Genomic DNA, 57,671 nt, shown 5'->3' with positions numbered 1-57,671 from the left:
TTTATTTGAAAAAAAAATTACTTTTTAATGATACCTTTTGTATTTACCGCATTGTTTTCATCTTCAATTCTTACCATGTAAATTCCTGCTGATAAATTTGACAAGTTGATTTGAGATTGATTTGACACTAATACTTTTTGCCCTTGTAAGTTATACACTTCTACAGATTTAATTGCATTTACTGTATTAATACTCAATATATCTTGAACCGGATTTGGATACAAAGCAACTTCTAAATTGTTTTGATTGAAATCTGAAGTTGATAAAGTGTTGTTATTGTATAAGTTGGTGATTTCTGTTTGTGTTAATGGATAATTATATATTTTTAAATCATCTACAGAACCATTAAAAGAATTCATATCTCCAAAACTACTTCCTAAATAGAAATAATCTGCATCATAAGCTGTGAATAAATTAAATGGTGAGGTACCCACTAAAACTCCATTTTTATACATTCTTACATTTACTCCATCATAAGTATATGCTAAATGCATCCATGTTGCTAAAGGATTCGTTACTGTAGCTTGAAAACCATTGCTAAAACAATAAAAATCTAAAGAATTGTTTTGAACCACTCCAATAAATGCTAAATCGGTCAAGATCCCACCATAACTGAATGCATAATTCCAAGTTGCATTAGCATTGTTTACCCACAATGAAACTGTTCTCGTTGAACCATCAATTGGCAAACCAGGAATAGCTGTTGCAGTTCCATTATTATTTAAATTTAAAGCACTTGTTGGATTACCATTTCTATCTGCTACAAATGAACTTGAAACATTTGAAGGAAAAGCATTATTCCCGGAAAAATCAGTATATACATTATCAAAACTATATTCGGCAATAGTTTGTTTTGAACCTGTCGTAAAACTGTCTACTGCACTTGATGTGGTACCATCAGCGTTTGTCACTTCCACTTTATAGTAATATGTAGTGTTTTCTGCTAATCCATTGATGATAGCTCCATAATTAGCACCTGGAGATATGGCTATGGTATTTACTTGATTGTTTAAATTTCCAGAAGTGAGACCGTATTTTACTACTACATTTGAAATAGCAGAACCATTTCCATTTACATAGGCGTATAGCGTAGCATTAATAGCTGCAGGCTTTTCAGAGATTGTATTAATTATTGGCAAATTAGGAACACCCAATGAATTATAGTTATATAAATTCGAAACTTCTGTTGAAGATAAGGCATAATTACAAATTTTCAAATCATCAACTGAACCATTGAATGTAAATGAATAACCTATTAAACCTCCCAAATAAAAATTAGTTTGATTTACTGTGTTCCAATCGGTTTTGACTGCACTAGTTATCAAAACTCCATCTAGATAAATGGACGCTAAGTCTGTTATTGAATCAAACGTAACAACTAAATGTTTCCAAGTATTTAATGGAATACTTGTAGCGCTCGTTAAATCATTTGCCCATGCAAAATTGTTAATTATAGAAGGAGTTAATGCAATACCATAAGCTTGATTATCATTTGGTGAACCATAACTAAACAAAAAGTTATTGGTGACATATCCATTCATTTTAACCCAAATAGATACTGAACGAGAAGCATTACCAATTGGTAAGTTAGCTATCGATGCCACTGAAACTGCACTATTTAATTGTAAAGCACTATTTGGATTACCGTTTCTATCTGTTGTAAAAGATGTACCTGCATTTGAACTAAAAGGTGTGTTTCCAAGCAAATTATTGTATGTATTATTAAAATTATATTCTGCAATTACTTCAGGAACTAGTTGAACGGCAGAAAAATTATCAAAATACACATAAGTATTGTTTGCTGCACTAGCTCTGTTCACTTGCATTCTAAATTTAACCGTAGCACCACTAGGAATAACTCCAGCTGAAATTGTTGCATTAACTGGAATACATGTTGAAAAATCAGAATAAACAGATGCAATTTGAGTCCATGTACCTGATCCATTTATTTCGTAGTAAAGATACTTATATCCAAAAAATGATCCAATTTCTTTACTTGCATAAAAAGAAATATTAATTGCTTGACCATTTGAAACATAACTAGAAGTATATATGCTAGTAGCAGCATTAACATAATAATTTGCTCTCACAGATTGAGTACCACCGCAACTTCTAGTAGACGTTACAACACCATCGGTTAAATCTGTAGTCCAACCAGCAGGAATTGTTCCAGACTCAAACCCTTCCTGAACATTAAATTGAGCATTTATCACACCGCAAAACAGTACGAATAAAAAAGAAAATAATTTTGTTTTCATAATTGTCTCATTAAAAATTTTGGTAAAATTAGTAGTCGGATTCATCATAAAATAAGTGAGTTAACCAAACCGCATTTTGAGTTTACGAAAACAAAAACAAAATATAAAACACTTCTTCCTTAACTGAAAATCGAATTTCATTAACTGAATATTTACTATATTCAATATATACTTACATTTGAAGAAAATCTGAAGTTGAAATATTTCTATAGCATATTCTTATTATTTGCTACCCAAATTCTTTTGGGACAAAATCCGTATTTCAACACCATAGATAAATCGCAAGGATTGTTAACCAATAGTGTTTACGACATTTTTCAGGATAAAGATAACTTTATGTGGTTTGCCACTGAAAAAGGTCTGTGCCAATTTAACGGTTACACATTTCAATATTTCAGCACAAGTGATATGACTTCTAAAGCTGGTTCTTGTATTCAACAAGATTCTTTTGGGAGAGTTTGGTACGAGAACTTTGATGGTTATTTATATTATGTAGAAAACAACCAATTGAAAAAGTTGAACCAAAACAAATCCATTGGTTACTTTAAATATGGTATTATTAAAAACCAATTGTATATCATTAATGAAAATGTGATTGATGTTTACGATTTGAAAACATTGTTATTAAAAAAAGAAATAAAACTCAACACAAAAGATTCAGAATACATTTTTTTTACTGACGAAACGATTTATGTTTTTGCTCATCAGTTGATAATTATTAAAAATGATGTAATTCAGAAAAAAGTCGAATTCCCAGAAGGTTTCCTAGAAAATTTCAACTCCATTTTGGTTGAAAAAACTAAAAACGGATTATTAATTGGTTCCAAATTTTCAAACTATTGTTACCTTTTCTCTAACAACCAATTCGCTAGAAAAGAATTAAATCTAGAAAATACAATTGTTCAAAATTTAAGTTGGTGCAACAACAAAAATTGGCTTTGCACTACAACTGGAATCATAGAAATGGATTGCGAATTAGGTACAAAACGTCAATTTTTCAACGGAACAAATATTTCTTATATCTACAAAACCAAAAACAACAACTACTGGATTTCTACTTTAACCGAAGGTTTATTTTATATTGAAGATTTTGATACGCAATTAATTAGCTCTCAAGAAAGTTTAACTTCTTTGTGTTTTAAAAACGACCAATTGGTTATTGGAACCAAAAATGATAAAATTCTCGCTTTAGAAAAAAATCAGTTTAAAACTATTTTTACAGGAAAAGACAACCACCAAATGGGGCAAGTTTTTCATGATAAAATCTCTAACCAATTGTATTTTACTTCTTCCAAGTTTGGTGTTTTAAATTCGGAACTAAAACTAACCAAAGAATTACCAATTGCAATTAAAAGTGTTTGCGCTGTCGATCATAAATATATCGCTTTTGCCGCCAGTAGTTCTTCAGGTTTAATCAAAACTAATGACAACAGTAAAAGCGATTGGGATTTTGTTTACGAAGCTTTTATTCAATTAAAAAGCCATAATTATAACAATATTGTCACCAATGCTAAAGGAAAATCTACAGCTTACGACAGCATTCATAAAACGATTTATTTTGCAACCAATAACGGTTTGTTTTATATTAATCAAAACGGTTTACTTTCCGAATTAAAACATAAAAACACTTCGTTAAACATTACCAAACTATCTTATGCAAAAGGAAAAATTTATGCTTGTAATGGAGATTTGAATTTATTCCAAATTGAAAACAATTCCATTTCAGAAATTAATTTCCCGGCAACCATTCAAAAAGAAAATGTAGAAAGAACCATTCTTAAAAACGGATTACTTTTTATCATAACCAATAAATACATTTTTGAGTACGATTTGCTCACTAAAAAGCTAAAGCAAATTATTCACATTAATAGCAATATTGAAGTGAATGATATAATCTTGAAAAACAACAGCTATTTCATTTCGACCAATAGAGGTTTAATCATCAAAAAACAAGAAGTTTACAATCGTTCCAATCCTATTTTTAGTATTGAAAACATAAAAATAAATAATCAAGTTGTAACAAAATTGAAATTGAATGATTTAGCTTATAACGAAAACAACATTCATATCAATTATCGTTTTTTATCGCCAACGCCTTTTGAAGAGCACGAATTGTTATATAGAATCAACGAATCGCAATGGCAAAAAGCGGATATTTTAAATCCGGAATTGGTTTTAAACTCGTTAAACCATGGAAGTTATACGATTGAGTTTGTACTAAATTCCGATTTTAAAAACACAACGAAAATTCATTTCACAATCAATCGTCCGTTTTGGTTGCAATTTCCGTTTATTTTTGGTGCATCCGTTTTCCTTTTGGCGTTTATATATTGGTTATATCGCATGAATATCAAAAAAATCGAAAAGCGCAATCAATTGATTTTAGACAAAATCAACTTGGAAAAAAATGTAAACCAATCGAAGTTGAAAGCTATCAAATCGCAAATGAATCCGCATTTCTTTTACAATGCTTTGAATACGTTACAATCGTTCATTTTATCGAATGAAAAGCGTTTGGCTATTGATTATTTATCCAAATTTTCAAACCTAACGCGAACGATTTTAGAAATGACGGAAAAAGATTTTATTTCTATTTCCGAAGAAGTTAAAACGCTTCAACTCTATTTGGATATTGAAAAAGGTCGTTTTGATGAAGATTTTAGTTACGAAATTCAAGTTGAAAAAAACATTGATCAAGAAAGCATCAAAATTCCAACTATGTTGTTGCAACCTTATGTTGAAAATGCTGTAAAACACGGATTGCTTCACAAACAAGGCGATAAAAAAGTTACGATTTCGTTCGAAATACAGAATAACGAATTGCATATCGGCATTGATGATAATGGCATTGGTCGCCAAAAAAGCAACGAATTGAATCAAATTAAAAATAAAAACCATCAGTCGTTTGCTACTGAAGCGTTACAAAACCGAATTGACTTGTTGAATGAATACAATCATAAAAACATTTCCTTAAAAATAATTGACAAACACAATCTACAAAATCAACCTACGGGAACATTAGTAGAAATAATAATACCGATACACACCCTATGAAAGCTATAATTATTGATGATGAAAAAAGAGCTCGCTTAAACCTATCGCTACTTGTTGACGAATATTGCAAAAATGTAGAAGTGGTTGCCGAGTGCGAGAATCTTCCGGAAGGTGTAAAAGCGATTCGCAAACATCAACCTGATTTGGTTTTACTGGACATTGAAATGCCAGGTCATAGTGGTTTAGAATTATTAGATTTTTTTGATGAAAACGAAGTTAAATTCAAAATCATTTTCACAACCGCTTATCACGAGTATGCGTTGCAAGCTTTTAAATTTTCGGCAGTAGATTATTTATTAAAACCAATCAATCCGGAAGAATTATCGAATGCTATTGCGCGTATTGAAAAACAAAAATCAACAGAAGCCAACTATTCACTTTTAAAGGAAACCATGAAGCAAGATGTGTTACAACGTATTGCTGTGCCAAGTGGTAATAGCATTTTGTTTTTGGAAACCGAAGATATTCAATTCATTAAAGGAGACGGAGCTTATTCAGAAATTAAATGTGCCAATGATGTAAAACATGTGGTGAGTAGAAATTTGAAAAACTTCGAAGATATTTTATGCAGTAATCCAAATTTCGTTCGTATTCACAAATCGTATATTGTTAACGTGAACTTTGTTTCGGCTTACAACAAATCAGATGGCGGGAATTTGGTATTAAAAAATGGTTTGCAATTACCTATTTCGTCAGATAAAGTACAAACCATTTTAGATAGTATTCAGTTAATCAAAAGATAATTTATTCCATTTGAAAACCAACCGATTTTAAGTCATTCCAAAAATCAGGATACGATTTCGAAACTACTTCAGCTTCTTCAATACTAATTGGAACACGAAGAGCAAGCGGAGCAAAAGCCATTGCCATTCTATGATCTTGATATGTCTTTATTGCAATATTTTCATTAATAGAAGTCGAAGGTTTTAAATGCAACGATTCGTCAGTTACTGAAATAGCAGCTCCTAATTTAGACAACTCAGCCTTTAACGCTTCCAAGCGATCGGTTTCTTTGATTTTTAACGTATGTAAACCGTATAAATCACAACCTGTTCCTAAACCAAAACAAGTTACTGCAATAGTTTGAGCAATGTCGGGACAATCTTTTAGGTTATAGGTAAAAGGTAAAAGGTTATGGGCTTTTACTTTTGAAATTGTAATTGTATTGTTTTCATTGAATACAGTTTCTACTCCGAAATCTTGATAAATTCCTGCTAAAGCAGCATCGCCTTGTAAGCTGTTTTTCTTGTAACTCGATAAGGTAATTTGGGTTCCAATTTCGGATAAAGCCACGATAGAATACCAATAGGAAACCGAACTCCAGTCGGATTCGACAGTTAATTTAGATGCTGAAACTAGTTCAGCATGACAAACTGTAATTTTGTTATTTTCAAAAGTAGTTGCTACACCAATTTCATTTAGCAAAGCTAACGTCATTTTGATATAAGGAACCGAAGTGATTTCGCCTTCTAGTGTTAATTCTAAACCGTTTTCCAATTTTGGTGCAATCAATAATAAAGCGGAAATGTATTGGCTACTTACATTTGCAGGTAACGAAACTTTATTTTGTGTTAGTTTTTTTCCTTTAATTTGAATTGGAGGAAAGCCTTCGTTTTCAGCATACGAAATCTCAGCGCCTAATTGTTGCAACGTTTCCACTAAAATTTTAATCGGACGTTCTTTCATTCGTGAAGAACCCGTCAAAAACACTTCTTTTCCTTCCTGAATTGCAAAAAATGCAGTTAGAAAACGCATAGCGGTTCCAGCGTGATGTACGTCGACTGTTCTCGATTCTGCTCGAACTGACAATTCATTTAGTGCCTTTTGCATCACTTCTGAATCATCTGAATTAGAAATATTATCTATAGTCAAATTAGGATACAATGCTTGTAAAAGCAATAATCTATTGGTTTCAGATTTACTTCCGGTTATTGTAACTTTTAATTCTTGATTTTTGACTTCCGATTTTTGTAAATGTAAATTCATTATTCAGAAACGTATTTTAATCCAACGATAGAGGCAATTAATGTCATTAGAAAGAATATTCGCCAGAAGGTTGCCGGTTCTTTGAAAACAAAAATCCCGACTAAAACGCTTCCTACAGCACCAATTCCTGTCCAAACGGCATAAGCTGTCCCAATTGGAATGTCTTTGGTTACTTTTACCAATAGCACCATGCTGATGGTGAGACAAACTAAAAAGCCTAAATACCACAACCACATGGTTTGCCCTGAAGTTTCTTTAGCTTTACCTAAGCAACTAGCAAAACCAACTTCAAATAATCCGGCTATGATTAGTAAAATCCAATTCATTTTTTTGTATACTGTTATTGTATTGTTATAAAGTGTACAATTGTATATCGACGTATTAAGAATCAATATACGATATACAATCATAGATTCTACAACTATTTAAGTTTCTCATTATTATGATGACGATCGTGATCACGTTTTGTTTTCAAATCCATTTTCTTATCGAAAGCCGCTTGTAAGTCAACTCCCGTTTGATTTGCCAAACATAAAACCACAAAAACTACATCAGCTAATTCTTCGCCTAAGTCTTTGTTTTTATCGCTTTCTTTTTCCGATTGTTCTCCATAACGACGAGCGATAATTCGAGCAACTTCACCAACTTCTTCGGTTAGTTGCGCCATATTAGTCAATTCGTTAAAGTAACGAACGCCATGTTCTTTAATCCAATTATCTACGTCTAATTGTGCGTTTTTGATGTTCATTATATTTTTCTTTTTAAAACGATTCTTTCATTATGCTTATCTACTAAACTACTATAAAATGCTTTTAACATGGGATAATATTGCGGAGCAAAAATTGCTTGATTAATATCTTCACTTGACATTATTTGAATTGTCCCTCCATTTACCTTAATATTAAAACCGAAACTTCCTAAACCATCTTCCATTCCTAAATTTAAGGATTCCGGATAACTTTCTACTTCATAGTTTTCAGGAATTTTTATCATCACATTATACTTATATTGAGAAGGAAAGGTAAAATCAATTGGATACATCCTTTGTTCTTGAACAAAAGGATTTTTATCGGTCTTTAAAAACAACATCGGATTGAAATATAGTTTTCCTGATATTTGTTCTACTAGACTTGGATTAGAGAACTCGAATGTTTCTGTAACTACATTTTGATCTGAAACTTTAAACTCATAGTTTTCAATTTCAGAATCATCTGTTAATTTTTCTTTTGACTCAATTCTTTGATCTTCATCCAGATTTCCTTTTTTCTCTGCAAAAACATAAGCAAAATAGTCAAAGTTTTGTTCTCTAAATTTTCCTTTAATGTTTCCATCCTCCTCAATTGTATACATCATAGTAAAATTCTTAACTGATTTACTATTTGGAATTAAATTTATTGTTGTTGATGTCCCGTTATCGCGTATTAATCTTCCATACCAATTTAAACATTTTATAGGTAAGACATTAGGTTTAGAGAACTTGTTTGCTGCGTCTAAAAGCACTACTTCTGCATTATCCAATTCAACGGCACAAATGACATAATTAAAAGCATTTCTTGATGGGAAAAGCGCTATCCCATTAGACTTAGTACTAACTAAAACAGGATGAGCATTAATTTTTTCGTTTTTAAGCATTGAGATCAATAGCAAATTGATATCTCCAATATTTCCTTTTTTCTCTTTAAAAGCTTTTCTTATTCCGTTTTCGGATAAAAAACCATTGTATCCATTCCAATTCATTGTTTTTTGGACATAGTTAAAAATAGCGTTTATTTTTTCATTCTTACCTGTTATTCCCTTTAAAACAGACACTAAATCACCTGAATAAAAATCATCTTTCTTAAGTTGTCCTCCAAAATCATCATTCTCAAAAATATTCTTTGCTACATCTTCCCACGAAGTGGCAAAATTTTTAAATGCTTGATTTGGATATTTCGTTGAAACAAGCTCATGTATTATAGTCGCTTTATAGTTATCTAGATTATCTACATAACCTTCGTCTTTTAAAGGCAAAACATTTGTTAGAGAATACTTTTTAAAGTGCTCCCTACAAGTAAAACTAAAATCTCCTCTTTCACTTCTAAACCCTCCTTGCCTATTTGCTAACTCATTATATCTTCCTGAAAAGGTTCTGTCTCTCTGATCTGTTTCCAGCTTTGGGGTCAACCACCCTCTATAATATGTATTGTAGACTAAGTAGTCTGGTATTCTCGTTAAATATTCTGAATAATCAACTGGTATTTTCTTTTGAAATTCCCAATCGTTAAAACTTGAAATAAAAGGAGACTGAATTCTATATTTAAATTCTACAATAGATCCTTCTTTAACATTTGGTAATGCAATTTTATGTTCAATATAATATTTGCTTAATCTTTCTTCAAATTCCCCCTCTCCTTTCAACTTACTTTTTACAATTTTATCTTCTTCAAGATTATAAGTATAACATTTTGAAAAGCTAGTTATTTCTCTTGTCCCTCCGTTATCATATTTTTTTATTGAAAAATTAGCCCAATCTAATCCTTCTTTTTTATAAATCTTAATTTTAGTCTCTACTTCTGTTACAATTACAAAACCCTCATCATATGTATATTCGAAAGAAGTTGTTCCTTTCTGATATAAAACTGCAGCTACAGCAGTAGTATCAAGAGGGTGCTTTTTTTCCAACAATTCCTCTTTTGTTACTTCTCCTAATTCATATTTCTGACCTAGAATGGTAAAAGTTGATAATAATGTAAGTAAGTAGATGATTTTTTTCATAGTTGTTTCTTCGTAATTAAAATTTTCACATTGTCTGCTTTTGAAATTTTCTCTTGAAATTTTCTATAACTCTCATAATCTGTATTAAAATATGTTCCACGATTAAAAAGATAATTTCTTCTGTATTTGATTTCATTGTCATTCATTAATTCGAAAGATGCTTCATAACTTCCAAAAACTGAAGATTCAAGTATGTTTTCTGGCAATCCGCTTATTTGGTAATCTTGAGGAATTTTAATTATTATTTCGTCTAAATCGTTATAGCCTCTTTCAAATGAAAAAGGTAACTTTCTATTTTTATATCTTTTTGACACATACTTTTCTTTATTTAATAAATTAGGACAGAATATAATTTCGTTCGAATAAATCTCTCCATAATTTTCAGCTTTAAAACTTATTGTTTCCTCAATGATTATTTTATCTTTATCAATGTTCTGCTTTAAGACTTCAAAAGAAATGTTATTGATATAGTCAAATCTATCTTTATAATAATTATCTTTTTTCTCATCTGAAACATCTTCTAAAGAATGGTATTTTTCAAACTGAACACCATAAGATTTAATTTTCCCTTCTACATTTACTCCTCCAGATTTATCAATAATTACTTCAGCTGTTGTTATTTGCTTGTTATCTTCATCTTTAAATGAATTTGTTTGGATTATTTTAGCTCCATCTTTATTAATAATCAATGCTTTTCTATCATCTGTAAATTGACCTTGATAATTAAACGGATCTGTTTGGCTAGTACATTCCAAAAAAAGATACTCATCTCCATGAGGAATTGTCAAAATAGCATGAGTCCCTTGCATTGCCACCAAATCTTCCACTATGTCTTGTTTTGTATGACCTGCATAAATTATAGTATAATATGACGGTACCTCTACAACTTCTAATAGTGCTTTTGTATAATTTGAAAGGGCTTTACAATCGCCATAACCTAATCGAGATACATTTTCTGCTGACATAGGCTTCCAACCTCCTATTCCCAATTGAACACTAATATATCTTGTCTCATTTTGTACAAAACGGTAAACAACTTTTGCCCTTTCAATAGGGTCATTTATACCCTTAACAAGATTAAGTATTTTGCTTTTTGTCTCTTCAGGCAAAGTCCGGACATCACTTAACAGTTTTTCATTGACCCATTTCCCAAATTCATTCCAGTTTTCAGCTTCTCCTTCAACTCCTTCTATATAAAAATGTTCTAATCCAAATTTAACAAATGGAATAAAACTCCAATAACTTGGAGCGAGCTCTTCTCTTTCTAAAGCAGGATAGTTTGACAAACTGTACGAAAGTTTATTACCTTCTTCTTCAAACTTAATCTGAGGATAATTTGTAAAGTTGAATTCTTTTTTATTTAGATTAATTCCTGAAGAATTTTCTATGATAAATTCCTCTTTTAATATTCCGACGTTATACCCTTGAATTGGCATCCAAGAAGGTATAAAAGCCGTATTTTTATTTACTTCTTCATAGTCTATTACTACAGTAAAAGGATACGATGTGGGCGTATAATCTAAAACTAAAATTCTATTATCTGACATGAAAGTACTATTTCCAGAAGCACTAAAGTCTTTCATATCCTTTTTCTTAATTTTTTTTATCTCTTTCCCAAAAGAATTCAGAATTTTAATCTCAAGATTTTGAATATTTATTGATTTATTATAATAGATTTCAGCATCAATATAATTTAATCCTTGTTTATTTAAAATAAGCACCTCTCTATGAGAAGTTTCGATCATTTTATCTACTTGGAGAATTTGAACTTTTTTGATATTTTCTATAACTACAGCATCTGCTTTCCTTGTTATACTATCTGGTATTTTAACATTTAAGATTTGTGCTTTGGAAAATAACGGAATAAGAATTAAAAATAATAGTTTATTCATGTTCACTCTTTATTTTTTGAATCTATAATTATAGTAACCGGACCATCATTTACTAGAGCTACTTTCATATCGGCTCCAAAACGACCGGTTTGTACTTTTTTACCTAATTCCTGTTCTACTTGGGCTACAAAATTTTCATACATCGGAATGGCAAAATCAGGCTTTGCCGCTTTGATATAACTTGGTCTATTTCCTTTTTTGGTAGAGGCATGTAGTGTAAATTGACTTACAACAATGATATCTCCATTAGCGTCGATAATAGATTTATTCATTACATCATTTTCATCTGGAAAAATTCGCATGTTCACAATTTTTGAAGCTAGCCAATTCCTATCTTCTTCTGTATCTGCATCTTCAATACCAACCAAAACCAGAAGTCCTTTTTCTATTGAAGCCACTTTTTCTCCTTCAATAGTTACAGATGCCTCTAAGGTTCTTTGAATAACTACTTTCATACTTTTTTACAATTTACAAATCGTCATTTTCGTAATTATTTTGTCTGTAAATTTCATCATCGCCTTCTAAGATTTGCAAATAACTTTGATAACGAGACCAAGCAATCTCATCGTTTTCCAACGCTTCTTTGACTGCACATTTCGGTTCTTCTTTATGCAGGCAATTGTTGAATTTGCAATGTTCTTTTAAAGCAAAAAACTCAGGGAAATAATCGCCTATTTCTTCGGGTTCCATATCTACCATTCCAAATCCACGGATTCCCGGTGTGTCAATAATTTTAGCTCCAAAACTCACATCATACATCTCTGCAAAAGTAGTAGTGTGTTGTCCTTGTTGGTGCTGCTCAGAAATTTCGGCCGTTTTTAAATTTAATCCGGGTTCAATAGCGTTTACCAACGTTGATTTTCCTACTCCGGAATGTCCGGAAAACATGGAAACTCGATCTTTCATTAATTCTTTAAGTTCAGAAATTCCTTTGCCTTCTTTGGCAGAAACGCGTAAACATTGGTATCCAATTTCAGAATAAATGGCTTGTAAATACAATTGGTCGTCCAAAGTTGCTTCATCAAACGTATCTACTTTATTGAAAACCAAAACGGCTTCTATTCCATACGCTTCGGCTGCGACTAAAAAACGATCTATGAAACTAGTAGTTGTAATTGGATTATTAATTGTCACCAATAAAAACACCACATCAATATTAGAGGCAATAATATGCGTTTGCTTCGAAAGATTTACTGATTTTCTTATGATATAATTTTTTCTGTCATGGATATTGTGAATCACTCCGAAAACCTCATCCGAAGTTTGATCTAGTTCAAAATCTACTACATCACCCACAGCAATAGGATTGGTACTTTTAATACCTTTCATCCTGAATTTTCCTTTTATACGGCAATTGTAAGTCTCACCATTTTCAGTCTTAACTACATACCAACTTCCGGTAGATTTATAAACGATTCCTGTCATGAAGCAAAGATACTAGAAACATCTTTATGTGAAGATGAATAAAAATAAAGAAATCTTTCAATGAATTTTAAAAAAAAGCCCTCTAAGAGGACTTTCAAATTATTTTATGTTGATTTTTTCTAAATGTAGTATAATTTCTTTCGCTTTTTTATTATATTCCAATAGCAATACATTACCCATCTTTGCCGGTAAAACTTTAAAATCTTTATCTCCTTCTTCTAAATAAATTTTATCTTGACTTAATTCACCATCATCATATATAATAGTTTTAAATGCATTTTTATTTTTTTCTCCTTTAATTTTTTCATAATCTATAAAACAAGCATAAAACCTATCGTTTGCTCTATCAACTTGAGTATACTCATAGTCAAAACCGCCGAGTGCTTTTATTGCATGAGCATTTAACTGTGGGCTTCCAAAATCTGATAAACTTGGTGCTCTTGATATGCTTTTTTCAAATTCATTTATTGAAACCAATTTAAAATCTGAGTTAAATTTAAAAACAACAGCATTTGTAATCGAAAGTTGTGTTGTTGGTGTTGCACCTCTTGACAAAATAGCTCCAGCTATACCTGCTGCACTGGCAGTTTTTTTATAAAATTCACCTATCGCATAATATTCATTATTGTTAGTTTTCACAATTTTATGAAAATAAACATATCCTTTTTCATCTATAAAATTTTTGTTGATTTTTGTTAACTTAGAAATATCATCTTTCCAACTTGTCAAATTCTCTTTGACAGTATTTCCATTCATATCAATTATTTCAGAAAATAAACCTAAACTTTTATCATCTAAAATATTATCACCATCTTTAAAATATTCCCCCATTAATACAACGTTATTATCTTTATCAAGAAATGCGTTATTAATTAATCTTGGTTTTTCAGTTTTACTATTTTCGCGTTCAAAAATTAATTTTCCTGTATTTACATCAATAATTTTTGTTCTAATTGTCATTTTTCTTGACATTAAGCTTGTTCTAGCAACCTCTAAAGCTACAACAACTTTATCATTTACTTCAATTGGGTTAATCATTAAAATTTCTTTTGTATCATTTGGAGAATTATATTCCCAAGATTTCCCCCCATCAGTTGGATAATATTTCAATGAATACCCTATTTTTTTATTGTCTTCAAATTTATTGAATAAAAAACCTTTATTATCAACTGGAAAAAGGACATTAAAATCTCCCGAAGTTTGAGCCATTTGTAAATATTTAACTTCTTTATTTTCTAATTCAATAGTTTTGTTTTCTAGCTGATTAGCTTGCTTATCAAAAGTTAACAATTCTATTCTCTTTTCTTTTAAATTCGCCATTGCAAACATCATCGCTTGATTGTTGAATGCCGATTTCATTAAGAAAGTATTCTTATTATCTACATACGATTTTTTAGCAACTTCATTTAAGTTTTTGTCTAAAATTTGGATAGCAAATTCACTATCTCCTTTTTTTAACTTATCTACTACATAATAGAAGTAATAACCATCAACATCGTGGTTTTTATCTAATATTGCTCCTGAATTTCTTAAGTAAAAAGTATTTACTCCACCAATTGAAGTATTCTGAGCGCTAATTTCTAGGGCTAATAGCAACACTAGAAGTAAAAATAATTTTGATTTCATTATTTGATTAATTGTTAAGTTTTTCAAAAAAAAGTTTACATTCATTGAACTCTTTATTATCTTTTGCAATCTCATTATTTTCAGAACAAAAATTAAGTCCAATTTTTTTAATATTTTTTAATTCGATTCTTTCTAGGAATACTCTGACTTCATTTAAATAAACCTCTTCAGAAAACGGACTTACTCGTTTAACATATTTCCCAAATTGGTGATTTAATTTAAGTTCATAAGTTAATTTCAATAATCTTGAGACAATAATCGCAAAAGATTTTGAATCTAGATCTCCATCATTATATAATGTAAGCGTTTCATACAAAGCAGAGTCTAATTTTTTTTCATCTAATGCCGTTTTAATTATTAAATAAGACGCTAACAGCTTTATATTTTTTAAGTCAGAACTATTAATAGTAGTATTTTTATCTTTAGTACTAGATATCATTTTTTCTAATAATTCGACACGAAATGGAATATCTGGATGCGTTTTTAGTGAATCTTTATTGAATGCATAATCATTAATAGATTCATTAACGTCGAAAAGTGTTTCATCTTTTAACAACCAAGAATCTTTGAAAGGATAATTTTGAAAATTAAAATGCTTTTTTAATTTAGTATCTTCATTAAAAACAATACTATCAGCAATTTGCAAATTATTAAGAGCTTTAGCTGCTAAATTAATTTGATATTTAGTATTCTTATACAATATATATCCTAACGAATCTGCCTGAACTTCAGCAGTTCTACTTCTTTTCAAAAAATTATAGTTTAATTTTTCTAACAAGTCCGAATAAGCTTTCCTTTTACCATAGCTCATTCTTTCAACTTCATTAATTTGCTTTTTTGTCTCTTTTGAATTTATTGTCTCAATGTATTTTAATAATGCTTTATCGTTATGACTCAAATTAAAATGAGCAATTTCATGACATAAAATAAATGCTAATTCATCATCAGAATTTACAAAATTAAATAAGCCTAAATTTACAGTAAAAATCCCATTTCCATAACAAGCGGCATTAGGAATAGGTGACTTATCTACAAAAAAATAGAAATCTTTATTTTTAATAGCTGGATTAGAAGTATAAATTTCTTTTAGAATCTTATTCAAGTAAATATTAATATCCTTATTAAAAATATAAGTACTATCCTTAATTCCTTTTATAAATTTCTCTTTTCTTTCTTTTAAGACTTCATTAATATTTTTTTTATATTTTGAGCCAAAGGATACAACTTTTTCATCATTAACTTTACTTACATACTGAAATATTGAATCTTTATTTTTTGGAAAATAGTCATATACAACTTCTTGACTAAAAACAAATTTATAGGCAAAAAAAAATATTACACTAAGAAAAAAACGTGATCTATAAATATCCAAAACTTGTTCTTTTTATTTGTTGGCAAATTAAATTAATTTAAATCGATTTAACAAAAAATTAAGAAGTTGATTTTAACATAAAAAAGCCTCTTTCGAGGCGTTTTCTTATTTCTTATATACTTTCTCCTGATGATTGATACTTTCTTGGTGGATCGCCTTAAAAATTTGCAAAACAAACTCTTCACTCAAGCCTTTTTTTTCTCCGTCTAAAATCATTTTCCCTAGAACTTCATTCCAGCGTTTATTTTGTAGAATTGCAACGTTTTTCTCTTTTTTCAACAAACCGATTTGATCTGCAATTTTCATTCGGCTTCCCAAAATTTCCACTATTTTTTCGTCATATTCATCAATTTGAGTTCTCAATTTAGCTAATCTTGAGTTGTAATCATCTGCCTCATCAGTCTCTTTACGAACTTTTAAGTCTTTGAAAATTTGCTTTAAAGTTGTTGGTGTCACTTGTTGCGCTGCATCACTCCAAGCGTTATCCGGATCAATATGGGTCTCAATAATTAATCCGTCAAAATTTAAATCTAATGCTTGCTGCGAAACATCCTGAATCATATCTCTTTTTCCTGTAATGTGCGAAGGGTCACAAATCAATGGCAAATCAGGGAAACGATTTTGTAACTCAATAGCAATTTGCCATTCCGGATTGTTGCGGTATTTTGTTTTTTCGTAAGTTGAAAATCCTCGGTGAATTACCCCTAGTTTCTTAATATCTGCATTATACAAGCGTTCTAATCCTCCAATCCACAACGCTAAGTCAGGATTTACCGGATTTTTCACCAACACAATTTTATCAGTTCCGCGCAAAGCATCAGCGACTTCTTGCACCGCAAATGGGTTTACGGTTGTGCGAGCACCAATCCACAACACATCAATATCATGCTCTAAAGCTAACTGAACGTGAGCAGCTGTAGCCACTTCTGTCGCCATTAAAAGTCCGGTTTCGGCTTTTGCTTTTTGCAACCATTTTAGTCCGATGGCTCCCACACCTTCAAATCCACCCGGACGAGTTCTTGGTTTCCAAATTCCCGCTCTGAAAACAGAAACATCCGAATCTTTTAATTCATGTGCAATTTTTAACACTTGATCTTCTGTTTCGGCGCTACATGGTCCGGCAATTACTAACGGATGATCTAATTTGAATTCGTCTAACCACGTTCTCATTTCTTTTGTATTTTCCATAACTCTTATTTTTTAATACTTATTCCGTTTAATATTTCTTTTATTCTATTGGTATTCTCCATTTCTTCAAAAACTTCCTGATAGCAATCGCTTTCTAATAAAGTCTTGAAATTACTTAAATTATCGATGTACTCTTTTAAGGATTCTAAAACAAATTGTTTATTCTGTTTAAAAATTGGCGTCCACATAGCGGGCGAACTTTTTGCTAAACGAACCGTACTTTCAAATCCGCTTCCTGCTAAATCAAAAATATCGCGTTCATTTTGTTCTTTTTCAATTACTGTTTTCCCTAACATAAAGGAACTGATGTGTGACAAATGCGAAACATAAGCAATATGTTTGTCATGTGCCACCGGATCCATATATCGGATACGCATTCCTATTTTTTTAAATAGTTCCAAAGCTCGCTCTTGCAACTTAAATGCTGTCTTTTCGACTTCGCAAATGATATTGGTTTTTCCGTCAAATAACCCTTCCAATGCTGCTTCCGGTCCAGAGAACTCCGTTCCGGCAATAGGGTGTGCTGCTAGAAAATTACGTCTATTGACATGATTTTTCACTTTTTCACAGATAGTATATTTGGTAGAACCAACATCAAAAACCAACGTATCGCCTTTAATTATATCCAAAACCTGCTCTAACAATACTGAACTCACGTCAACCGGAACCGAAACAATAACACAATCGGCTTGGGCAACATCTTTCAGTTCCGCTTTTTCATCAATAATTCCAAGTTCCAAAGCTTTGTCTAAATTTTTTTCGTTTAAATCAACACCAAAAATTGTTACATTATCCAAATGCTTCTTAAAATCTCTTGCCAATGATCCGCCAATCAACCCGATTCCTATAACATATACTTTCATAAACTACAAGGCTATTTTTAAATCTAATGACAATTTAATTCGGTTAATGGCTTCTTCTAATTGGGCTTCATTGGAACACAAAGAAAAACGAATAAAACCTTCTCCATTACTTCCGAAAATAATTCCCGGTGTAATAAAAATATGTTTCTCTTGTAGCACTTTATCAATAAACTTTTCAGAAGAATCTTGACCTTCCGGAAGTTTTGCCCAAACGAATAGACCAACTGCATTTTTATCATACGTGCAGCCTAATTTATCGGCTAGTTTGAAAACTAATTTTCGTCTGTTTTCGTACACTTTATTCAATTGGTCAAACCAATCTTTTGGTAAAGCCAATGCGGCAATCGCTCCTTTTTGTACACCATATAACATGCCGCTGTCCATGTTGCTTTTTACTTTCAAAATAGCTTCAATGAATTTAACATTTCCACAAACCATTCCTATTCGCCAACCTGCCATATTAAAGGTTTTGCTTAATGAATTCAATTCTAAACAAACGTCTTTAGCTCCCGGAATACTTAAAATCGATTGCGGATTATCATTTAACACAAAACTATACGGATTATCGTTCACCAGAATAATATGGTGTTTTTGGGCAAAAGCCACTAATTTTTCAAAAAGTACTTTATTGCCTTTGGCACCTGTTGGCATGTGCGGATAACCAATCCACATTAATTTTACTTTCGATAAATCTAATTTTTCCAGAGCTTCAAAATCGGGTTCCCAACTATTTTCGGGTAACAAATCGTAAAAAACCGGTTTTGCTTCCACTAAATTGGTTACCGAAGCATAGGTCGGATAGCCAGGATTAGGAATCAGCACTTCGTCTCCCGGATTCAAAAAAGCCATAGAAATATGCATAATTCCTTCTTTGGATCCCATTAAAGGCAGTACTTCATTTAAAGGATTTAGTGTTACATTGTACCAATTTTGGTAAAACGAAACCATTCCTTGTCTCAATTCCGGCAAGCCTTGATAACTTTGATATTGATGCGACTTTTCATGTGTCATACTCATTATCATTGCATCTACTACAGATGCATCAGGAGCTAAATCAGGGCTCCCGATTCCTAAATTGATAACAGGTTTTCCTTCTTGAAGCATTTGAGCAACCTCTTTCAGCTTTCGGGAGAAGTAGTATTCCTGTACCGTTTGCAATCTATTTGCTGTAGTTATCATATTGGGTTATTTTTATATTCGCCTAAAATTTTAAATTTTTCAGCCATAATTTTGATAATCGATTTGGCTTTTTCATAATCTTTATATTCTTCAAAAGTTACATCCACAAAAAAAGAATACTTAAATGGTGTTTCTATAATGGGCATCGACTGAATTTTGGTTAAGTTCAACTTGCAATCGCTCATTACATTCAACACCGTTGCTAAACTTCCTCTTTTATGGTCTAACTGAAATTTCAACGATGCTTTACTAATCTCATTTTGTGGAATTATCACTTCTTCTTTTGACAAAATCACAAAACGCGTCATGTTATTTTTAATCGTTTGAATAGCCGGAGCAATAATATTCAGTTGGTACATTTCTGCTGCAACACTGCTTCCTATAGCTGCAATTCCGATTAGCTTTTGATTAAAAATTCGCTGTGCTGATTCTGCCGTATCTTTATCTTCCACTAATTTAATATGCGGATATTTCTGTAAAAAATCCATACACTGTAACAGTGCCATTGGGTGTGAATGCACTTCGTTTATTTCTTCCAAACTTTGCCCGGCTAAAGCCATCATATTCTGTTGAATAGGAATATGATATTCGCCAATAATCTGAAGATTGTGTTTATCAATCAAAGCATAGTTAGGAATGATCGAACCTGCTATGGAATTTTCAATGGCCATAACGGCTTGTTTGCTTTTTCCTTTTAGCAAACTTTTCACTAAATCTTCAAAGGACAAACATTCATCAATTGCTAAATCTTGCTGATAGTATTCTAAAACTACCTGATGGTGAAAAGAACCTTTAATTCCCTGAATTGCTATTTTGCTTTCCATATATCCAAAAAAAAATCCCGAAGAAACCTCCGGGATTGTATATCATTTTATGTTTTACTTTAAATCTGTTTATTTTTTTACATAACATAACAACAATCCCTTTTCTCTCCAGAAAAAGAAGTAATAAAAGTTGTTAAAATATGTAAAGAAATTATTCAACATTTCGTCTTGTTTGATGGAGCTAATTTAATGAAAATTGTTAAACACCAAACATTTTTTAATATTTTTTTACGAAAACGTTTTAGTTTAACAATTTTCACAATCTCAATTATGTTATCAAAATTGAAATTTTAGTCATTTATATGCTTTAGGTTTTTGTTTATCTTTACGACAAATTTTTTAAATACCTTTACTTTTTTAATTCAGAAGATATCGTATGTCAATAGTAGTTGAAAATATTTCTAAAACTTATGGAGAACAAAAAGCTTTAGACGCTGTAAGTTTTTCGGTAAAAAAGGGAGAAATTGTTGGTTTTTTAGGTCCAAACGGAGCCGGGAAATCGACTTTGATGAAAATTTTGACTACCTATTTAACCTCTGACAGCGGAAAAGCAGAAGTAAATGGCTTTGATGTCATTACTCAAGCAAAAGACGTTCAGAAATCGGTGGGTTATTTACCGGAACACAATCCGTTGTATTTGGATTTATACATCAGAGAATATTTGGCCTTTAATGCCGATGTTTACAAAGTAGATAAATCACGAATTGACGAAGTCATTGCTTTAACCGGATTAACTCCTGAAAGTCATAAGAAAATAGGTCAACTTTCTAAAGGATACCGTCAGCGTGTCGGTTTAGCCTGTGCTTTATTACACGATCCGGAAGTTTTGATTTTGGACGAACCTACAACTGGATTGGATCCGAATCAATTGGTTGAAATTCGCGAATTGATTAAGAATATCGGAAAAAATAAAACGGTTTTTCTTTCTACTCACATTATGCAGGAAGTCGAGGCTATCTGCGATCGTATCATCATCATCAATAAAGGAAATTTGGTGGAAGACAAAACCTTAAATTCTTTGGTAAAAGAACAAACCCAACAACAAGTCATAGAAGTTGAATTTGATTTGGCTATTGCTCAAGAAAAAATAGTATTTGACTTTTTAATTTCAAAAAAAGCAGTTTCAGAAACCGTTTGGGAATTAACTTTTGAAGCAGAAAGTGATATGCGTAGTAAAGTTTTTGACTTTGCTCAGGAAAATGGCTTCAAGATTTTACAACTTTCTCACAAGAATAAAAACTTAGAGCAAATATTCAGAGAAAAAACATCCGGAAAAAAATAAATTCTCTCCGGATGTTCATCAAATCTGATAAAGATTTTGGTTTAGTTTGTTGTAGCTATATAATTTTGTTGCATTTTATCTAAGTCATCATATACTTCAGCTAATGCAAATTTTGAAAATTCAGGATCAATAATATCATTGTAAATAAAAACATCTTCAGTTAACCCATATTTTTCAAAAGCCATTTTAAGATGTTTTATAGCCTTTTTATTTTCATTTAATTTATAGTAGCAATTTGCTATTTCTAAATAAACATCTTTCATTTCTTTGAAATCGGCTTCTTTGCTATAATCTTTATACAACTGCAAGGCTTTTTCATAATTTTTAACTTTGTAATAATCACGAGCTTGTTTTAAAACAACTGTATCTTTAAGATTTGCAAAACTTAACTGTAAACAGAAAAGTGCTACTGAAAGTAAGATAATCTTTTTCATTGTAAGGGCATTTAAAGTTATCCCTATAAAGATAAGAAAAAAATTATTCTATTTCAATAAAAAAACAATATCTAATTATTAAAAAATTGCACTAGCAATAGCTTTAATGTTATCTGATTTACCCATTGAATAATAATGTAACACAGGAACACCCGCTGCCAAAAGCTCTTTAGATTGTACAATTGCCCATTCTATTCCTGCTTGGCGCACTTCGTCATTATTTTTACAATTAGTGACTTCATCAATTAAATCTTCCGGTAAATCTATTTTAAATATTTGTGGAAGCAATTGCAAATGTTTTTTCGTTGCAATAGGTTTTATTCCCGGAATAATAGGAACATTAATTCCAACTGCTCTCGCTTTTTCTACAAATTCAAAATATTTTTGGTTATCAAAAAACATTTGAGTCACAATATAATCAGCACCGGCATCTACCTTTTGTTTCAACCATTTTAAATCGTAATTTATCGATGGCGCTTCAATGTGTTTTTCGGGATATCCGGCAACACCTACGCAAAATTCATCTGTATGGCAAGTTTCAATTACTTCATGAAGATATTTCCCTTTGTTCATATCTTGAATTTGCTTTACCAAATCGGCTGCAAAAGCATTTCCTCCTTTTGTAGGCTCATAGTATTTCTCACCTTTCATAGCATCGCCACGCAAAGCCATCACATTGTCAATTCCTAAATATTGACAATCCACCAGTAAATATTCGGTTTCTTCTTTGGTAAAACCACCACATAAAACGTGCGGAACAGTATCCACATCATATTTATGTTGAATAGCAGCACAAATACCTACAGTTCCCGGACGCATGCGAGTAATTCTTCTTTCTAACAAACCATTTCCTTTGTCCTTATACACAAATTCTTCACGAGAAGTTGTTACGTCAATAAAAGGTGGCTTAAATTCCATCAACGGATCGATATTAGCATATAAATCTTCAATACTTGAACCTTTTTGAGGCGGAATAATTTCGAAAGAAAACAACGTCCTTCCATTTGCTTTTTCTATATGTTCAGTTACTTTCATGAGCCTCCCCCGTCCCCTCCCAAAGAGGGGTGACTGAAGTGGGTAATCAGTTTTTAATTAATTTTTAGTTATCACTTATATTTGGTGCTAACCATTTTTGAGCTTCTTCAATGGTAATATTTCTTCTTTTGGCGTAATCTTCCACTTGGTCGTTTTTAATTTTTCCTAAACCAAAATATTTACTTTCCGGATTAGCAAAATAATAACCCGAGACAGAAGCTGCCGGCCACATCGCCATACTTTCGGTTAAGGTTACACCAATAGTTTTTTCAACGTCTAACAATTTCCAAATTGTTGGTTTTTCCAAATGATCAGGACAAGCCGGATAACCAGGAGCCGGACGAATTCCAGCATAACTTTCTTTAATTAATTCATTATTACTGAAATTTTCTTCTTGAGCATAACCCCAATATTCTTTTCGAACTTTTAAATGTAAATATTCGGCAAAAGCTTCCGCCAAACGATCAGCAAGAGCTTTTACTAAAATGGAATTGTAATCGTCTAAATTCTTTTCGAACTCGGCTGCTTTTTCGTCTACACCAAAACCTGTAGTTACACAAAATGTTCCAATGTAATCTTGTTTTCCACTTTCTTTTGGCGCAATAAAATCGGAAAGAGCAATATTAGGTGCACCAACCGTTTTTTGTGATTGTTGTCTGAGTGTCAAAAAAGTTGTTGGTTGTTGGTTGTTGGTTGTTGGTTCAACTTCTATATCATCGTCATTTACTGTATTGGCAGGAAAAATTCCAAAAACCGCTTTGGCAACAAACCATTTTTCGTCAATAATTTGCTGTAACATTTTTTGAGCATCGGCAAATAAAGAAGTAGCTTGTTCGCCAACAACCTCATCGGTTAAAATTGCCGGAAATTTTCCGTACAATTCCCATGATTGAAAAAATGGCGTCCAATCGATAAAATCAACCAATTCAGAAAGAGCAACTTCTAATGTTTGAGTACCAATCTTATTTGGTTTTACCGGTTGGTACGTTTCCCAATCGATTTTGAATTTATTTTTACGCGCGTCTTCAATGGATAAGTAATTCTTTTCGCGACCACGATTCAAATAACCTTCCCTCAACTTATCGTATTCTTCGCGAATGTTTTTAGCGTAATTTCCTTTGGTTTCAGTTTGCAACAAATTTGAAGCAACAGTTACCGCTCGCGATGCATCGTTTACGTGAACCACCGTATCTTTATATTCGGGTGCAATTTTTACAGCAGTATGCGCTCGGGAAGTTGTTGCGCCACCAATCATCATTGGAATATTGATATTCAACTTATCCAATTCTTTGGCCAAATACACCATTTCGTCTAACGAAGGCGTAATTAATCCGCTTAACCCGATGATGTCAACTTTTTCTTTAATTGCCGTTTCGATAATTTTTTCGGGCGGAACCATAACTCCCAAATCGATAATTTCGAAATTATTACAAGCCAAAACTACCGAAACAATATTTTTACCAATATCGTGAACATCTCCTTTTACAGTTGCCATCAACACTTTTCCGGCACTCGATGACGTTGAACCATCTTTTGAAGCTTCAATAAACGGTAGCAAATAGGCCACTGCTTTTTTCATCACTCGAGCCGATTTTACAACTTGAGGCAAAAACATTTTTCCGGAACCAAACAAATCACCCACTACATTCATTCCGTTCATTAAGTGATTTTCGATAACTTCAATAGGCTTGGTAACCGAAAGTCGAGCTTCTTCTACATCTTGCTCAATGAATTCGTCAACACCTTTTACTAACGAATGCGTCAATCGTTCCTGAATCGTACCGCTTCTCCATTGCTGACGCCTGTTCGCTTCGCTCGAGCCTTGAATTGCTTTTTCCGAAACTTTGGTATCGCCTTTAATTTTTTCGGCATACTCCAATAAACGTTCGGTTGCATCGTCTTTTCTGTCCAACAAAACATCTTCTACATATTCCAGAAGTTCTTTGTCAATTTCATCATAGATTTCCAACATTTCAGGATTCACGATTCCCATGGTCATTCCGTGCTGAATGGCGTGAAATAGAAAGACCGAATGCATGGCTTCGCGAACTTTATCGTTTCCACGAAAAGAAAACGAAACGTTACTTACACCGCCAGAAACATGAGCACATGGCAAGTTTTCACGAATCCATTTTGTTGCTTTGAAAAAATCAATTGCATTTTTACGATGTTCTTCCATTCCGGTTGCTACCGGGAAAATATTGGGATCAAAAATGATATCTTCGGCAGGAAAACCTACTTTTTGAACCAAGATATCATAAGAGCGTTTACAAATTTCAATTCGTCTTTCATAAGTATCGGCTTGACCTACTTCGTCAAAAGCCATAACAATGACAGCCGCACCGTAACGGTGAATTAATTTGGCATGATGAATAAATTTTTCTTCTCCTTCTTTTAAGGAAATTGAATTTACAACTCCTTTACCTTGAACTACTTTTAAACCAGCTTCGATGATTTCCCATTTCGAACTATCAATCATCACCGGAACACGAGCAATATCGGGTTCGGCAGCAATTAAATTCAGGAATTTTGTCATAGCGTAAACGCCATCTAACATTCCTTCATCCATATTGATATCGATGATTTGGGCACCACCTTCTACTTGAGCTCTAGCAATATCAAGAGCTTCGTCGTATTTTTCTTCTTTAATTAAACGAAGAAATTTTCGTGAACCCGTAACGTTTGTTCGTTCTCCAACATTGATAAAATTAGATTCCGAAGTAACAATTAACGGTTCTAATCCTGAAAGTTTTAAATATTTTGTACAGTCTGACTCTGCCATTATGCTTCAACTTGAGTAGTTCTTGGTTTAAATTCTTGCGCCACCTCAGCAATCAATTGAATGTGCTCGGGTGTCGTTCCACAGCATCCGCCGATGATATTCACTAAATTTTCTTGTAAATAATCGCGAATTAATTGCTGCATTTCTTCCGGTGTTTGGTCATATTGTCCGAAGGCATTCGGTAAACCCGCATTGGGATGTGCCGAAATATTAAGACTGGTATTTTGACCTAATCTTTTTAAATACGGTTTCAACTGATCAGCTCCTAAAGCGCAATTGAATCCTACACTCAATAAAGGAATATGTTGAATGGAAATCAAAAATGCTTCTACCGTTTGCCCAGATAAAGTTCTTCCGGAAGCATCAGTAATAGTTCCCGAAACCATAACAGGAACATCGATTTTTCGTTCTTCTTTTACTTCTTCAATAGCGAACAACGCCGCTTTAGCATTTAATGTGTCAAAAATAGTTTCCACCAAAAGTAAATCGGCACCACCGTCTAACAACGCTTCTACTTGTTGTCGATAAGCAATTTTTAAATCGTCAAAAGTTACGGCACGAAATCCCGGATCATTTACATCGGGCGACATAGAAGCCGTACGGTTTGTTGGTCCAATAGAACCCGCTACAAATCTTGGCTTATCCGTGAACTCATCTGCCACTTCACGAGCAATTTTAGCCGATTGAAAATTGAGTTCATAAACCAAATCTTCCATGTGATAATCAGCCATACCAATGGTTGTCCCCGAAAAGGTATTGGTTTCCACAATATCAGCACCCGCTTCAAAATACGCACGATGTACCGATTTTACCGCTTCAGGTTGTGTTATAGAGAGTAAATCGTTATTTCCTTTCAAAGGATGTGGAAAATCTTTAAAGCGTTCGCCTCTAAAATCTTCTTCTTCAAATTTAAAGCGCTGCAACATGGTTCCCATGGCGCCGTCTAGCACTAAAATTCTATTTTTTAATTCGTCTTGTATGGTTGGCATAACCTGATAACTTTATTCTTATTTCTTTTTGGTGTTTGTTATCAGTAGTTAGGAAAAACTAAACGTTATCTGTTTCCGATTTGCATCAGAATAGAATGTAGCACCTTCTACAAGAGTAGGGTTGCTAAGCGTTCGTTGGGTCTATTCCCTCCCGCTTTCGTGATAACAAAAACACTATTTTTATGAACAGTGCAAAAGTAATACTATTATTTTATTTTTGAAACATATTCTAAAAAAACAAACTAAAATTCATTTTATTAGAATATATTTCTATTTCAATTCAAAAAATTAAACTTTTTTACAATCAAAACCCACTAAGCCTGATTTAAAGCCTGATCCAAATCAGCAATCACGTCGCTAACTGTTTCTAATCCAACGGAAATTCGCACTAAACCGTCAGTAATACTAACCGCTAAACGCTCTTCTACAGATAGTTTGCTATGTGTTGTTGAAGCCGGATGCGTCACAATTGTTCGGGTGTCTCCCAAATTGGCTGATAAAGAACATAATTTGATGCTGTCTAAAAATTTTCTTCCGGCTTCTACTCCACCTTCAATTTCGATTGCGACAATAGTTCCGCCCAATTTCATTTGTTTTTTAGCGACTTCATATTGCGGATGCGATGGCAAAAACGGATATTTTACGGATTTTACATTCGGATGTTTTTCTAAAAATTGAGCAACTTCTAACGCATTTTCCGATTGTTTGGTTACACGAAGCGGTAATGTCTCTAAACTTTTTGACAAAACCCAAGCGTTAAATGGCGACAAAGCCGGACCGGTATTTCTTGAAAACAGATAAATTTCTCTGATTAAATCGGCTCTACCAACAGCAATTCCTCCTAAAACGCGACCTTGACCGTCGATTAATTTGGTAGCCGAATGAATAACAACATCAGCACCAAATTGGATTGGATTTTGCAAATAAGGCGTTGCAAAACAGTTGTCGACTACAAAAATCAAGTTGTTTTTTTTAGCAATTTTGCCTAAATATTCTAAATCCAAAATATCCACCGCCGGATTAGTTGGCGATTCTACATAAAGAATTTTAGTGTTTTCTTGAATTTTAGACGCTACTTCTTCCGGATGATTTACATCGAAATATGTCGTTTGAATATTCCATTTCGGGAAATATTTGGTAAATAACGTGTGTGTAGAACCAAATACACTTCCTGCAGAAACAATGTGATCGCCCGCATTTAACAACGTCGCCAACGTTCCATAAACGGCTGCCATTCCGGTTGCAAAAGCAAAACCATCTTCTGCACCTTCCATGATACAGATTTTCTCTACAAATTCAGAAGTGTTCGGATTTGAAAAGCGACTGTATAAATTTCTTTCCTTTTTCGGAATAAGTACAGTTTTTTGCCTATGGTTTCCAAGAACCCCATTTTCATTTTCAATGGAATTAATTTTGTTTTTTGGGGTTTCTTCTGCGAATGAAGCGCGCATGTCTTCTGCGTCTTCAAATATAAAACTTGACGTTAAGTACAACGGAACGGAATGTTCTTGAAATTCTGTTCGTTCTACTTGCGTACGAATAATTTGTGTTTCTAATCCTAGTTTGTTTTGTGTACTCATTTGTTTGTTTATTTTTTTTCGGAAAGTCTTAAAATATCGCCAAAGACGCCTCTTGCTGTTACCGAAGCTCCGGCTCCGGCTCCTTGAATAACGATAGGTTGCTCTCCGTAAGATTCAGTATAAATTTCGAAAATAGAATCGGAACCTTTAAGTGAACCTAAAGCAGAGCTTAACGGAACAGAAACTAATTTCACTTCTAAATTTCCTTTTTCTTGTTGTAAGTCACCTGATAATTCACCGATGTAACGCAAGACGTGATTGGTTTCTTGTTGTTCTTTTACTTCTTGGCACACCGGATTCAGTTCATTTAAACGTTGCAAAAAATCTTGAGCTGAACCTTCGCGTAAAAATTCCGGAATTAAATTTTGAATTTTGATTTCATTAAATTCATTTTGTAATTCTAATTCGCGTGCTAAAATCAATAATTTTCTACCAACGTCATTTCCGCATAAATCTTCACGCGGATCAGGTTCAGTGAATCCTTTATCAATCGCTTCTTGCAATACTTCTGAAAAGTTACGATTTTCTGCTGAAAAATGATTGAATAAATAACTCAAAGTTCCTGAAAAAACACCTCTGATCTTAGTGATATTTTCACCTGAAAGATGCAATAATTTTATGGTATCAATCAATGGTAATCCGGCACCAACATTGGTTTCATACAAATATTCTTTTTGGTTTTTAGCTAAAACTGATCTCAAGTTCTGATAAAATTCATAACTAATAGTATTCGCAATTTTATTAGACGAAACTAAATCGAAACCATTTTCGACTAACGGAATGTAATTTTCTACGAAAGTTCCGTTTGCCGTGTTATCAATCGCAATTAAGTTTTCCAAATGATGTTCTTTTGCATATTCAATAACATCCGAAATGGCATAAGAAACTCCTTTTTCGTTTACTTTTTCTCTCCAATTTTTAGTTGCTCCTTTTTTGGTTAGCAACACTTTTTTAGAATTGGCAATTGCGAAAACATTCAGCTTAATTCCTTTTTTCTCTTCAATCGTATCGGCTGATTGCAAAATTTGATCTAGCAATGTTCCGCCAACAGTTCCGTGACCGAAAACCGCGATATTTATTTTTTTGGCCACTCCGAAAATTTGTCCGTGAATTACGTTTAGCGCTTTTTTAACCTCATCGCGTTTGATGACTAAACTCACATTTTTTCCGGTAATTGTATTGTTGAATAAAATTGGAACGATATTATTGTTAATCAACGCTGTATACGATTTGTGAAACGTACTCAGATCTTGCCCAATGATTGAAATCACCGAAACATTATCTACAATTGAAATTCGGTTTACGTCTTTGGTATAAAAGTCATTTTCAAACTCTTTTTCCAAACCAATAACCGCTTTGGTAGCATTACTCGCCGCGACCACAATTCCGATTCCGCGTTCTGAAGAACCTTGCGAAATAATACTCACGCTGATATCATTATCGGCCATTACTTTGAAAATTCGGGCATCAACACCTGTTTTTCCTAACAAACCTCTACCTTCAAAATTGATTAAAGAAACATCGGGCAATACCGAAAGCGATTTAATTCCTTCTAAAGTCAAGGCTGCACTAATTAAAGTTCCTTCGTTGTCATCATTAAACGTATTGACGATTCGTAACGGAATATCTTTTTCGATTAACGGTAAAATGGTTTTAGCGTGTAAAATATTGGTACCAAAATTGGCCAATTCATTCGCTTCATTAAACGTTAAATGATCTATTTTTTTAGCATCGGCAACCCAATCCGGATTGGCTGTAAAAATTCCGTCTACGTGTGTGTAATTTTGTAATTCTTTGGCTTCCAAAAAATTAGCCAATAAAGCTGCCGTATAATTACTTCCGTTTCTACCTAAAGTTGTGGTTTCGCCTGAAGCTGTTGCCGCGATGAATCCGGTTACCACGTTAACAACACCTTGATTTTCTTTGAAATATTGTTGAACTTTTTTCTTAGAAACCGCTTCAATAGGTTGCGCATTTCCAAAATTAGCATCGGTTACCAATACATTTCGGGCATCGACAAAATTGGCTTTTATTCCGTTTTCATTTAATAAATTGGTCAAATATTTAGCTGAAATAACTTCGCCTAAAGCCACCAATTGATCTTTCACTTTTTCGCTATAATCTCCTAAAAGATTAACACCTTCCAGGATTTTTTCGATCAGCGAAAATTCTTTTTCTAAATCTAAAGTTGATGCATTATGGCTTTGGTAGTCTTTAAAAAGTTCCAAATCGTCACTATATGGAACATTGCCATGTGCTTTTTCTAACAACAATAACAATTCGTCAGTTGCATTACCGCGAGCTGAAACTACAACGGTTACTTCTTCATTATTCGTTTGTTTTTTAGCTATAATTTGGAGTACATTTTGGATTCCTTGTCCGTTTGCTAAAGACTTTCCTCCGAATTTTAATATTTTCATTTGTTAAATATGTCTTTTAAAATAGTGTTGAGTTGTTCAAATTCGATTAAAAAGGCGTCGTGTCCATGGATGGATTCTATTTGATGCCAGTTTACTTTTTTTCCTAGTTTTTTTAGGTTTTCGTATGTTTTTAAGTTTTCATCAGCTGTGAAAAAATAATCGGTATCGACAGCAACGATATAAATTTCTGAAGTCACTTTATCAACAACATTTTCGAAATTTCCGTTGTCCTTTGTAATATCAATAGTTCGCAACAAGTGATTCATCAATTTATAAGCCGATAATTGAAAACGTTTTTGCAGTTTATCGCCATGATGCAACAACCAACTTTCAATTTGAAACAAATCGGAATCAGGCTGTTTTTCTCTGTTGAATTTAAACTGAAGCGATTGTGGCGTTCGGTACAACAACATAGCGTGCATACGCGCATCGGCAATTGGATTTTTAGAATTATTCAAAATAGAATCTTGTACCAAAACATTTGCTATTAACCAATCGGTCGATTTCCAATCGGTTGCTACCGGAATCAAATGCGAAATCTTTTCGGGTTCTTGAATGGCCATGTGCCAAGCAATTGCACCACCTAAACTTCCGCCAATGACTGCATATAATTTTTCAATTTGCAAACTTTCAATTCCCTTCCAAAAAATAGCAGCAATATCGGCTACGGTAAAATCTTTATAATTCGAAATGCTGTTTTCCTGATCTTGATAGGCATTTCCCGGAACATTGAAAGCTAAAATTGTATATTGATTGGTATCGATAGTTTTACCTTCGCCTATGAGGCTATTCCACCAACCATTTTCGTCTATAACCTGAGAATTTCCGGTTAACGCATGATTGACTACAACCACCGGAGCTGTTCCTAATTTTTGGCCAAACAACTGATAGGACAAAATAATTTTGTCTTGAACTTTTTGATTCTGAAGTGTAAACTGATGAAAAACTAATTTTTGTATCACCTTAATAATTCTTTTAAAAAAATGACTGCCGAGAATGTATCCCGACAGTCAAAAACAAACTAAACACTAAACTGTTGTATTCACGGCAAGTTTCTCAAAAACCGCTTGTAAATCGGATTTTAAATCTTCTATATCTTCCAGACCTACTGATAAACGAATTAAATCTTTTGTAACACCAGTAGTTTTTTGCTGTTCTTCGGTTAATTGTTGATGCGTTGTACTTGCCGGATGAATAATTAATGATTTGGTATCTCCAATATTCGCCAACAATGAAAACAACTGGGTTTCATTAACTAGTTTTTTAGCAGCATCATATCCGCCTTTTAACCCAAAAGTTATAATTCCACTTTGTCCTTTTGGTAAATATTTTTGAGCCAATGCATAATACTCCGAAGTTTTTAGTCCCGGATAGTTTACCCAAGCTACATCATCTTGTTCTTGCAGCCATTGTGCTAAAGCCAAAGCACTCTCACTATGTTTTTTTATACGGATTTCTAAAGTTTCTAAGCTTTGTAAAATTTGAAACGCATTAAACGGACTCAATGCTGCTCCTAAATCACGTAATCCTTCAATTCTTGCTTTCGCAATAAATGAAGCAGATCCTAACGCTTCATAGTATTTTAAACCGTGATAACCTAGTGATGGTTCTGTAAATTCAGGAAATTTTCCACTGCTCCAATCAAAATTTCCGGCATCAATAATTACTCCTCCTAAGGAAGTTCCGTTTCCTCCAATATATTTAGTTAACGAATGAATGACAATATCCACTCCAAATTGAATTGGGTTTAACAAATAAGGAGAAGGTACTGTATTGTCTACGATAAATGGAACTTTAAAGGCTTTCGCTTCTTTAGCAATAGCTTCTAAATCAAGCACATCTAATTTCGGATTTCCTAAAGTTTCTGCGAAAAAAGCTCTGGTATTTTCTTGAGCTGCATCGGTAAAGTTTTTAGCATCCGAAGGATCTACAAAAGTGGTTGTAATTCCTAATCTTGGCAAGGTAACATTCAATAAATTGTAGGTTCCGCCATATAAACTATTGGAAGCCACAATATGATCGCCAGCTTTTAGTAAAGTTAGTAAAGTGGTAGAGATAGCCGAAGCTCCCGATGCGGTTACTACCGCTCCAATTCCGCCTTCTAATGCTGCTAAACGTTGTTCTAAAACATCGTTAGTCGGATTATTTAATCTTGTATAAATGTAACCGGATTCTGCTAAACCGAATAAATTAGCGGCATGATCTGCATCGTTAAAAACATACGATGTGGTTTGATAAATTGGAATAGCTCTTGTTCCTCTATTTTGTTTCACGTCATATCCTGCGTGAAGGGCATTTGTTGCAAATTTTTGTGTGCTCATAATTTTTTATTTTTTTAATGAATGTATTATTGATTTTATTTTCCTAGAGTCTAGTCTAAGCAACACATTCGGCAACATCGTCTCGGTAAATACACTTTCATCTTTTTATGAGTTTTAGTTATAAAAAAACCTCTGCAAAAGCAGAGGTTTTATATGGTTTATAGTTTTTGAAAATAGTTACTTTATGCCATAGTGTTCCTCTGCAGATTATTCCACATCATCATACACATATTGCACATAGTTGTTTTCATTTTTAGCTTTTTTGATGAAGCAAATTTAGAACTATTTTCTACAAAAACAAATTAAATAGTTATTTTTTCTAAATTTTACTGCTTTTTAAATTATAAATAGAATATTTAAAACAAAAGTTCCTATTTCAAAAAATAAATACCTTGTTGTTTTTAAAACATTAGATTATTTTTAATAAAATTCGAATACTGAATGTAACGACCAAAAGTCCGACTAGAAAAACAGCCGTTTTTTGAGGTAATTTACCGGCTAATTTTGCTGCAAAAGGAGCAGCTATTGAACCGCCCAATATCAATCCGACTACAATATACCAATGACTCACGCCTAAAGATGCAAAAAAAGTAATAGAAGCCGCCAACGTGATAAAGAACTCTGCTAAACTTACTGTTCCCACTACATATTTAGATTTTCTTCCTTTTGCCAAAAGTGTGGAAGTAACTATTGGTCCCCAACCGCCACCGCCAAAAGAATCGAAAAAACCACCTGAAAAACCTAAAAAGCCAATGTTTCCGATTTTTCCTTTCTTTATTTTTTTCCTAAAAGAGATTACAATTAATCTTATTCCAATTAAAATAGTGTAGGAAGCTAAAATGCCATAGGTTATTTTTTCGTATTTATCTCCTAAATAGATTAACAACAAAGCACCGCTAACTGCTCCAATCACTCCCGGAATACACAACCACAAAAACAATTTTTTATTGACGTTTCCGAATTTATAATGTGAAAAACCACTGATTCCGCTAGAAAACATTTCGGCAGTATGAATACTTCCGCTTATTGCCGGTAATTTTATTCCGAATAACATCATACTTGTACTACACGTTACTCCGTACCCAAGTCCGACTGCACCATCAACCATTTGGGCAAAAAAACCAACTGCCAACATAATATAGAAAGCGGAAGGAATTTCTTGAATACCACTTTTTAAGTCGTCCAAAGTAATTACAGAAGCTAATCCGTAACCAAAAAAGATAGCCAGAAAAAGAATCGTTATTTGGAAAACCATCTTTTGATACTTAGCCTTTTCTTTATTTTTCTTCGTCTTGTGATTTTGAGCTAACGCTTCAGTTGCTTTGTTAAGATCTACCAGTTTTTCCTGAAAAGTACCGTTGTGTTTTTTCCGAAACTGATTCAGTTTTTCGATACTTTGATCAATATCGTCCGGTATGACTTCTGTAAAATATTCTCGCAATCTTCTGGCTAAAACCGGCGATTTACCATTGGTTGAAATAGCGATTTTTAAATTCCCTTTATTGACGATTGAACCTAAATAAAAATCACATAAATCGGGCTGATCTGCAGCATTGACTTTTATTCCTTTGGCTTTTGCCAACAAACGAACTTCTAAATTCACCGCAGGCTTATCCGTTGCAATAACTACAAAATCTTTTGCTTCTAAATCTGCTTCTTCAAATGCTCTTTCACACAATTTTACGTTTTCAAACGTCTTTTCTATCTCAACCAATTTAGGTTGAAAATAAGTTGCTACTACCGTAATTTTAATCTGTGGATTTTGTTTCAACAAGGTTTCTGTTTTTTCCAAACCCACGTTTCCGCCACCAACGATTAAAAAATGAGCCGTATCCGTCTTCAAAAAAACCGGAAAAAGAGTGTTCGTCGTATTCATGTTTTGGTATAACTATTAAGCTTCAAGAATAACTCGGTTCGTAAAATCGCCAAAAGTTTCATCTACTTCTTTTTCTTCAACATAGCGATTTAACAAAGCGTCTATTTCTTCTAAAATTTGCGATTCTGTTTGTTTTTCTTTGTACAATTTATTGAGACGAACACCAAAACGATCTCCGCCAATCATAAAATTATATTGTTCTGGCCCTGTTCCAATGAAACCTAATTCGGCTACATAAGGTCGGCCACATCCATTTGGACATCCTGTCATTCGGATAGAAATTTCTTCGTTTTCCAAATGATATTTTTTCAAAATCGGTTCAATTTTAGTTACCAATTTCGGCAAATAACGTTGTCCTTCTGCTAACGCTAGTGGACATGTTGGCAATGCCACGCAAGCCATAGAACTTCTGCGCAAAGCACTGTCTCTTTTTTCAATTTCAAATTTTGCAATAAGCGCTTCAACCGCTTGTTTATTTTCCTCTGAAATAGTCCCTAAAATCAAGTTTTGATTTCCTGAGAAAATAAAATTGGAAACATTTAATTGCGCTACTTCATACAAAAACTGCTTTTGATACGGCTTCACTACTCCGTGTTCTACGAAAAGTGTGTAAAACCATTGCCCCGCATGATTTTGTTCCCAGCCAAATCGGTCATTTCGTTCGGTAAATTCGTAAGCTCGTTCTGGTTCTAATTCAAAACCAATGCGTTTTTCCAATTCTTTTTTGAAACCTTCCACCGTCATTTTATCGACTGTGTATTTTAAACGCGATAATTTTCGGTCGGAACGATTTCCAAAATCCCTTTGAATAGTCAAAACTTCATAAACCGCTTTTAATGTTTTTTCTTCCGAATCGGTAAAACCAAGAACCGTTCCCAAACGAGAATACGTATTTGGATTTCCGTGAGTTGTTGCCAAACCACCACCAACAGCTATGTTAAAACCTTTCAACTCATTGTTTTCCACTATCGCAATTAAGCCTACATCATTCGTAAAAACATCCACATCATTACTTGGCGGAATTGCAATGGCAATTTTAAATTTTCTTGGCAAATAACGATCTTCATACAATGGATCAGCCTCAACTGAGCGTTCGTATAATTTTTCGCCATCTACAAAAATCTCATAATACGCTTGTGTTTTAGGAAGCAATAATGTTGAAATTTTATCGGCATACGCATGAATTTGTTCGTGCAAAGGCGACAATTGCGGATGCGAACTCACAATTACATTTCGGTTGACATCTCCACAAGCCGCAATAGAATCTAAAGCTGCCGTGTTAAATACCTGAATTGTCGGTCGCAATTGGTGTTTTAACAAACCATGCAATTGAACCGTTTGACGCGTTGTAATTTTTAAAGTTCCTGTTCCGTATTGTTCCGAAATATTATGCGTTGCAATCCACTGTTCTGCATTTATGGTTCCGCCGGGAATGCGCAGCCTAATCATAAAAGAATACAGTTTGTCTAATTTTTTTTCAGCGCGTTCTGCTCTTCTGTCTCGGTCATCTTGAACATACATTCCGTGAAATTTCACTAAAGTTTCATCTCCATCGCGCACATTTCCTGTGAAATTATCTAAATCGATACTTTCTTTTAACGTTCCTCTTAGCCCGTCACTTTTTGTTTTTATTCCTTCTACAGGTGATAATTTTTCGCTCATAATTTTTAGTAAATAGTGATTAGTGATTAGAAAAAGGATAAAAGCTCTTTATTAATTACTAAAGACTAGTCACTCATTAATACACGTCTTTTTGATATTTTCCGTCTAGTTCCATTTGTTCCAAAATAGCTTTTGCTTCTTCTAAATCCACTTTTCGTTCGGAAGAAATTACGTCTAAAATGGTATTTTCAACATCTTTACTCATTGGACTTTTTTGGCCACAAACATATATTGAAGCTCCGTTTTCTAACCATTCATTAAATTCTTTGGCTTTTTCTTTAATTCGATCTTGCACATAAATTTTTCGTTCCTGATCTCTTGAAAAAGCAGCGTCAAATCGAGTTAAAATTCCCGAAGCAATCCATCCTTGAATTTCAGTTTGATAATAAAAATCTAACACAAAATGCTGTTCACCAAAAAACAACCAGTTTCTTCCTTCGGCGGCTGCTTCATCGCGATGTGCCAAGAAACTTCTAAAAGGCGCCACACCCGTTCCAGGACCAATCATGATAATATCAGTATCGTGCGATGGCAATCTGAAATTGTTGTTTTTGTGAATGTAAAAGTCAATTTCGGTTCCCTTTGGCAAATCAGCTAAAAACTGCGAACAATGTCCAGTTTTTTGAATTTCAGACACATAAAACGTGCTTAATGTAACTGCAATATGCACTTCGCCATCGTGTGCATTAATATCTGAAGCGATAGAATACAAGCGCGGCGCAATTGGATGCAACAAATCGGCAACGGCTTCCGGATTTATTTTAGCTATTTTATAGTGCTCCAAAACATATAGCAAATCGGCTTTTTCTTCTGTTATTTCAATTTGAAAAGCTTCAGCCAATTTTTCTAAATTCTTCTTCGATAATCCTAGAACATTTTTGGTTTTAAACAATTCATATTGACTTTCATCTCCAAGAATTGCTGCAATTTTTCGAAGTTCGTTTTCGTCATTTTTTGGATAAAAACCAATGGCATCGCCCGGTTCATATACAATTTCTTCATTAGGTGTAATTTCAATATGATAGGTTTCTTTGTTGGAACCTGTATCATTTAAAACCACTTTATGCGAAATAATTCCCGTTAAATTCTTTTTGTGCGAAGTTGACGTATTAGATTGCACTACCACAGGTTGGGCACTCTCCGTTGTATTTCCGGATAAAGCCTTTTTAATATCTGTCTCCCAATGGGTTACCAAATCAGCATAATCCACATCAGCTTTTACCAGAGGCAACAAGCGTTTAGCACCTTTTTGTTCCAAAACCTCATCAAGCAAAATTCCGGCTTGACAAAACAACGGATAAGAAGAATCTCCAAGTCCGAAAACAGCAAATTGCAAATCACTCAAATCAATTGTTGAAGCTTTAAGCGTTTCGTAAAACTCGTTTGCATTAATCGGAAACTCACCATCGCCTTGTGTACTGACAATGAAAAGAGCTACTTTTTCCTTTTTCAACTTATTGATATCAAATTGAAAAACATCAGTTAATTTAGCCTGCGTTTTCTCTTTTTTCAAGTTTGCTAGCAACTGCGTTCCTACTTTTTTGGCATTTCCGGTTTCGGTTCCATAAACGATTAACGGTTTTATCTGCAACGGAACAGTAATTTGCTCTGGCGCAACATTAGTGCTACCCAAACTTCCTTCTAAATAACCTGCCAAATACCCTTTTGTCCAAATTATTTCTTCGCGGTTAGCTTGCTTCACTAACTCCTTTAACAATGCTAATTTATTATCAGACAGCATCTTTCAATACAATTTTATGATTATCAAAATATGATTTTGTAGTGTTGTTTTCTTTAATCCAAGCAAAATCTTGGTGTAAATTCACAACATTTCCAACGATTAGTAAAGTAGGAACATGTTCAAACTCCGGTAGTGTTTCTTTCTTTAATTCTTCATACGAAAACACTTTGGTTTGCTGAAATGGCGTGGTTGCTTGCTGAATTACCGCAATGGCTTTTGACTCAACCAATCCGTTTTGAAGTAAAGACTGCGACAACGTGTTTAATTGCTGACCGCTCATGTAAAAAACCAAAGTATCATCGGTCACTGCCCAATCTTTCCATTGTTCTTGTTGGATGTGATTTAGGTTATACAACGTCAAAAAACGAACTCCTCTCGAATATTCTCTAGCCGTCAACGGAATTCCGGCGTAAGCTGCCGCACCGAAAGCCGCTGATATTCCGGGAACAATTTCGTAATCAATATTATTTTCCTTCAACACTTTCAATTCGTCTAAAACATTGGAAAACAACATAGAATCGCCACCTTTTAAACGCAAAACCAATTTCCCTAAAAGAGCATATTCCACGATTAAATCATTAATTGATTCTTGCGGTGTATGAATTCCTTTTGAACATTGCTTGCCTACATAAATCACCTCAGCCTTTTTATTGGCATAATTTTCAATCAATTCGGGCGACACCAATCGGTCTGTGAGAATCACATCTGCTTGCTGAAGATACTTCAGCGCTTTAACGCTAATTAAATCGGGATCTCCAGGACCAGCACCCGCTAAAATGACTTTTCCTCTCTCTAAATACTTCATTTTTTTTCTTTTTGGACATAAGTATGGCTGTCCTACTTATAAAAAGTAAGATTAAAGCTATACTTACGAAATACTATTTGATTTTTATTTTAGAACAATCCTTCGATTGAAAGGTAACGCTCTCCCGTGTCGTAATTAAATGTTAAAACGACTGCGTCATCCGGAAGACTTTCGATTTTTTTAGATACTGCAGCTAAAGAAGCACCTGTTGAAATTCCGACTAAAATTCCTTCTTCTTTGGCGATATTTCTAGCATAATCAAACGCTTCGTCTTTACCCACAGTGATTACTTCGTCAATTAATTCAGGTCTGTACACTTTAGGAAAAAATCCAGCTCCGATTCCTTGTAATGGATGCGGTCCCGGTTCACCACCACTCAACACCGGAGATGCTTCAGGTTCTACTGCGATTACTTTTACATTCGGAAATTTTTCTTTTAAAACCGAAGCCACACCTGTAATGTGTCCGCCTGTTCCAACACCTGTAATTAGGTAATCTACACCATCTGGAAAATCGGCTAAAATTTCTTGAGCAGTTGTTCGTTGGTGTACTTCAACATTGGTAGGATTATCAAATTGAGAAGGCGACCATGCATTTGGAATTTCTTTCACTAATTCGGCAGCGCGTTCAATAGCTCCTTTCATTCCTTTTTCACGCGGCGTTAAATCGAATTCGGCTCCATAAATTTCCATCAATTTTCTTCGCTCTACACTCATGGATTCCGGCATGACTAAAATCACTTTATACCCTTTTACAGCAGCCACTAAAGCTAGTCCGATTCCCGTATTACCAGAAGTTGGTTCTACGATAACACTATCGGGTTTCAACAAACCTTTTGCTTCAGCATCTTCAATCATTGCCAAAGCAATTCTGTCTTTAATACTATTTCCGGGATTTGTTCTTTCTAATTTGATGAATACATTTTTATCAGCACCGAACAATTTGTTCAATTTAACTACTGGTGTATTTCCGATAGTTTCTAAAATATTATTTGCTTTCATATTTATTGGTTTTATTATTCTAAAATTATATACTGAAATCGATTATTTTACTGGTATCGATTTTATCTTTCACAATGACTTCACTTTTATGAAAAACCAAAGTTTGAGAAGGAACACTTTCGGTTAACCAAACATTTCCGCCAATTACGGAACCTTTTCCTACGATTGTTTTTCCTCCTAAAATAGTTGCATTCGCATAAATAATCACACCATCTTCAATAGTCGGATGTCTTTTTTGCTCGGCTTTGTCTTTACTCACACTTAAAGCTCCTAGTGTAACCCCTTGATAAATTTTTACATCATTTCCTATTTCTGCGGTTTCTCCAATCACTACTCCGGTTCCATGGTCGATAAAAAAGCGTTCCCCAATTTTAGCCGCCGGATGAATATCTATTCCTGTTTTAGAATGTGCATATTCTGAAAGAACTCTTGGAAAAACCGACACTTCTTTGTTCCAAAAAAAGTAGGCTATTCTATGAACTACTATGGTAAAAAAACCAGGATAAGACATCAACACTTCACTACGTGATTTTGCTGCCGGATCAAACTCCAATATAGCATCTAAATCTGCCAGCAAAAGCTTGTGAATAGTTGGTAATTCTTCAAAAAATGAAGCTGTAACTTCTGAAGCTTTTTCTACCTGCAATTGTTTCAAGAAAGTAGTCAATTCACTTTTCAACTCTGCAACTTTTTCTTCAAACAAATCAAAGCGACAACTTTCTTCTCCTGCTAAAAACAGCCATTTAAAAAGCTCTTCACTCCAAATTTCTGCTTTAAATTTATCAAACAAAAAAAGTTGCTGCTGTTGCTTAAAATCAAATAATTCTTTTAATTTATTTCCCATTTTTTTCGAATATGGTTAAAAAACAAAAAGCCTCTGTGGATTTTCACAGAGGCTTTTTAGTATAATAGTTTCTTTTTAACTACATGTAATAGCGTTCCTCTGCGGATAGTATCCCCATACAAGTACACATATTACAACAAGTAAATTTCATTTTTTTCTACATTTGAATACTGCAAATTTACAACTATTCTTGTAACTGCAAAAAATATCAATAAAATTTTCTAATTAAAATCAATATTTAATTATTTTATAGTTTTTTATTCTAAAAAATAAGCTATCAAAGTAATTCGTCTATAAAACCCTTTCAACCTAATTCTTAATAAATCTTGATGTTCCTTTACCTTCATCTGTTTGAAGAGATACAAAGTAAACTCCCGGAGGAAGATCTGAAACATTAATTGAGTTTAAAAAAGATGAACCAGATAAAGCTGAAACTACTCTTCCATTTATATCACTAATAGACAAACTATTTACAGCTACATTATCTTTTACTGTAATATTTATTATATCTCCTGCAGGATTCGGATAAAGTGAAAAGTTCTTTTTAAAGAAATCCTCAGAACTTAAAGGTCTATCCACCGAAAAAGTATCTATAGCTATAATATCAGAATTTGTACCTGAAGGTCCTCCATTTGTTACATAATATCTAAAACCTATTCTACATGAAACTTCTCCTGTCAAACCAGTAACTGTGTATGAATATTGTGTCCATGTAAAAGGATAATCTGTAGTTGTTAAATTAGGATTAACCGAAACTGCGAGAGTTGTAAAAGCGCCTACCCCTGTAGCTCCCGACGGATTTCCGCTTGTTGAGGTATCTGTAGAATTTAACCTTACTTCTAATCGATCCGGATAAATAGTACCCGTACCTGTTCCTCCTTTTCTAGTATAAAAAGAAATAACATCTCCATTTTGCAATGTCAAAACAGGTGTAATCAACCAATTACTAATTGTTCCTGTACCTCCGGTAGTACTGTTATAGTTACATAATGCAAATGAAGTTGTTCCTCCTGCTTGTCCTCCACCAGAAAAAGCAGTTCCTCCACCTTGTGCCCAAGTTGAGGCTCCTAAAGGCGAACTCTGATTTGTTGATATCCAGCCAGCGGCAGTTAAATTTGCAAAGACATCAAACCCTTCAGTTAATAAATTTTGAGCATTAAAAGTCATTGACACCATCAATAGACATAAAATAAGTAATGTTTTTTTCATATATTTCATTTTTAAATTACATCAAATTTACATATTTTTATGATTTGTTTTACATTTTAACAAAACAAAAATGTTAAATTATTAACAAATATTGATTCACAAAAACATGTCTTCTCATAAAAAAATAACGCTTAGAAAAATAATTATACTTGATTTTAAAAAAGTTATTGGTTTTAATAAACTTATTAATAACTTTGCAAACGAATTCAGAGGAAAAATTTGAACTGATTGCAACCTCGTAAAAAAATGCTAAAGCAGTACATTTACTTCTTTTAGCTTTTTTCTGCAATAAATTTTCCCTCACTTATTTAATAAATTAAATTATTATGGCTTATTTATTTACGTCAGAATCTGTTAGTGAAGGACATCCGGATAAAATTGCGGATCAAATTTCGGATGCATTAATTGATAACTTTTTAGCCTTTGATGCTGAGTCAAAAGTTGCTTGTGAAACCCTAGTTACTACAGGACAAGTTATTTTAGCTGGTGAAGTTAAATCAAAAACTTATTTAGATGTTCAACAAATTGCTAGAGATGTAATTAAGAAAATTGGTTACACGAAAAGCGAATACATGTTTGAAGCTAATTCATGTGGTGTACTTTCTGCTATTCACGAACAATCACAAGATATTAACCAAGGAGTTGACAGAGCAAGTAAAGAAGAACAAGGTGCCGGTGACCAAGGAATGATGTTTGGTTATGCAACTAGTGAAACCGAAGAATACATGCCTCTTGCCTTAAAATTATCGCACCAACTTTTACAAGAGTTAGCTGCTTTACGAAGAGAAAACTCAGCTATTACGTATTTAAGACCCGACGCTAAAGCGCAGGTTACTTTAGAATATTCTGATGATAACAAACCTGTTCGTATCGACGCTATTGTCGTTTCTACACAACATGATGAGTTTGCTGACGAACCAACGATGTTAGCTAAAATCAAAAAAGATATTATTGAAATTTTGATTCCTAGAGTTATTGCTAAAAATGAGCAATATGCACATTTATTCAATAGCGATATTAAATATCACATTAATCCAACCGGAAAATTCGTAATTGGCGGACCACACGGAGATACCGGATTAACAGGAAGAAAAATTATTGTAGACACTTACGGTGGTAAAGGTGCTCACGGCGGTGGTGCTTTCTCTGGTAAAGATCCAAGTAAAGTAGACCGTTCGGCAGCTTATGCAACTCGTCATATTGCTAAAAACTTAGTAGCTGCAGGTATTGCTGATGAAGTTTTGGTTCAAGTTTCTTATGCTATCGGTGTAGCAGAACCAACAAACATCTATGTTAACACTTACGGAACAGCAAAAGTTGCTTTAAATGACGGAGAAATTGCTAAAAAGGTTGCCGAAATTTTTGACATGAGACCTTATTTCATTGAACAACGTTTAAAACTGCGTAATCCAATTTACAGTGAAACTGCTGCTTACGGACACATGGGAAGAACTCCTGAAGTGGTAACTAAAACTTTCACTTCGCCGAGCGGAGAAACTGTTACAACCGAAGTAGAATTGTTTACTTGGGAAAAATTAGACTTTGTAGATAAAATCAAAGAAAAATTTAATCAATAAAAAAAGGAGCTTTAAAAGCTCCTTTTTTTATAAACTATATTTCAAACTTAGAATGATATATCGAGGCTGCACTACATAACTAGAAAAACTACTCGTTCCTCCTAACTGGTTAAAACTGTTAGAATTTAGTCCTTTCGTTTCTAAAAGGTTGGTTCCCGATAATTTCCATTCCCATTTGCTATCTTTCTTTTGATACATTATACTTGCCGATAAGAAATCGTATTCTGAATCAATTGATTTTCCTTTATTTCTGTTGTGATAATAGCTATATTCTGAAACAAAAGAGAATGCATCCCAGAAATAATATTCTAACTCTATTGAAGGATTATCAGTATAGAAAATATCACTTGAGTTGTCATTTATGGTATACGCGTATTCTAAACTTAAATTTGGTAACTCCTTATAATTGGTTGAAAATCGAACATAATAATTTTGGGTAAACGATTCCGTTGCTTGAACCACATCTTCTCCAGTGTTATACACACGAATATTATTAAATTTACTCCAATTTAAGCTCAAACCACCAGAGCCTTTGTAATATTTCAAGAAGCTTCTACCGTAATTTCCGGAAGCTGATAAGGTTTCATCTGCAAAATTAGAATCCATATTTACTGCAGTAGAAACTTGGTTAATACTACTTAAATAAGCTCTGTTTTTTACCGCATCTACTTGTCTGGTGTAACTTAAATTGGCAAAAATGTTCTCAAAATTGAACATATTGTATTTAAAATATCTCAAACTATGTACTTGCGATAATGAATTCTCTAAATATCTATTTCCTTGAAACAAACTGTTATAATTCGAAAACACATATCCTTCAGCTAATTTCACGATATCAGTAAAATTATTGGTCAATGAAAAATTATACGTTAATGTTTCTGATTTTTTAATTTGCCACAAAGCATAAAAATCAGGTAATAAACGATTAAAGTTTCTAGAAAAAGACTCTCCTAATTGTGAATCTTTTGTCGTGTAATGATGTGCACTAACTCCCGGATTAAAAGTAAATTCTCCGAAAATAAATTTGTAATGTAATCCTAAGAAAGCATCATTAAAAGCATAATTCACATTGTTACTATTTTCTGCATCTGATAAATCATTTTGTGTTCCGTTGTCTAAAATTTGGAAAATACTGGAATCAAAATTTTGATACGAATACGTATTCCCTAAAGTTACATTGATATTGCTTTTTGGTGTAAGCATGTAATAATAATCAAATTTAGCATCTGATTTATTGGTTTTTACAAATCTTTTTTGGGTAATATCATCACGCGTTTGTGTATTATCATATCCTAAAAGGGTAAACGGAAGTGTTTCTAAATTAGCATTATAAAACGGATCTTCCTCTTGATATAAATGCTGTGCTTCAAAAGCAAATACATTTTTATCATTCAACGTGTAATAATAATTCAGGTTTTGATTAAAGCTAATAGGCTTCTGCTCTTTATTGGTGAAAATTGTCCCCGCTTCAGAAGAAACCACACTTTGATTTTCATCTTGTTTTGAATATTTTACAAAAGAATCGTAGTCAAAATGAACTTTGTCGGAAGGTACATAACTCGAACTGAATTTGAACATCCCTAAATTACTGCTTTGCTCGGTAATCTGGCTTCTGGTTTCTTTTGTATTCGTAGAACTTCCGACCGGAAGGTCATTTACCGAATTGGTCAAAATATTGGTCTTGTTGCCTAGATAAATACCAAATCCGCTTAATGTCCACGCTTTTGACGGATTGTAACTGAAATTAGCTGCACCAAATTTAGTATCAATATTTGCTGCCTGATTGTTTCGCAATCCTAAAATACCTAAATCGTTTGACGTTACATTAAAAGAAGAACCTCCTTTTTTAGACATGTTCCTAAAGCCACCCGTAAACTTAAAATAATCGCTCATGGTTAACGGCAACTCACCAATATTGTTGATGTTTCCAATAACATTGATGCTATATTTCGGGCTGTAATAAAATAGTTTTGGATTCACAATATAACGTTCGTCTTCATGTCCTACTCCGATTCCTGCTGTAACATCTCCAAACCAAAAGTTCTTTTTCCCTTCTTTCAATTTAATGTTTATCGCTACATTTTCTTCGTTGTTTTCTAATCCTTTCAAATTAGAAACTTCGTTATAATTGCGCAACACTTGGATTTTATCTAAAGCATCGGCCGGAATGTTTTTAGTAGCAATTTTAGTATCGCCATCAAAAAAATCTTTTCCTTCCACCATTACTTTCTGAACGGTTTTTCCTTCTACCTGAATTTCTCCATCTTTATTTACTTCAACACCTGGAAGTTTTTTCAATACGTCTTCCAGTTTTCGTTCCGTTCCGTTGGTGAACGAATCCGAATTATACACGATAGTATCTCCCGAAATGGTAACCGGCATTTCATATACTACTTCAACATCTTTTAACTGTACTCCTTGGCTCATTAAAATATCATACGTCATATTTTGTCCAGTTGTACGAACAGCTTTTTCATAGGATTGAAAACCAATATAACTTGCCTTTATCGAATATGATGCATTCGCTTTCAAATTCAATACATATTTTCCCTTTTCATTGGTAATGGCATAGGAATCCATAGCTTTGGTGTCATTATTGACAGCCATAACGTTTGCCATTTCTAAACCAAGTCCGGTACTGTCCTTTACGGTTCCTTCAAAACGAATATTTTGAGAAAAACTTATCGTGGTAATGAATAAGAAGAATAAAAATAGATTTTGTTTCATTTGGGTATACAATGTTTAACTTAACAAGACTAATTTTTTTCTGATTTGTTACAAATCAGTTTACTAAATGTTGTTCTTAGACCTCTTTTTTGAGAAAAGGTTTAATTCATCTTTATTTCTATAACTCCATTATCATTCATCATGCTTTTTAATTTTTTCTCCTGAATCTTGTCAAACTCCTTTTGAGTTACTATTTTTCCACTTTTGGGCGCTTTTATTTCTATCTTTTCATTTGTATTCAAAACTATTTTACTGCATAAATATGTTGTATTTGATTCGTGCAGTTCCAGTATTAAACCAGGCAAGCCCCAATATTTCCCAGGCCCGTTTGACACCGGAATATCTAATGTATACCAAGCTTCTATCACCTGATCTTTAGGCTCTGTTATTGAAAAAAGTTGTGTTTTTCCATCTTCTTTCTTCTTTTTAAAATTTTCATATTCTTCTATATCTTTTTCAGTTACCGGAATTGTTATTTGCGCTTTATAGCAGGTATAGTTTCCTATTTTCTTTTGTTCGTTTGTCATTATCCAATTAAATTGCTCTAATGAATCTATGACTAAAAATTCTTTCCCGAAAAGATCTTTATTCGTTACAAATTGTTTCTTTTTAAAATCTTTGTAGAACTTTGAATCGCTTCCGCCTCCAAAAACCGTTTCAACTCTAACACCTCCGGAGGATGGTTTTGGCGTTTCTAATTTTTTTTCTTCCTGATAAATAGACTCCAAATTGGTAAATTCCAATATGAATGTTTTCTCAAACGCTTTTTTCATTTTTTCCATCATTTGCTCTTTTATTTCAGGAGTTATATTATCACTTGAAATATTAAAATCTTTTAATTGAGTTTGAGAAGAATAATAAGCTATCCCTTGAAAATTTTGGGAAAAACAATGAGTCGTTAGCAACAATACTATAATTCTAAAAAATAAAGTTTTCATTTTTAATTGATTTTAAATTTATCAATACAAATTAATTTCTTTCTCTTTTAATACTTGGTTAACTTTTGTTAACGTATGTTAATGGAAACACTCATAATCAAATAGTTGTTATTTTTGGAAAATGGAATTCAATACAAGAAAAATAATAGTCTTTATCTCTATCATTGTTTTATCAACCATTTGTTTACAAGCATATTGGAACTATAAAAACTATGTCGCTAATAAAGAACGGTTAACAAATGAAGTCCAAATTGCCTATGACAATTCGTTAGAAACATATTTTGACGAGACTTCCAAAGAAACTTTTATAAGTCTTTTCAGTTCTGATTCTACTGTTCAAATCAACGATTTTATAGATAAGATGAAAACGGAATCTTTTTTTAAAAAGGCTTCAAATAAGAAAGAATTCCCTGATTCTTTGTTGAATTCATCTACAAAACTGTCTGTTGCTGTTAAAGAAATTGACAATGATAGTACAAAAGCACAAAATCGTTTTTTGGAGACCAAATCTATCATCAGATCTATTGATATTCAAAGAAATCCGTCAATTACTGTTTTAAAAGGAAAAAAAGCCTTTGATTCTATAGGAGGATTAGAACACTTCCCTAGCAAGATTACAATATCTTTAACTAATGATAGTATAAGATATGCTATGCTAGATTCTATTTTTAAAATAGAACTAGAGCGAAAAAACATTGTCTTACCTGATTATAATTTTGATCACTTTAAAAAGGATTCTCTTTTATATTCATATCCTCAAAATAAAAAAAAGTCAGAAGTAAAAGTTGTTCCAAATTCGGTGTATCTTAAACCAAATGAAACTATTACTCTCAACTATAATTATCCGAAAGAATTACTAATCAAAAGAATGGGCAGCGAATTGATCTTATCTTTTTTGTTTTCTACAGGAGTGATCGGGTGCTTTTATTTTTTACTCTACATTATTAAGAAACAAAAAAAGACCGATGAAATTAAAAATGATTTCATCAACAATATAACACATGAATTTAAAACACCTATTACAACAATAACTTCCGCTTTAGAAGGCATGAGTAAATTTAATCCTGAGAATGACATTACAAAGAACCAAAAATATATTTCCATGTCATTTGACCAATTGCATAAACTGGAAAAAATGGTGGAGAAAATTTTAGAAACAGCTACTTTAAATACGGATCAGCTCTATCTGAACAAAGAAAACATCCTTCTTATTCCTTTTATAAAATCCATTCTTGAGAAACATCAGGAAACCACCGCCAAACCCATTCTATTTACTACCGAAAAAGACTATCTTACCGTTTATGGCGATTCTTTTTATTTAGAGAATGTTATTTCTAATCTAATTGACAATGCTATTAAATATGGTGGTGATACTATTACTATCAACTGCTTTTGTTTGAATAAACAAATTGTTATTGACGTTATGGATAATGGTAATCCAATTCCAAAATCAGAAGAAAAAATTGTCTTTGAAAAATTTTACAGGATTCCAAAAGGAAATTTACATGATGTAAAAGGCTATGGAATAGGACTCTATTATGCTAAGGAGATTATTGAAAAACACAATGGAACATTGGAATTACTAAGAACAAATGAAACTATTTTCAGAATAACATTACCAGATGAGCACTAAAATCAACATTCTTTTAGCGGAAGACGAAACTTCATTAGGAATTATTATTAAAGAGAGTTTAGAGAGCCGAAACTTTTCTGTTACACTATGTGAAAATGGAGAAAGTGCTTTTGAACAATTCCAAAAATCAGATTTTGACGCTCTAATTTTTGATGTAATGATGCCTAAAAAAGACGGATTTACATTAGCCGAAGAAATAAGACATCTTAATAAGACGATACCGATTCTCTTTTTAACTGCCAAATCTCAGACAGAAGATGTTGTAAAAGGATTTAAAATCGGATGCAATGATTACATAAAAAAGCCATTCAGTATTGAGGAACTGATTGTTCGAATTATTGCATTAACCGGTAAATCTCAAGATATTAAAACAGAAACAAAATTCACTATCGGAACATATCAATTTGATACTGAATCCCAGTTTTTAATCCATCCCGATAAAACTTTCAAGCTCACCAGTCGAGAATCGGCATTGTTAGAATTTTTAGTTCAAAACAAAGGGCAAGTCATTGAAAGAACCTTAATCCTTAATTCTGTTTGGCAAAATGATGATTTTTTTAGTGGTAGAAGTATGGACGTTTTTATTACGAAATTAAGAAAAAAATTAAGCCTCGATCCAACCGTAGCCATCATTAACAGTCGAGGTCGAGGCTATAAATTAATATTCTAATTATCTTGGACCAAATCCGCCGCCGTGTCCGCCATTCCTATTATTACGAAACATTTCTCTCATTTCTTTCATCTTCTTCATTACAATTTCATTGTATTCCTTTTGTGTGACTTCTTTTCCTTTTGTTGAAGGCTTAATCTCTACTTTTTCTTTTGAGTTCAACACAATTTTTGAACATAAAACCGTGGTTTGACCGTCATTTACTTCCAGAATTAATCCCGGAAGTCCCCAATAATTTTCAGGTCCTTGATTTACCGGAATCTCAGGAGAATACCACGCTGTAATGACTACTTCCTTAGGAATCTCAATTTGATCCATAAAATTAGTCGTCTTACCAGAATCGCTTACTGTATCTTTTTTAGGTTCTGTTCCTTCCTTAGCTTTTTCATCCTCATTTCTTTTTCTCATTCGGAAGTTTCTAAAATCAGACTCATCGACTGGTTTTACTGCTGTAGCTTTAAAACAAGTATAATTTCCAATCTTTTTGGTTTCACTTTCTAATTTCCATTCTAATTTTGGCAATGTATCTTTGATCAAAAATTCTTTACCCATAAATTCTTTATCTTCAACATACATTTTGTCTTTTACATTTTTATAATGTGTTCCGCCACCGCCCATCATTCGCATCATTCGTCCGCCACTTTCCTGTCCGGGCATATCTAATTTTTCTTCTTCTTTATAGATTGATGCTGTTCTATCAAAATTTAGAATAAACGTTTTTTCAAACATTTTTTTCATACGTTCCTCCATATTTTTTTGCATTTCCGGAGTGATATCTTTAGGCTTTGGCATATTTTTCATCATTTCAGTCGTACTTGTTTTGGACTCGTACACTGCCATTCCCTGAAAATCTTGGGCAAAAGACACAAAACCAATCAATAAGGTTAAGGAATACAGAATTCTTTTCATAAAAATATTGTTTAATTATTTTAGACTATTTTTTCAAGTATTTGTTACAAATTTTATTTTTTTACAGCATTATTGCATTAACTTTAGACAAAAATTAACGCTAAAAGTTTAATGCATTACAGCTTGAAATTTAATTTATTTTTCCTTTTTCTATTTTTTAATCTTTCGCTTTGGTGCCAAAAGACGGAAAAAACTGTTTTTACAGATAGTTTATCTTTAAAGGAAGCTTCCCGATTTATTGGTCGAGATGCATTTGACAATTACTATTATATCAAAAATAATGCTTTGGTAAAAAAAGGAAATCAAGGAATAAAAGAATATAAAAATGTTGCCTTAGGAAGTATTGAAACTGTCGATATTTTGAATCCATTGCAAATTGTTCTTTTTTATAAGGATTTCAACAGCGTCGTGCTTTTAGACAATCAACTGAACCAAACGATCAGCATCAACGGAAATGAATTAAATGGTTTAATAAGTTTTGAAAACATTGGTTTAGCCTCACAAAACCGATTTTGGTTTTACGACAGTATTTCTCAAAAAATAGGATTGTACCAATTTAAAACCAATCAATACAAACTGATCTCTACACCCATAAACAGTAAAATTGTTTTTTTTCAATCAGATTATAATTATGCTTTTTGGGTAGATGAAAATCAATCTGTTTATGGTATCAATCTATTTGGTAAAATTTTTAATTTAGGAAATCTGCCTTCTTATGAAATGCTGCAGTTTATCAATGAGAAACAATGTGTTTTTTTCGAAAACGACCATTTTTCAATATACAATTTTGAAAATAAAGAAATTACCTCTATCGCAACAGATCAAAAAAGCTTGATTAATTTCTTCTATAAAGAAGGAATTTTGTCTATTTTTACCCCTTGGAAATCTATTCTTAATTACAAAATAAATTGATAATGCATATTGCAGTTGCAGGAAATATCGGGGCAGGAAAGACAACACTAACTAAGCTTTTATCGAAACACTTTAAATGGGAAGCTCATTTTGAAGATGTAGTTGACAACCCTTATTTAGATGATTTTTACCATCAGATGGAGCGTTGGAGTTTTAATCTTCAGATTTACTTCCTAAACAGTCGCTTCAGACAAGTGTTACAAATTAGAGAAACCGGAAAAACTACTATTCAAGATAGGACAATTTATGAAGATGCTCATATTTTTGCACCTAATCTTCACACTATGGGTTTAATGACTAACCGTGATTTCAACAACTATAAATCACTATTTGATTTAATGGAAGATTTAGTTGGCGCACCTGATTTATTGATTTATTTGAGAAGCTCTATTCCTAATTTGGTAAACCAAATTCATAAAAGAGGAAGAGAATATGAAAACTCGATTTCAATTGATTATTTAAGCCGATTGAATGAGCGCTATGAAGCTTGGATCCAAACGTATGACAAAGGAAAATTGTTAATCATTGATGTAGATAACATTAACTTTGTAGACAATCCTGAAGATTTAGGAATGATTATTAACCGAATTGATGCCGAAATTAACGGTTTGTTTTAAACAACCAATTTTTATAGAAACAAAAAACCGATTGCTAAGCAATCGGTTTTTTTATTTTTAGATACTGAATAACCCTTCCGGTTTGTTTTCAATAGCATCAAATCTGTTTTTACAAGTTGCGAAAGCTTCTTTTGCTTCGTTAACATCTCCCCATCCACCAACATCAACTTTTTTGTTTTCAAGATCTTTGTACACTCTAAAGAAATGCTCAATTTCTTGAATTAAGTGAGGATTGATATCTGATAAATTGTTTAATTTATTAGCAACCGGATCAGAAACCGGAACACAAATGATTTTTTCATCCGGTCCTTTATCATCCGACATGTAGAAAATAGCGATTGGTTTTACCTCAACCACACAGCCAGGAACAGAAGGCTCAGTGAATAATACCAAAGCATCAAGCGGATCGTTATCTAAAGCTTGAGTTTCAGGAATGAATCCGTAATCCGCAGGATACATCATTGAAGAATATAACATTCTGTCGAAACGGATTTTTTTCAAATCAAAATCGTATTCGTACTTATTTCTGCTTCCTCTTGGAATTTCTACTAACACGTCGAAAGTAGTAACATTATCTGCTGTCATCTTTTATTTTTTATTTATATAAAGTCGACAAATTTAACATTATAAAACATTAGATGCAAAAATGTTATGCTAAAAAAATATACTTCTGAAAATTTAGAAATAGAAACCAAATGAAGCTTTTACGGCAAATCTTCTTGCATTTGGCATATCTAGGTAATTTCCACGCCATGCAAAATCAATTCGTAAAACTTTAAAAATATTACCTATACCCGCGTGATATTCCCAATATACATTTTCAGGAGCTACGTAATTTAATCCGGAAGCATTGATCAATTTATTTTCATCAGAAACTCTTCCGTAAACTCCTTTTACTCCAATAATTTCTCTTAAATTCAATTTTCTTATCCCCGGAATTCTGGAAAACAATCGTCCATTGAAATGATGCTCAAAGTGTAGTGAAGCATATTCATCGGCAACAAAATCATAATAATCTAATAAGTTATATGTATTATCTATAATAAACCACGATTGGTTACCCGGAACAACACCCATTAGACCTAAAGGAACTTCTCCAAATATTTTACCTGTTTCGAAAGTGGTAAATAAGCGTCCAAAACCGCCTACTAAAACAGGCTGTCTATAAAACAATTGTACTTTTTGGTAGTTAAAATCACTGTCTAAAACACCTTTGAATCCATTGCTATAACTCACAAAAAAACGAGCATAATTATTATCAACTTCTAATCGTTCTACACCATAACCTACCGTTTTTCGTTTAGGCGTGTATTCCATTACCAAGTTAATTTCAGACTGCTTTACTTCACTTTTTGTTTCTGACTGTGTTGCATCTGTAAAATAATCTAAACTAAATTGATCTGAAGCAGATTTCAATGTTCTATACGAGAAATTGGTCTGAAAAATCAGATTTTTAACCGGTTCTATTTCGGCTCCAAAAGTGGTCAAATTAACCGATGTCAATTTGTTGTTGGTTCCACTTGAAAACAGAGAAGAAGAAGCAAAGCTTCGACCTAAAACATCATTGGAAGTGGTTAGACTCACCCCTATTTGCTCTACATCTCTGCGGTTTCCGGCATGAAGGATCAATCGGTTTTTGGTATTCACCATCCACTTTCCGGAAATTCCATATTTGAATTTATTATCCTTGAAACCGTAAGCAGTATAGCCTTGTAATCTCCAGCGGTCGTTAGGACCAAAATAAGTTCGCCCTCCAATTCTGATTCGCTGTCCTTCTACATCATTATATCCGAAAGTGGAAAATATCGGCCCAAAATCAAAATTTCCAAACTGAATATAACCACTACCTAAGATTGTAGCTAAATTATAAATTCGTTTAAATTTAGGGACTGTTTGTAAAGTGTCCAACATCTTATAAATGCTGGATTCATTTTTATTTAAGCTTTCAAATCGATTTTCATCCCAGAAATCATTGGATTTAGCAAAGACTTCATTGTCATAAAAGTTAACTTCTTCTTTATAGAATTTTTCATCTTTAGGTTGATTGAACACATGATTCTTAACAATAGTGGTTCGTTTTCCATACAATCCTTTAGACTCTTCTTTTTTCGAAAAACTGAAATCAGACATCATGTAATCGCGCTTCAACAGGAAAACAGAATCGTTCAACACATCAAACTCTTGTTCAATATAGATTTCCTTTACCCAGTTGATATTGGCACTTTTACTAGCTTCCAGATTAATCTTTTTAATAGCCCATGTGGAATCATTAACCCAAAAATCGCCTTTAAAGGTTAATTCTCCTTTTCGTCTCGGATAATATACAATGTTGTAACACCACTTATTATCAATGTAAGCACTATCATTCAACACATAATTATACACATCAATTCCCGTTCTAGAAAGCGGACTTACAAAAGCTTTATCGAAAAATTTCAGATAATTATTATAAATATCATAATCCGCATATAAATCTTTGATAAAAGTATTTACTCCATCGCCACTACCCATTGCCTTTTTATTAGCGGTCAAGATTTCCTTTTTCTTTTTCATGACGTTATCGCCATAAACTTCGCTTAAACTTTCATTAATGAAAATGGGTAAAAATGCTTTTCCGGTAATTCGAGAAGTATCGATATTATCAAAAACAAACTCCATTCCTTTAAAAACTTTGCTCGCCATAAAAGCACTATCGATAGTATTGATATCAAATTCTACTTTTTCGTATTTATCGTACTTATATTGGTCGAACATGTGGAGTCCGTTTTTACGCTTTCTTGCCCAAATTTTTCGGAGAATATCAAGAGCCGGATTATTTTTCTTTGACGTTTTTCCGGTATAAACGACAACTTCTTTTAAAGTAGTTCCTTCTTTTAAAACAATTTTAAGATTAGCATTCAATCCTTTTTTAACCGGCACTTCTAATGTTTCAAAACCTACGAAAGAAACTATTAGAGCAGTATAATCATTTTGAGATTCAAAATAAAAACTTCCGTTTTCATCAGTAATAACGCCTTCTTTTGAATTTTTAAAAATGACATTTGCAAAAGGAATAGGCTCATCGAATTCGTCTACTACTTTCCCGCCCACTTTGGTTTGACCAAATGCAATCGTGCAAAAAAAACTAAACAACAGAAGGTATCTTAGCATATAGTTAGGTTTAAAAACAAAAAACTTCATCAGGGGTGTCTGATGAAGTTCCAAATATAAGAAGTTCTATCTTATTTATAAGTTACTTTTTTTACAGCTTTTATTAAATCGTTTGCATTAGGCAACCATTCTTTTAATAAAGCCGGAGAATATGGCGCTGGCGTATCAGCCGTAGTAATACGTTGAATAGGCGCATCCAAATAATCAAAAGCTCTTTCTTGAACCATATAAGTAATTTCAGAAGCAACAGAACCAAAAGGCCAAGCTTCTTCTAACACCACTAAACGGTTTGTTTTTTTCACTGAATTTAAGATCGCATCATAATCCATTGGGCGAACCGTTCTTAAATCGATGATTTCACAAGAAATACCTTCCTTAGCTAACTCATCAGCAGCGATGTAAGCTTCTTTTATAATTTTACCAAAAGAAACAATCGTTACATCAGTTCCTTCTCTTTTAATTTCAGCCACTCCAATAGGAATAGTATATTCTCCTTCCGGCACTTCACCTTTATCACCATACATTTGTTCAGACTCCATGAAGATAACAGGGTCATTATCACGAATAGCTGATTTCAATAATCCTTTTGCATCATAAGGATTTGAAGGCACTACTACTTTTAACCCCGGACAGTTAGCATACCAATTCTCAAAAGCTTGAGAGTGTGTTGCTGCTAATTGACCTGCAGAAGCTGTTGGTCCACGGAACACAATAGGAATATTGAATTGACCTCCTGACATTTGACGCATTTTTGCTGCGTTGTTGATAATTTGGTCAATACCAACCAATGCAAAGTTGAAAGTCATGAACTCAACAATAGGTCGATTTCCATTCATCGCAGAACCTACAGCAATACCCGCAAAACCAAGTTCGGCAATAGGAGCATCAATTACTCTTTTTGCACCAAACTCGTCAAGCATTCCTTTTGACGCTTTATAAGCACCATTATATTCCGCAACTTCTTCACCTATTAAATATATAGATTCATCACGACGCATTTCTTCGCTCATCGCTTCGCAAACTGCTTCTCTAAATTGTATCGTTTTCATTGTTTTTTATTATAATGTACAAACGCAAAAATAACAAAAATAAATTTATCAAGACTCAAATACCCAATAAAGGAAAAAATATTTACTAAAACCTTATAGTTAAAAAAAAATTAAATTATAACACCTAAAACACGTATAAAAATGAAATTTAATTAAAAAAAACATAAAATTATTTTAAAATTAAAATTTATTATGCACGCATAGTTTTTTATATATTTTTTTTTATTAACTTCGTGACGTAATAATAAATATACAAAAATCAGAATATGAAAATACTTGTTTGCATCAGTCACGTACCTGATACTACATCAAAAATCAACTTCACAAATGGAGACACAGAGTTTGATACAAACGGTGTTCAATTTGTAATCAACCCTAACGACGAATTCGGCTTAACCAGAGCCATTTGGTTTAAAGAACAACAAGGAGCAACAGTAACGGTTGTAAATGTTGGCGGAGCTGACACTGAAGCTACATTGAGAAAAGCATTAGCAATTGGCGCTGACGAAGCAATTAGAATTAACGCTAACCCAACTGACGGTTTATTCGTTGCTAAAGAATTGGCTGAAGTTGTGAAAAACGGAGGTTATGATTTAGTAATTGCAGGGACAGAATCAATCGATTATAACGGAGGAATGGTTCCGGGAATGTTAGCTACATTTTTAGGATATAACTTCATCAACTCTTGTATTAATATTGAAGTTACCGGAAACGATGTAAAAGCTGTTCGCGAAATAGACGGTGGTAAAGAAACTGTATCTACAGCTTTACCTTTAGTTATTGCCGGTAAAAAAGGTCTAGTAGAAGAAAAAGATTTACGCATTCCAAACATGAGAGGAATTATGATGGCTCGTTCTAAAGCATTAGCTGTTAACGAACCAACAAGTGCTGCAAGTGCAACAAAAGCTGTTAAATTTGAAAAACCAGCACCAAAATCGGCTGTAAAATTAGTAAGTCCTGATAACTTAGATGAATTGGTAAACTTATTACACAACGAAGCTAAGGTAATCTAATTCAAGTTTTAATTTTTAAATCAGAAAGTCATGTCAATTTTAATATATGCTGAATCAGCAGAAGGAAAATTTAA

At 33.0% G+C, this 57,671-nt stretch carries 45 protein-coding genes and 1 riboswitch (1 of these 46 only partly in view); of the genes, 10 read left to right on the top strand and 35 right to left on the bottom strand.

Features of this window, described 5'->3' with window-relative positions:
* Positions 1–17: 17 nt before the first annotated feature.
* Entirely contained in the window at positions 18–2,258 is a 2,241-nt protein-coding gene (locus ACUSJC_RS07490) for a LamG-like jellyroll fold domain-containing protein (protein ID WP_449268941.1), read from the bottom strand.
* Between the two features lie 195 nt (positions 2,259–2,453).
* Here ACUSJC_RS07490 and ACUSJC_RS07485 point away from each other — a divergent pair, with 195 nt between their 5' ends.
* Both ACUSJC_RS07485 and ACUSJC_RS07480 read left to right on the top strand, forming a co-directional pair.
* Entirely contained in the window at positions 2,454–5,312 is a 2,859-nt protein-coding gene (locus ACUSJC_RS07485) for a sensor histidine kinase (protein WP_449268940.1), read from the top strand.
* Positions 5,309–6,055: a LytR/AlgR family response regulator transcription factor gene (locus ACUSJC_RS07480; protein WP_449268939.1), complete on the top strand. Its 747-nt coding sequence runs from the start codon at positions 5,309–5,311 to the stop codon at positions 6,053–6,055. The genes ACUSJC_RS07485 and ACUSJC_RS07480 overlap by 4 nt, the downstream gene beginning before the upstream one ends.
* Position 6,056: 1 nt before the next feature.
* Here the strand turns inward: ACUSJC_RS07480 and aroA are convergent, their stop codons facing one another.
* The 13 genes from aroA to ACUSJC_RS07415 all read right to left on the bottom strand — a co-directional run bounded on the left by aroA (position 6,057) and on the right by ACUSJC_RS07415 (position 20,421).
* Positions 6,057–7,298: a 3-phosphoshikimate 1-carboxyvinyltransferase gene (aroA, locus tag ACUSJC_RS07475; RefSeq protein WP_449268938.1), complete on the bottom strand. Its 1,242-nt coding sequence runs from the start codon at positions 7,296–7,298 to the stop codon at positions 6,057–6,059.
* Positions 7,298–7,624 carry a DMT family transporter gene (locus ACUSJC_RS07470; protein ID WP_072781572.1) on the bottom strand — a complete coding sequence of 109 codons (327 nt, stop codon included), beginning with the start codon at positions 7,622–7,624 and terminating at the stop codon, positions 7,298–7,300. Before ACUSJC_RS07470 ends, aroA begins: the two co-directional genes overlap by 1 nt.
* 95 nt (positions 7,625–7,719) lie before the next feature.
* Positions 7,720–8,046 carry a nucleotide pyrophosphohydrolase gene (locus tag ACUSJC_RS07465; RefSeq protein WP_221259814.1) on the bottom strand — a complete coding sequence of 109 codons (327 nt, stop codon included), beginning with the start codon at positions 8,044–8,046 and terminating at the stop codon, positions 7,720–7,722.
* Entirely contained in the window at positions 8,046–10,052 is a 2,007-nt protein-coding gene (locus ACUSJC_RS07460) for a transglutaminase (RefSeq protein ID WP_449268937.1), read from the bottom strand. The genes ACUSJC_RS07465 and ACUSJC_RS07460 overlap by 1 nt, the downstream gene beginning before the upstream one ends.
* Complete coding sequence (locus ACUSJC_RS07455; RefSeq protein ID WP_449268936.1) at positions 10,049–11,944, bottom strand: DUF3857 domain-containing protein; 1,896 nt, start codon at positions 11,942–11,944, stop codon at positions 10,049–10,051. The genes ACUSJC_RS07460 and ACUSJC_RS07455 overlap by 4 nt, the downstream gene beginning before the upstream one ends.
* Positions 11,945–11,946: 2 nt before the next feature.
* Positions 11,947–12,399 carry a D-aminoacyl-tRNA deacylase gene (dtd, locus tag ACUSJC_RS07450; RefSeq protein WP_449268935.1) on the bottom strand — a complete coding sequence of 151 codons (453 nt, stop codon included), beginning with the start codon at positions 12,397–12,399 and terminating at the stop codon, positions 11,947–11,949.
* Positions 12,400–12,412: 13 nt separating this feature from the next.
* Entirely contained in the window at positions 12,413–13,369 is a 957-nt protein-coding gene (gene rsgA, locus ACUSJC_RS07445) for a ribosome small subunit-dependent GTPase A (RefSeq protein ID WP_449268934.1), read from the bottom strand.
* A gap of 99 nt (positions 13,370–13,468) precedes the next feature.
* A complete protein-coding gene (locus ACUSJC_RS07440) occupies positions 13,469–14,995 on the bottom strand; it encodes a DUF6770 family protein (protein ID WP_449268933.1) in 1,527 nt (508 codons plus the stop codon).
* 7 nt (positions 14,996–15,002) lie between these two features.
* Positions 15,003–16,367 carry a M48 family metallopeptidase gene (locus ACUSJC_RS07435; protein ID WP_449268932.1) on the bottom strand — a complete coding sequence of 455 codons (1,365 nt, stop codon included), beginning with the start codon at positions 16,365–16,367 and terminating at the stop codon, positions 15,003–15,005.
* 105 nt (positions 16,368–16,472) lie between these two features.
* Positions 16,473–17,555 carry a chorismate mutase gene (locus ACUSJC_RS07430; RefSeq protein ID WP_449268931.1) on the bottom strand — a complete coding sequence of 361 codons (1,083 nt, stop codon included), beginning with the start codon at positions 17,553–17,555 and terminating at the stop codon, positions 16,473–16,475.
* Between the two features lie 5 nt (positions 17,556–17,560).
* A complete protein-coding gene (locus ACUSJC_RS07425) occupies positions 17,561–18,418 on the bottom strand; it encodes a prephenate dehydrogenase (protein ID WP_449268930.1) in 858 nt (285 codons plus the stop codon).
* 3 nt (positions 18,419–18,421) lie between these two features.
* Positions 18,422–19,597: a pyridoxal phosphate-dependent aminotransferase gene (locus ACUSJC_RS07420; protein WP_449268929.1), complete on the bottom strand. Its 1,176-nt coding sequence runs from the start codon at positions 19,595–19,597 to the stop codon at positions 18,422–18,424.
* The gene (locus ACUSJC_RS07415; protein WP_449268928.1) at positions 19,594–20,421 is read right to left on the bottom strand and encodes a prephenate dehydratase; all 828 of its coding nucleotides are present in this window, start codon (positions 20,419–20,421) and stop codon (positions 19,594–19,596) included. The genes ACUSJC_RS07420 and ACUSJC_RS07415 overlap by 4 nt, the downstream gene beginning before the upstream one ends.
* A 376-nt stretch (positions 20,422–20,797) precedes the next feature.
* Between ACUSJC_RS07415 and gldA the strand changes: the two genes are divergently transcribed.
* Positions 20,798–21,703 carry a gliding motility-associated ABC transporter ATP-binding subunit GldA gene (gene gldA / locus ACUSJC_RS07410; protein ID WP_449268927.1) on the top strand — a complete coding sequence of 302 codons (906 nt, stop codon included), beginning with the start codon at positions 20,798–20,800 and terminating at the stop codon, positions 21,701–21,703.
* A gap of 41 nt (positions 21,704–21,744) precedes the next feature.
* On the opposite strand, the gene ACUSJC_RS07405 is transcribed toward gldA, so the two are convergent.
* From ACUSJC_RS07405 to ACUSJC_RS07335, 15 genes are all read right to left on the bottom strand, one after another.
* On the bottom strand, positions 21,745–22,137 hold the full coding sequence (locus tag ACUSJC_RS07405) for a tetratricopeptide repeat protein (RefSeq protein WP_449268926.1): 393 nt from the start codon (positions 22,135–22,137) through the stop codon (positions 21,745–21,747).
* A 78-nt stretch (positions 22,138–22,215) separates the two neighbouring features.
* Positions 22,216–23,172: a methylenetetrahydrofolate reductase [NAD(P)H] gene (gene metF, locus ACUSJC_RS07400; RefSeq protein ID WP_449268925.1), complete on the bottom strand. Its 957-nt coding sequence runs from the start codon at positions 23,170–23,172 to the stop codon at positions 22,216–22,218.
* Positions 23,173–23,236: 64 nt separating this feature from the next.
* Entirely contained in the window at positions 23,237–25,954 is a 2,718-nt protein-coding gene (gene metH, locus ACUSJC_RS07395; RefSeq protein ID WP_449268924.1) for a methionine synthase, read from the bottom strand.
* A complete protein-coding gene (locus ACUSJC_RS07390) occupies positions 25,954–26,943 on the bottom strand; it encodes a homocysteine S-methyltransferase family protein (RefSeq protein WP_449268923.1) in 990 nt (329 codons plus the stop codon). Before ACUSJC_RS07390 ends, metH begins: the two co-directional genes overlap by 1 nt.
* A 62-nt stretch (positions 26,944–27,005) precedes the next feature.
* A riboswitch (SAM riboswitch) is annotated at positions 27,006–27,112 on the bottom strand.
* 145 nt (positions 27,113–27,257) lie between these two features.
* Positions 27,258–28,523, bottom strand: a complete 1,266-nt coding sequence (locus tag ACUSJC_RS07385) for a trans-sulfuration enzyme family protein (protein ID WP_449268922.1) — start codon at positions 28,521–28,523, stop codon at positions 27,258–27,260.
* A gap of 8 nt (positions 28,524–28,531) precedes the next feature.
* Complete coding sequence (gene thrA / locus ACUSJC_RS07380) at positions 28,532–30,943, bottom strand: bifunctional aspartate kinase/homoserine dehydrogenase I (RefSeq protein ID WP_449268921.1); 2,412 nt, start codon at positions 30,941–30,943, stop codon at positions 28,532–28,534.
* On the bottom strand, positions 30,940–31,905 hold the full coding sequence (locus tag ACUSJC_RS07375; protein WP_449268920.1) for an alpha/beta fold hydrolase: 966 nt from the start codon (positions 31,903–31,905) through the stop codon (positions 30,940–30,942). Before ACUSJC_RS07375 ends, thrA begins: the two co-directional genes overlap by 4 nt.
* Before the next feature lie 66 nt (positions 31,906–31,971).
* Positions 31,972–33,264: an O-acetylhomoserine aminocarboxypropyltransferase/cysteine synthase family protein gene (locus tag ACUSJC_RS07370; RefSeq protein WP_449268919.1), complete on the bottom strand. Its 1,293-nt coding sequence runs from the start codon at positions 33,262–33,264 to the stop codon at positions 31,972–31,974.
* A gap of 409 nt (positions 33,265–33,673) precedes the next feature.
* A complete protein-coding gene (locus tag ACUSJC_RS07365) occupies positions 33,674–35,140 on the bottom strand; it encodes a TSUP family transporter (protein WP_449268918.1) in 1,467 nt (488 codons plus the stop codon).
* A gap of 15 nt (positions 35,141–35,155) precedes the next feature.
* A complete protein-coding gene (locus tag ACUSJC_RS07360) occupies positions 35,156–36,802 on the bottom strand; it encodes an NADPH-dependent assimilatory sulfite reductase hemoprotein subunit (protein WP_449268917.1) in 1,647 nt (548 codons plus the stop codon).
* A gap of 76 nt (positions 36,803–36,878) precedes the next feature.
* Positions 36,879–38,543, bottom strand: coding sequence for a diflavin oxidoreductase (locus tag ACUSJC_RS07355; RefSeq protein ID WP_449268916.1), 1,665 nt, complete (start codon positions 38,541–38,543; stop codon positions 36,879–36,881).
* Positions 38,533–39,348 (bottom strand): uroporphyrinogen-III C-methyltransferase, encoded by an 816-nt coding sequence (cobA, locus tag ACUSJC_RS07350; protein ID WP_449268915.1) that lies wholly within the window; start codon positions 39,346–39,348, stop codon positions 38,533–38,535. Before cobA ends, ACUSJC_RS07355 begins: the two co-directional genes overlap by 11 nt.
* An 89-nt stretch (positions 39,349–39,437) precedes the next feature.
* The gene (cysK, locus tag ACUSJC_RS07345) at positions 39,438–40,349 is read right to left on the bottom strand and encodes a cysteine synthase A (protein WP_449268914.1); all 912 of its coding nucleotides are present in this window, start codon (positions 40,347–40,349) and stop codon (positions 39,438–39,440) included.
* Positions 40,350–40,374: 25 nt separating this feature from the next.
* Positions 40,375–41,193 carry a serine O-acetyltransferase EpsC gene (gene epsC, locus ACUSJC_RS07340; protein ID WP_449268913.1) on the bottom strand — a complete coding sequence of 273 codons (819 nt, stop codon included), beginning with the start codon at positions 41,191–41,193 and terminating at the stop codon, positions 40,375–40,377.
* Between the two features lie 309 nt (positions 41,194–41,502).
* Positions 41,503–42,402, bottom strand: a complete 900-nt coding sequence (locus ACUSJC_RS07335) for a choice-of-anchor J domain-containing protein (RefSeq protein WP_449268912.1) — start codon at positions 42,400–42,402, stop codon at positions 41,503–41,505.
* A 326-nt stretch (positions 42,403–42,728) separates the two neighbouring features.
* On the opposite strand from ACUSJC_RS07335, the gene metK reads away from it, so the two are divergent.
* Complete coding sequence (gene metK, locus ACUSJC_RS07330) at positions 42,729–43,979, top strand: methionine adenosyltransferase (RefSeq protein ID WP_449268911.1); 1,251 nt, start codon at positions 42,729–42,731, stop codon at positions 43,977–43,979.
* A 27-nt stretch (positions 43,980–44,006) separates the two neighbouring features.
* On the opposite strand, the gene ACUSJC_RS07325 is transcribed toward metK, so the two are convergent.
* Both ACUSJC_RS07325 and ACUSJC_RS07320 read right to left on the bottom strand, forming a co-directional pair.
* A complete protein-coding gene (locus ACUSJC_RS07325; protein ID WP_449268910.1) occupies positions 44,007–46,706 on the bottom strand; it encodes a carboxypeptidase regulatory-like domain-containing protein in 2,700 nt (899 codons plus the stop codon).
* A gap of 101 nt (positions 46,707–46,807) precedes the next feature.
* A complete protein-coding gene (locus tag ACUSJC_RS07320; RefSeq protein WP_449268909.1) occupies positions 46,808–47,644 on the bottom strand; it encodes a GLPGLI family protein in 837 nt (278 codons plus the stop codon).
* 121 nt (positions 47,645–47,765) lie between these two features.
* Here ACUSJC_RS07320 and ACUSJC_RS07315 point away from each other — a divergent pair, with 121 nt between their 5' ends.
* Both ACUSJC_RS07315 and ACUSJC_RS07310 read left to right on the top strand, forming a co-directional pair.
* Positions 47,766–49,277: a sensor histidine kinase gene (locus ACUSJC_RS07315; RefSeq protein ID WP_449268908.1), complete on the top strand. Its 1,512-nt coding sequence runs from the start codon at positions 47,766–47,768 to the stop codon at positions 49,275–49,277.
* Positions 49,267–49,947: a response regulator transcription factor gene (locus ACUSJC_RS07310; RefSeq protein ID WP_449268907.1), complete on the top strand. Its 681-nt coding sequence runs from the start codon at positions 49,267–49,269 to the stop codon at positions 49,945–49,947. The genes ACUSJC_RS07315 and ACUSJC_RS07310 overlap by 11 nt, the downstream gene beginning before the upstream one ends.
* Here the strand turns inward: ACUSJC_RS07310 and ACUSJC_RS07305 are convergent, their stop codons facing one another.
* The gene (locus ACUSJC_RS07305; RefSeq protein WP_449268906.1) at positions 49,948–50,856 is read right to left on the bottom strand and encodes a GLPGLI family protein; all 909 of its coding nucleotides are present in this window, start codon (positions 50,854–50,856) and stop codon (positions 49,948–49,950) included.
* Positions 50,857–50,979: 123 nt separating this feature from the next.
* On the opposite strand from ACUSJC_RS07305, the gene ACUSJC_RS07300 reads away from it, so the two are divergent.
* Together ACUSJC_RS07300 and ACUSJC_RS07295 are read left to right on the top strand one after the other, a co-directional pair.
* Positions 50,980–51,768, top strand: coding sequence for a hypothetical protein (locus ACUSJC_RS07300; RefSeq protein ID WP_449268905.1), 789 nt, complete (start codon positions 50,980–50,982; stop codon positions 51,766–51,768).
* Positions 51,769–51,770: 2 nt separating this feature from the next.
* Complete coding sequence (locus ACUSJC_RS07295) at positions 51,771–52,385, top strand: deoxynucleoside kinase (protein ID WP_449268904.1); 615 nt, start codon at positions 51,771–51,773, stop codon at positions 52,383–52,385.
* 57 nt (positions 52,386–52,442) lie between these two features.
* Here ACUSJC_RS07295 and ACUSJC_RS07290 read toward each other — a convergent pair whose 3' ends face one another.
* From ACUSJC_RS07290 to ACUSJC_RS07280, 3 genes are all read right to left on the bottom strand, one after another.
* The gene (locus ACUSJC_RS07290) at positions 52,443–52,970 is read right to left on the bottom strand and encodes an inorganic diphosphatase (RefSeq protein ID WP_109568627.1); all 528 of its coding nucleotides are present in this window, start codon (positions 52,968–52,970) and stop codon (positions 52,443–52,445) included.
* 93 nt (positions 52,971–53,063) lie between these two features.
* A complete protein-coding gene (locus ACUSJC_RS07285) occupies positions 53,064–55,535 on the bottom strand; it encodes a DUF5686 family protein (protein WP_449268903.1) in 2,472 nt (823 codons plus the stop codon).
* 71 nt (positions 55,536–55,606) lie between these two features.
* A complete protein-coding gene (locus ACUSJC_RS07280; RefSeq protein WP_449268902.1) occupies positions 55,607–56,584 on the bottom strand; it encodes a pyruvate dehydrogenase complex E1 component subunit beta in 978 nt (325 codons plus the stop codon).
* 266 nt (positions 56,585–56,850) lie between these two features.
* Between ACUSJC_RS07280 and ACUSJC_RS07275 the strand changes: the two genes are divergently transcribed.
* Together ACUSJC_RS07275 and ACUSJC_RS07270 are read left to right on the top strand one after the other, a co-directional pair.
* Positions 56,851–57,597, top strand: coding sequence for an electron transfer flavoprotein subunit beta/FixA family protein (locus tag ACUSJC_RS07275; RefSeq protein ID WP_449268901.1), 747 nt, complete (start codon positions 56,851–56,853; stop codon positions 57,595–57,597).
* 30 nt (positions 57,598–57,627) lie between these two features.
* Positions 57,628–57,671 carry the 5' portion of an electron transfer flavoprotein subunit alpha/FixB family protein gene (locus ACUSJC_RS07270; RefSeq protein WP_449268900.1) on the top strand. 925 nt of this gene lie beyond the right edge of the window, so 44 of the gene's 969 nt are visible here — the first part of the coding sequence; the start codon lies at positions 57,628–57,630; its stop codon lies beyond the right edge, outside the window.

The organism is Flavobacterium sp. U410 (assembly GCF_053570605.1).
Note: the sequence above shows the minus strand (reverse complement) of the source record. Positions and strands in the feature narration are given on the sequence as shown.

Bases quoted from the DNA above. Each gene is read 5' to 3' on its own strand.
- ACUSJC_RS07455 (WP_449268936.1), bottom strand. From the start codon at position 11,944: ATGAATAAACTATTATTTTTAATTCTTATTCCGTTATTTTCCAAAGCA.
- aroA (WP_449268938.1), bottom strand. From the start codon at position 7,298: ATGAATTTACATTTACAAAAATCGGAAGTCAAAAATCAAGAATTAAAA.
- ACUSJC_RS07335 (WP_449268912.1), bottom strand. From the start codon at position 42,402: ATGAAAAAAACATTACTTATTTTATGTCTATTGATGGTGTCAATGACT.
- ACUSJC_RS07325 (WP_449268910.1), bottom strand. From the start codon at position 46,706: ATGAAACAAAATCTATTTTTATTCTTCTTATTCATTACCACGATAAGT.
- ACUSJC_RS07360 (WP_449268917.1), bottom strand. From the start codon at position 36,802: ATGAGCGAAAAATTATCACCTGTAGAAGGAATAAAAACAAAAAGTGAC.
- ACUSJC_RS07365 (WP_449268918.1), bottom strand. From the start codon at position 35,140: ATGAATACGACGAACACTCTTTTTCCGGTTTTTTTGAAGACGGATACG.
- ACUSJC_RS07440 (WP_449268933.1), bottom strand. From the start codon at position 14,995: ATGAAATCAAAATTATTTTTACTTCTAGTGTTGCTATTAGCCCTAGAA.
- ACUSJC_RS07290 (WP_109568627.1), bottom strand. From the start codon at position 52,970: ATGACAGCAGATAATGTTACTACTTTCGACGTGTTAGTAGAAATTCCA.
- ACUSJC_RS07390 (WP_449268923.1), bottom strand. From the start codon at position 26,943: ATGCCAACCATACAAGACGAATTAAAAAATAGAATTTTAGTGCTAGAC.
- dtd (WP_449268935.1), bottom strand. From the start codon at position 12,399: ATGAAAGTAGTTATTCAAAGAACCTTAGAGGCATCTGTAACTATTGAA.
- ACUSJC_RS07285 (WP_449268903.1), bottom strand. From the start codon at position 55,535: ATGCTAAGATACCTTCTGTTGTTTAGTTTTTTTTGCACGATTGCATTT.
- gldA (WP_449268927.1), top strand. From the start codon at position 20,798: ATGTCAATAGTAGTTGAAAATATTTCTAAAACTTATGGAGAACAAAAA.
- ACUSJC_RS07320 (WP_449268909.1), bottom strand. From the start codon at position 47,644: ATGAAAACTTTATTTTTTAGAATTATAGTATTGTTGCTAACGACTCAT.
- ACUSJC_RS07370 (WP_449268919.1), bottom strand. From the start codon at position 33,264: ATGAGCACACAAAAATTTGCAACAAATGCCCTTCACGCAGGATATGAC.
- ACUSJC_RS07425 (WP_449268930.1), bottom strand. From the start codon at position 18,418: ATGAAAGTATATGTTATAGGAATCGGGTTGATTGGCGGATCATTGGCA.
- ACUSJC_RS07460 (WP_449268937.1), bottom strand. From the start codon at position 10,052: ATGAAAAAAATCATCTACTTACTTACATTATTATCAACTTTTACCATT.
- ACUSJC_RS07420 (WP_449268929.1), bottom strand. From the start codon at position 19,597: ATGATAACTACAGCAAATAGATTGCAAACGGTACAGGAATACTACTTC.
- ACUSJC_RS07295 (WP_449268904.1), top strand. From the start codon at position 51,771: ATGCATATTGCAGTTGCAGGAAATATCGGGGCAGGAAAGACAACACTA.
- ACUSJC_RS07465 (WP_221259814.1), bottom strand. From the start codon at position 8,046: ATGAACATCAAAAACGCACAATTAGACGTAGATAATTGGATTAAAGAA.
- ACUSJC_RS07415 (WP_449268928.1), bottom strand. From the start codon at position 20,421: ATGGAAAGCAAAATAGCAATTCAGGGAATTAAAGGTTCTTTTCACCAT.
- ACUSJC_RS07470 (WP_072781572.1), bottom strand. From the start codon at position 7,624: ATGAATTGGATTTTACTAATCATAGCCGGATTATTTGAAGTTGGTTTT.
- ACUSJC_RS07275 (WP_449268901.1), top strand. From the start codon at position 56,851: ATGAAAATACTTGTTTGCATCAGTCACGTACCTGATACTACATCAAAA.
- cobA (WP_449268915.1), bottom strand. From the start codon at position 39,348: ATGAAGTATTTAGAGAGAGGAAAAGTCATTTTAGCGGGTGCTGGTCCT.
- thrA (WP_449268921.1), bottom strand. From the start codon at position 30,943: ATGAAAATATTAAAATTCGGAGGAAAGTCTTTAGCAAACGGACAAGGA.
- ACUSJC_RS07310 (WP_449268907.1), top strand. From the start codon at position 49,267: ATGAGCACTAAAATCAACATTCTTTTAGCGGAAGACGAAACTTCATTA.
- ACUSJC_RS07430 (WP_449268931.1), bottom strand. From the start codon at position 17,555: ATGGAAAATACAAAAGAAATGAGAACGTGGTTAGACGAATTCAAATTA.
- ACUSJC_RS07305 (WP_449268906.1), bottom strand. From the start codon at position 50,856: ATGAAAAGAATTCTGTATTCCTTAACCTTATTGATTGGTTTTGTGTCT.
- rsgA (WP_449268934.1), bottom strand. From the start codon at position 13,369: ATGACAGGAATCGTTTATAAATCTACCGGAAGTTGGTATGTAGTTAAG.
- ACUSJC_RS07490 (WP_449268941.1), bottom strand. From the start codon at position 2,258: ATGAAAACAAAATTATTTTCTTTTTTATTCGTACTGTTTTGCGGTGTG.
- ACUSJC_RS07405 (WP_449268926.1), bottom strand. From the start codon at position 22,137: ATGAAAAAGATTATCTTACTTTCAGTAGCACTTTTCTGTTTACAGTTA.
- ACUSJC_RS07280 (WP_449268902.1), bottom strand. From the start codon at position 56,584: ATGAAAACGATACAATTTAGAGAAGCAGTTTGCGAAGCGATGAGCGAA.
- epsC (WP_449268913.1), bottom strand. From the start codon at position 41,193: ATGGGAAATAAATTAAAAGAATTATTTGATTTTAAGCAACAGCAGCAA.
- metK (WP_449268911.1), top strand. From the start codon at position 42,729: ATGGCTTATTTATTTACGTCAGAATCTGTTAGTGAAGGACATCCGGAT.
- metF (WP_449268925.1), bottom strand. From the start codon at position 23,172: ATGAAAGTAACTGAACATATAGAAAAAGCAAATGGAAGGACGTTGTTT.
- ACUSJC_RS07480 (WP_449268939.1), top strand. From the start codon at position 5,309: ATGAAAGCTATAATTATTGATGATGAAAAAAGAGCTCGCTTAAACCTA.
- cysK (WP_449268914.1), bottom strand. From the start codon at position 40,349: ATGAAAGCAAATAATATTTTAGAAACTATCGGAAATACACCAGTAGTT.
- ACUSJC_RS07315 (WP_449268908.1), top strand. From the start codon at position 47,766: ATGGAATTCAATACAAGAAAAATAATAGTCTTTATCTCTATCATTGTT.
- metH (WP_449268924.1), bottom strand. From the start codon at position 25,954: ATGGCAGAGTCAGACTGTACAAAATATTTAAAACTTTCAGGATTAGAA.
- ACUSJC_RS07385 (WP_449268922.1), bottom strand. From the start codon at position 28,523: ATGAGTACACAAAACAAACTAGGATTAGAAACACAAATTATTCGTACG.
- ACUSJC_RS07355 (WP_449268916.1), bottom strand. From the start codon at position 38,543: ATGCTGTCTGATAATAAATTAGCATTGTTAAAGGAGTTAGTGAAGCAA.